Source organism: Shewanella sp. SP2S2-4 (genome assembly GCF_031932025.1).
Classification (GTDB): Bacteria; Pseudomonadota; Gammaproteobacteria; order Enterobacterales; family Shewanellaceae; genus Shewanella; species Shewanella baltica.
On the sequence record NZ_JAUOER010000004.1, the window covers coordinates 57,672 to 115,342 of the forward strand.

The 57,671-nt window shown below is 45.0% G+C and carries 36 protein-coding genes, 1 tRNA gene and 1 pseudogene (1 of these 38 only partly in view); 17 read left to right on the forward strand and 21 right to left on the reverse strand.

The genetic code is table 11. The annotated features are described in order from the left end of the window. Positions 1-10: 10 nt before the first annotated feature. Positions 11-802, forward strand: coding sequence for a DUF3108 domain-containing protein (locus tag Q4Q54_RS05005; protein ID WP_259569819.1), 792 nt, complete (start codon positions 11-13; stop codon positions 800-802). Positions 803-1,207: 405 nt separating this feature from the next. On the opposite strand, the gene Q4Q54_RS05010 is transcribed toward Q4Q54_RS05005, so the two are convergent. Beyond that, on the reverse strand, positions 1,208-1,987 hold the full coding sequence (locus Q4Q54_RS05010) for a class II glutamine amidotransferase (protein ID WP_259508602.1): 780 nt from the start codon (positions 1,985-1,987) through the stop codon (positions 1,208-1,210). A gap of 243 nt (positions 1,988-2,230) precedes the next feature. On the opposite strand from Q4Q54_RS05010, the gene fadE reads away from it, so the two are divergent. Then, positions 2,231-4,678: an acyl-CoA dehydrogenase FadE gene (fadE, locus tag Q4Q54_RS05015; protein WP_259581385.1), complete on the forward strand. Its 2,448-nt coding sequence runs from the start codon at positions 2,231-2,233 to the stop codon at positions 4,676-4,678. Positions 4,679-4,803: 125 nt separating this feature from the next. Here fadE and Q4Q54_RS05020 read toward each other — a convergent pair whose 3' ends face one another. Next, positions 4,804-6,795 (reverse strand): sodium:proton antiporter, encoded by a 1,992-nt coding sequence (locus Q4Q54_RS05020; protein WP_311987872.1) that lies wholly within the window; start codon positions 6,793-6,795, stop codon positions 4,804-4,806. Between the two features lie 538 nt (positions 6,796-7,333). On the opposite strand from Q4Q54_RS05020, the gene Q4Q54_RS05025 reads away from it, so the two are divergent. From Q4Q54_RS05025 to Q4Q54_RS05040, 4 genes and pseudogenes are all read left to right on the forward strand, one after another. After that, a complete protein-coding gene (locus Q4Q54_RS05025) occupies positions 7,334-8,728 on the forward strand; it encodes a patatin-like phospholipase family protein (protein WP_311987873.1) in 1,395 nt (464 codons plus the stop codon). A gap of 96 nt (positions 8,729-8,824) precedes the next feature. Then, positions 8,825-9,325: a hypothetical protein gene (locus Q4Q54_RS05030; RefSeq protein WP_311987874.1), complete on the forward strand. Its 501-nt coding sequence runs from the start codon at positions 8,825-8,827 to the stop codon at positions 9,323-9,325. Beyond that, the gene (locus tag Q4Q54_RS05035) at positions 9,318-10,208 is read left to right on the forward strand and encodes an amidohydrolase (RefSeq protein ID WP_311987875.1); all 891 of its coding nucleotides are present in this window, start codon (positions 9,318-9,320) and stop codon (positions 10,206-10,208) included. The genes Q4Q54_RS05030 and Q4Q54_RS05035 overlap by 8 nt, the downstream gene beginning before the upstream one ends. 200 nt (positions 10,209-10,408) lie before the next feature. After that, positions 10,409-10,715: pseudogene (locus Q4Q54_RS05040) on the forward strand (IS30 family transposase); the annotation flags it as partial. A 123-nt stretch (positions 10,716-10,838) separates the two neighbouring features. Here Q4Q54_RS05040 and Q4Q54_RS05045 read toward each other — a convergent pair. From Q4Q54_RS05045 to dnaQ, 3 genes are all read right to left on the reverse strand, one after another. Beyond that, positions 10,839-10,915: transfer RNA gene (locus Q4Q54_RS05045), tRNA-Asp, on the reverse strand. Between the two features lie 289 nt (positions 10,916-11,204). Beyond that, positions 11,205-12,578 carry a TIGR03503 family protein gene (locus tag Q4Q54_RS05050; RefSeq protein ID WP_311987876.1) on the reverse strand — a complete coding sequence of 458 codons (1,374 nt, stop codon included), beginning with the start codon at positions 12,576-12,578 and terminating at the stop codon, positions 11,205-11,207. A gap of 10 nt (positions 12,579-12,588) precedes the next feature. Then, the gene (dnaQ, locus tag Q4Q54_RS05055; RefSeq protein ID WP_106650381.1) at positions 12,589-13,317 is read right to left on the reverse strand and encodes a DNA polymerase III subunit epsilon; all 729 of its coding nucleotides are present in this window, start codon (positions 13,315-13,317) and stop codon (positions 12,589-12,591) included. A gap of 70 nt (positions 13,318-13,387) precedes the next feature. Between dnaQ and rnhA the strand changes: the two genes are divergently transcribed. After that, positions 13,388-13,858: a ribonuclease HI gene (gene rnhA, locus Q4Q54_RS05060; RefSeq protein WP_006081489.1), complete on the forward strand. Its 471-nt coding sequence runs from the start codon at positions 13,388-13,390 to the stop codon at positions 13,856-13,858. A 242-nt stretch (positions 13,859-14,100) separates the two neighbouring features. On the opposite strand, the gene Q4Q54_RS05065 is transcribed toward rnhA, so the two are convergent. Next, entirely contained in the window at positions 14,101-15,009 is a 909-nt protein-coding gene (locus tag Q4Q54_RS05065; RefSeq protein ID WP_311987877.1) for a LysR substrate-binding domain-containing protein, read from the reverse strand. Positions 15,010-15,039: 30 nt separating this feature from the next. Next, positions 15,040-15,780 (reverse strand): class I SAM-dependent methyltransferase, encoded by a 741-nt coding sequence (locus tag Q4Q54_RS05070; protein WP_311891775.1) that lies wholly within the window; start codon positions 15,778-15,780, stop codon positions 15,040-15,042. 154 nt (positions 15,781-15,934) lie between these two features. On the opposite strand from Q4Q54_RS05070, the gene gloB reads away from it, so the two are divergent. Continuing rightward, positions 15,935-16,726 carry a hydroxyacylglutathione hydrolase gene (gloB, locus tag Q4Q54_RS05075; protein WP_311987878.1) on the forward strand — a complete coding sequence of 264 codons (792 nt, stop codon included), beginning with the start codon at positions 15,935-15,937 and terminating at the stop codon, positions 16,724-16,726. A 232-nt stretch (positions 16,727-16,958) separates the two neighbouring features. Beyond that, positions 16,959-18,506, forward strand: a complete 1,548-nt coding sequence (locus Q4Q54_RS05080; RefSeq protein WP_311987879.1) for a LysM peptidoglycan-binding domain-containing protein — start codon at positions 16,959-16,961, stop codon at positions 18,504-18,506. 140 nt (positions 18,507-18,646) lie between these two features. Here Q4Q54_RS05080 and Q4Q54_RS05085 read toward each other — a convergent pair whose 3' ends face one another. The 3 genes from Q4Q54_RS05085 to Q4Q54_RS05095 are packed head-to-tail and all read right to left on the reverse strand — an operon-like array spanning position 18,647 to position 21,642. Next, positions 18,647-19,267: a BsuPI-related putative proteinase inhibitor gene (locus Q4Q54_RS05085; RefSeq protein ID WP_311987880.1), complete on the reverse strand. Its 621-nt coding sequence runs from the start codon at positions 19,265-19,267 to the stop codon at positions 18,647-18,649. After that, positions 19,267-21,090 carry an AsmA family protein gene (locus Q4Q54_RS05090; protein ID WP_311987881.1) on the reverse strand — a complete coding sequence of 608 codons (1,824 nt, stop codon included), beginning with the start codon at positions 21,088-21,090 and terminating at the stop codon, positions 19,267-19,269. The genes Q4Q54_RS05085 and Q4Q54_RS05090 overlap by 1 nt, the downstream gene beginning before the upstream one ends. Positions 21,091-21,147: 57 nt before the next feature. Continuing rightward, entirely contained in the window at positions 21,148-21,642 is a 495-nt protein-coding gene (locus Q4Q54_RS05095; RefSeq protein ID WP_310803376.1) for a putative 4-hydroxy-4-methyl-2-oxoglutarate aldolase, read from the reverse strand. 232 nt (positions 21,643-21,874) lie between these two features. Between Q4Q54_RS05095 and Q4Q54_RS05100 the strand changes: the two genes are divergently transcribed. Beyond that, a complete protein-coding gene (locus tag Q4Q54_RS05100) occupies positions 21,875-22,195 on the forward strand; it encodes a hypothetical protein (RefSeq protein WP_006081481.1) in 321 nt (106 codons plus the stop codon). 249 nt (positions 22,196-22,444) lie between these two features. Here the strand turns inward: Q4Q54_RS05100 and Q4Q54_RS05105 are convergent, their stop codons facing one another. Then, entirely contained in the window at positions 22,445-24,217 is a 1,773-nt protein-coding gene (locus Q4Q54_RS05105) for a DUF885 domain-containing protein (RefSeq protein WP_311987882.1), read from the reverse strand. 305 nt (positions 24,218-24,522) lie between these two features. On the opposite strand from Q4Q54_RS05105, the gene Q4Q54_RS05110 reads away from it, so the two are divergent. Together Q4Q54_RS05110 and Q4Q54_RS05115 are read left to right on the forward strand one after the other, a co-directional pair. Beyond that, on the forward strand, positions 24,523-25,926 hold the full coding sequence (locus Q4Q54_RS05110; RefSeq protein WP_107404653.1) for a DEAD/DEAH box helicase: 1,404 nt from the start codon (positions 24,523-24,525) through the stop codon (positions 25,924-25,926). Positions 25,927-26,041: 115 nt separating this feature from the next. Further along, a complete protein-coding gene (locus Q4Q54_RS05115; RefSeq protein WP_006081478.1) occupies positions 26,042-26,542 on the forward strand; it encodes a peptidylprolyl isomerase in 501 nt (166 codons plus the stop codon). Positions 26,543-26,886: 344 nt separating this feature from the next. Here the strand turns inward: Q4Q54_RS05115 and Q4Q54_RS05120 are convergent, their stop codons facing one another. Further along, positions 26,887-28,683: a cyanophycinase gene (locus Q4Q54_RS05120; protein ID WP_311987883.1), complete on the reverse strand. Its 1,797-nt coding sequence runs from the start codon at positions 28,681-28,683 to the stop codon at positions 26,887-26,889. Positions 28,684-29,029: 346 nt separating this feature from the next. Here Q4Q54_RS05120 and Q4Q54_RS05125 point away from each other — a divergent pair, with 346 nt between their 5' ends. From Q4Q54_RS05125 to Q4Q54_RS05140, 4 genes are all read left to right on the forward strand, one after another. Then, positions 29,030-31,633, forward strand: coding sequence for a TonB-dependent receptor (locus Q4Q54_RS05125; protein WP_311987884.1), 2,604 nt, complete (start codon positions 29,030-29,032; stop codon positions 31,631-31,633). A 78-nt stretch (positions 31,634-31,711) separates the two neighbouring features. Further along, positions 31,712-33,157 carry a putative basic amino acid antiporter YfcC gene (yfcC, locus tag Q4Q54_RS05130; protein ID WP_311900726.1) on the forward strand — a complete coding sequence of 482 codons (1,446 nt, stop codon included), beginning with the start codon at positions 31,712-31,714 and terminating at the stop codon, positions 33,155-33,157. Then, positions 33,157-34,326, forward strand: a complete 1,170-nt coding sequence (gene iadA / locus Q4Q54_RS05135; protein ID WP_011846716.1) for a beta-aspartyl-peptidase — start codon at positions 33,157-33,159, stop codon at positions 34,324-34,326. The genes yfcC and iadA overlap by 1 nt, the downstream gene beginning before the upstream one ends. Before the next feature lie 607 nt (positions 34,327-34,933). Next, the gene (locus tag Q4Q54_RS05140; RefSeq protein ID WP_311987885.1) at positions 34,934-35,905 is read left to right on the forward strand and encodes a DMT family transporter; all 972 of its coding nucleotides are present in this window, start codon (positions 34,934-34,936) and stop codon (positions 35,903-35,905) included. Between the two features lie 183 nt (positions 35,906-36,088). Here Q4Q54_RS05140 and Q4Q54_RS05145 read toward each other — a convergent pair whose 3' ends face one another. From Q4Q54_RS05145 to Q4Q54_RS05170, 6 genes are all read right to left on the reverse strand, one after another. Continuing rightward, complete coding sequence (locus Q4Q54_RS05145) at positions 36,089-37,102, reverse strand: hypothetical protein (protein WP_311900729.1); 1,014 nt, start codon at positions 37,100-37,102, stop codon at positions 36,089-36,091. A 108-nt stretch (positions 37,103-37,210) separates the two neighbouring features. Further along, positions 37,211-39,199 (reverse strand): GMC family oxidoreductase, encoded by a 1,989-nt coding sequence (locus tag Q4Q54_RS05150; protein WP_311987887.1) that lies wholly within the window; start codon positions 39,197-39,199, stop codon positions 37,211-37,213. Continuing rightward, positions 39,196-39,726 (reverse strand): hypothetical protein, encoded by a 531-nt coding sequence (locus Q4Q54_RS05155; protein WP_011846712.1) that lies wholly within the window; start codon positions 39,724-39,726, stop codon positions 39,196-39,198. Before Q4Q54_RS05155 ends, Q4Q54_RS05150 begins: the two co-directional genes overlap by 4 nt. A 19-nt stretch (positions 39,727-39,745) precedes the next feature. Next, on the reverse strand, positions 39,746-41,062 hold the full coding sequence (locus Q4Q54_RS05160) for a hypothetical protein (RefSeq protein WP_311900731.1): 1,317 nt from the start codon (positions 41,060-41,062) through the stop codon (positions 39,746-39,748). Positions 41,063-41,827: 765 nt separating this feature from the next. After that, entirely contained in the window at positions 41,828-42,544 is a 717-nt protein-coding gene (locus Q4Q54_RS05165) for an SDR family oxidoreductase (protein ID WP_311987888.1), read from the reverse strand. A 336-nt stretch (positions 42,545-42,880) separates the two neighbouring features. Continuing rightward, positions 42,881-43,366 carry a DUF2938 domain-containing protein gene (locus tag Q4Q54_RS05170; protein ID WP_311987889.1) on the reverse strand — a complete coding sequence of 162 codons (486 nt, stop codon included), beginning with the start codon at positions 43,364-43,366 and terminating at the stop codon, positions 42,881-42,883. A gap of 89 nt (positions 43,367-43,455) precedes the next feature. On the opposite strand from Q4Q54_RS05170, the gene Q4Q54_RS05175 reads away from it, so the two are divergent. Beyond that, positions 43,456-43,836, forward strand: coding sequence for a helix-turn-helix domain-containing protein (locus Q4Q54_RS05175; protein WP_311987890.1), 381 nt, complete (start codon positions 43,456-43,458; stop codon positions 43,834-43,836). 621 nt (positions 43,837-44,457) lie between these two features. On the opposite strand, the gene Q4Q54_RS05180 is transcribed toward Q4Q54_RS05175, so the two are convergent. From Q4Q54_RS05180 to Q4Q54_RS05190, 3 genes are all read right to left on the reverse strand, one after another. Beyond that, positions 44,458-46,596, reverse strand: a complete 2,139-nt coding sequence (locus Q4Q54_RS05180) for a UvrD-helicase domain-containing protein (protein ID WP_311987891.1) — start codon at positions 46,594-46,596, stop codon at positions 44,458-44,460. Positions 46,597-46,601: 5 nt separating this feature from the next. Then, positions 46,602-52,949, reverse strand: coding sequence for a DEAD/DEAH box helicase (locus Q4Q54_RS05185; RefSeq protein WP_311987892.1), 6,348 nt, complete (start codon positions 52,947-52,949; stop codon positions 46,602-46,604). Positions 52,950-53,037: 88 nt separating this feature from the next. Then, on the reverse strand, positions 53,038-57,671 hold the 3' portion of the coding sequence (locus tag Q4Q54_RS05190; protein WP_311987893.1) for an Eco57I restriction-modification methylase domain-containing protein. Its footprint extends 199 nt past the window's final position; only the last 4,634 of its 4,833 coding nucleotides appear in the window; the start codon falls outside the window, past its right edge; the stop codon is at positions 53,038-53,040.

Here is a 57,671-nt window from a genome sequence, read left to right on the forward strand (position 1 = left end):
GGAGCATTCTTTGCGTACCATTCCCACATTATTAGTGAGCTTAACTGCCCTCACCCAAAGTATGTTTGCCATAGCCGCGCCGACGCCGCTCACGCCGCAGACAGCCGAATACCAAGTCAACTATGGGGATATCGAACTCGGTAAAGCCAAATACACGCTGCCCAATCCAGAAGATGGGGTGTATAAGTATCGTTTTGACAGCGATCTTAGCCTGTTATTGCTAACCGATGTGCGCCACATCTTGAGTGAATTTACTCAAGAAAATAGTCAACTCAGCCCTTTGCGTTACTTACAGCAGCGCCAAGGTGTCGGCCCGAATTACACAGAGCAAACCGCGTTCGCCAAAGCGCAGGGCTTTATTCATACCCGTTATAAAGACGAGAAAGGTAAATTCCCCTATGAAGGCGAGATTTTCGATCCATTAATGGTGCAATTGCAATTCAGGCTCGATATGGCCGCGGGCAAAGAAGCACTTGACTACAAGATGGTCAAAGATAACGAACTGGATGAATACAAGTTCCATGTGATTGGCAGAGAACGGATGAACATCGACAGTGGCAGTTACGACACAGTCAAAATTGAAGTGGTGCGTGACAATAAAAAACGTCAAACCTTCTTCTGGATGGCACCAGACTTAGCCTACCTGCCCGTACGGTTAACACATTTTGAAAAAGGCAGTAAGCAGCTCGATATCAAGTTGCTGAAGTATCACTTCGATGAAGTTGTGAGCCAAGAAAGCACCCCGGCAGATATTGCTGAGCAACCGCAAGTACCAAAACTGCTCGGCACGACGGAAGGTTAACTGGCAAAGCATTGAGTTGAGTTGAGTTGAGTGAAGAAAATCAACTTAACTCAATGATACAAAGCCTTAGCTGAACTCACACCGATAAAACCAAACCGAAGTTATACCGAACCGAATGAATATCTAACCGAGCTAATATTTAACCGAACTAATATTAACGGAATCTAGGGCCAGCCTCTAATGTTCGGTTAATGCTCATAGCTAATAGTTCATAGCTACTAGTTCATAGCGAACAGTTCATTACCGCATGTTCGTTGCTAATGGTCTATCACTAACCATTCATTGCTAGAAGATGTGTTGGATACTGACTCAATCTTTTTAAAAAGTGACCTGAACAAAGCAAAATCAGCCGCAAATCTGCTCGCCCCCTTTTTTTAGCACAGGTGTTAGCACTGTTGGATAACATCAAAGATCGATTAACAGCTCGCCTAATCTAAACAACTTCCAGTTGCCGGGCTGCATGACATGCCACTGTTCGTTCTCAGTTAATGGACGAGTCGCAATCACAGTCACGACATCGTGGGCCGTGGTTTCCTTATCAAAATCAATCACCACATCGGTGTCGATAAGTTTCGCTTTGCCAAACGGCGCGCGGCGAGTGATGTAACATAAATTGTTACTGCAATAGCTCATCAAATGCTCGCCATCGCTCAATATCATGTTGAACACACCTAAGGCACGGATTTGCTCGGCCAACGTTGCGACATAATGGAACACAGCCAGCATATCTTCGGGCTGAGTACCGCCAAACTTCTGGGCAACTTGTTCCAAAATCCAGCAGAACGCGAGTTCGCTGTCAGTATCGCCAACGGGTTGATAGCGCGAGACGTTGAACTTAGGCAGATAGTCCGTCAATTGGCCATTGTGGGCATAGGTCCAATAACGTCCCCATAATTCGCGGGTAAAAGGATGGGTGTTCTCTAAAGATACGCAGCCGCGATTCGCTTGGCGAATATGGCTTATCACTACTTCACTTTTAATCGGGTAGGATTTGATCAATTTTGCAATATGCGATTCGCTACTCGGGCAAGCATCTTTAAAAGTACGACTGCCTTTGCCCTCGTAAAACGTAATACCCCAGCCGTCCACGTGGGGACCCGTTACGCCTCCACGTTGTGCTAATCCCGTAAAACTAAACACAATATCGGTTGGCACATTGGCGCTCATCGCCAGTAACTCGCACATATTTCTCGCCCATCATCAATCAAAAATCCACTTGTTAGCATTGTAACTAGTTGATGACATTTGTGGAATGATCAAAGCTGACAAATAATTTAAACAATTGTTTGAAAAATACTTGTATTAAAATTGTCTTAGGTTTAACTTTTATGCGACACAGGTCTGACCACAAACTATAATTGTGATCGCAATCAACAAAACACTCTATGACCTGTGGTTGGCACTCGGTCATATTTAAGGAGAATTACAGTGACTACCCTACTTTGGATCATCGCCATGATCTTAGTGCTAGGAGCCCTAGCTTACCTTCGGGTATCTTTGCTCACTGCCACTATTGCAGCCGCTGTTGTGATGACAGCAGGATGGACACTCGATGTTGTCGGCCCTATCTCTTGGATCGTTTTCCTTGTGGTAGCCTTGCCGTTAAATATCAGTGCATTTAGACAAAATGTGATCAGTCGCCCACTGATGAAGGTTTATCGCGGCATCATGCCGGAAATGTCTTCAACTGAGAAAGAAGCGATTGAAGCCGGCACCACTTGGTGGGAAGCCGATCTGTTTGCGGGTAACCCGAACTGGAAAAAACTGCATAACTACCCAGTTGCGCGTTTAAGTGCTGACGAACAGGCCTTCCTCGATGGCCCTGTTGAAGAAGTGTGCCGCATGGTGAATCAACACCAAGTATCACATCAACTGGCTGATTTACCCGCTGAAGTATGGCAATACCTGAAAGATCACGGCTTCTTCGCCATGATCATTAAGAAAAAATACGGCGGTTTAGAATATTCGGCTTATGCTCAATCGCGCGTGTTACAAAAACTCGCAGGTTTGAGCAGTGAGTTGGCATCAACTGTTGGTGTGCCTAACTCTTTAGGCCCTGGAGAGCTGCTGCAACATTACGGCACGCCAGAACAACAAAACCATTATTTACCGCGTTTAGCCAAAGGCTTAGAAGTCCCCTGTTTTGCACTAACCAGCCCAGAAGCCGGCAGCGATGCAGGCTCTATTCCTGACTTTGGTATCGTGTGTAAAGGCCAATGGGAAGGTGAAGAAGTTCTGGGGATGAAGCTGACCTGGAACAAGCGTTACATCACTTTAGCCCCTGTCGCGACAGTATTAGGCTTAGCCTTTAAACTGCGCGATCCAGAGCATCTCCTTGGCGATAAAGAAGAACTCGGCATTACTTGTGCTTTGATCCCTACCGATGTGGAAGGAGTAGAAACGGGTCGTCGTCACTTCCCGCTCAACTGCATGTTCCAAAACGGTCCGACTCGCGGCAACGAAGTATTCGTGCCATTAAGCTTCATCATTGGCGGCCCGAAAATGGCAGGTCAAGGCTGGCGCATGCTGGTGGAATGTTTATCTGTGGGTCGTGGTATCACGCTGCCATCAAACTCAGCAGGTGGCGTGAAAACTGCGGCACTGGCAACGGGTGCTTATGCTCGCATTCGTCGTCAGTTCAAATTGCCTATCGGTAAGCTTGAAGGTATTGAAGAGCCAATGGCACGCATCGGCGGTAACGCCTATCTGATGGATGCTGTGACAACGTTGACCACCACAGGTATCGACCTAGGTGAAAAACCGTCGGTTATCTCTGCGATTGTGAAATACCACCTGACAGACAGAATGCAGAAATGCGTTATCGATGCCATGGATATTCACGGCGGTAAAGGCGTGTGTCTTGGCCCCAATAACTATTTAGGCCGTGGCTACCAAGCTGCGCCTATCGCGATTACCGTTGAAGGTGCAAACATTCTGACCCGTTCTATGATCATCTATGGCCAAGGCGCAATTCGCTGCCATCCGTACGTGCTTGCAGAAATGGAATCAGCGTTTGATACCGAATCGGGTCAAGGTTTAGCTAACTTCGATGCGGCCATCTTTGGTCACATTGGTTTCGCGACCAGTAACTTCATCCGTAGCTTCTGGCTAGGTCTGACATCAAGCCGTTTCTCTAACGCGCCTTATTCAGATAAAACCAAGCGTTATTATCAACAGATGAACCGTTTCAGTGCCAACCTTGCCCTGCTTTCTGACTTAGCCATGGCAACCTTGGGCGGCAACCTTAAACGTAAAGAGCGTATCTCTGCCCGTTTAGGTGACCTACTGAGCCAACTGTATCTGGCATCTGCCACGCTGAAGCGCTATGAAGATGAAGGGCGTCAAACCGACGACTTGCCATTAGTGCAATGGGCGGTTGAAGATGCGCTGTACAAGTTACAAGCCTCGTTAGACGATTTGCTGGATAACTTCCCTATGGGTCTTGGCGGCGCATTACGCGTGGTGATGTTCCCATTCGGTCGTCCACTGAAACGCCCAAGCGATGTGTTAGATCATAAAGTCGCTAAGATCATGCAAACACCGTGTGAAAGCCGTGACCGTCTAGGTAAAGGCCAGTTCTGGACCAACTCTGAGCATAATGCTGTGGGTATCCAAGAGCAAACGCTACTGGACATCATTGCATCTGAGCCTCTGCATGACAAAGTCTGTAAGGCGAGCGGTAAACGTCTACCCTTCATGTGGTTAGATAAAGTAGCCGCTGAAGGTAAAGCACTGGGCGTGCTGAGCGACGATGAAGTTAACTTGCTAGAAAGAGCGGAAATCGGTCGTATGAAGTCAATCAACGTTGATGACTTTGACCCAGCTGAACTGCGTCCAGAAGTGGTTTCTACCTCTTCACAGGAACGTGCTGCGTAATCCACTCAGTAAGATTTAAACCCACAAAAAGGAGGCTAATCAGCCTCCTTTTTTAATGCCTTGACCCAATGACAATTCAAACTACTCCATCACTGAGTGGAGTCTAATACCAATCACAGCCTAGGTTAACTCTTCGCTAAAGTCTCATCTGCAGCTTGAAGTGGATCAGCGGTATTATCCTCAATAGCCACTTTAGCTTCAGCCTGTACAAGCCTTAATTGTTCAGCCTCTTCATCCGCTTTTATCTTCGCTAAAGCGGCTTCTGCTGCGGCTTTCTCTTGGGCTTCCTGTGCTTCTCGCTCTGCAATCGCTTGCTGTACTTTGGCTTCTTCTAAGGCTTCAATCGGTAGCAGACTAATGAGCTCAATACCATTCGGGAACACAGTATCGTTGCCAGACACTACAACGACCTTACCTTCCTTGGTTAAATAAACCAGTGGCATAGCCGTTTCACCGTAACGCTTACGGAAATGCTCAAAGCTGAAGTTTTCGGTTAAATTGGTCACTTTAAGCTGAGCGCCCCTCGCCATCAGGCTTGCTATCTTGGCATAGGACACGGCATCACCAAACAGACATAAGCGCTGCTTATAAGTTTCAGAGAGCTGGTGGCGCGCACTGCCCACTTCGGTATTATTTAAGCCAAAGACCTTCTTAGTGCCAAAGAAATCTTGAAAATGGAAACTCACTAAAGGGTTCAATTGTCGATAAGGCGAAATGATCAACACGCGGCCAATCCCCGTTAAATCCATATAGGTTTCAGCATGTTCCGATGCGGGATTGCCAAAATACACTGGGATATTATCCATACGTGCCAGGCGAATATTATCCCAGTTATTATCAGCCAATAGCACTTTGACATCCTTGGCTTTTAAGATTTTAGCTAACTCACGGGAAAATTTAGAAGCACCGAAAATCAATAGACCTTGGGCAGAATCGGCTTTGACACCGAGGAATCGCGCCCAACGTCCCGCGGTTAAACTTTGGATAACGACCGTGCCGATAATAATTAAAAACACTAAGGGCACAATCGCATCAGCGCCCTGCACATTGTTGGCTTCTAACTTAATCGCAAACAATGACGATACCGCCGCAGCGACTATGCCTCGCGGTGCAATCCAGCATAAAAACCACTTATCAGCCCTCGATAAAGAGGTGCCTATACCAGAAACCCAAATACTCAGTGGCCGTGCTAGCAACATAGTGACCGCTAAAACGCCCAGTCCACCCCAACCTAGATCGAGCATGGCATTAGAATCTAATCGCGCCGCCAATAAAATAAACAGTGCCGAAATCAACAGTACGGTTAAGGTTTCTTTAAATTCGAGGATTTCAGCAATATCCACACCGCGCATATTGGCAAGCCAAATGCCCATAACGGTCACAGTCAGTAATCCCGACTCTTCCTGTAATAGGTTAGAGCCGACAAAGATACCCAGCATTAAGGTCAAGACTGCGGTATTACGCAAATAATGTGGTAACAGGTTGCGTCTTAATATTTGCCCTGTGAGGTAACCTGCCGCAGCGCCGAGCCCTAATCCTAGCGAAAGCATAGAGCCTAATGCATAGAGCACATGTGTCGTGGGATCGCCTGAAACTGTAATATATTCAAAAACTAATACCGCCAGCAATGCGCCTATGGGGTCGATAACTATGCCTTCCCAGCGCAAAATACTGGCAAGTTGGGATTTAGGGCGCACACTTCTAAGCATAGGCACGATAACCGTCGGTCCCGTCACCACCACTAATGCGCCAAAGAGGAGTGCAATTTCCCAACTAAAATCGAGTAAATAAAAGGTGGCCGTGCTGATACAAGCCCAAGTTATCACTGTCCCTATGGTCACAAGATGCGTCACCATACGACCATGATCTTTGATTTCTTTAAAGTTGAGGGTCAAAGCGCCCTCAAACAAAATCACGGCAACGCCGAGAGAAATGATCGGAAAGAGTAAATTGCCAAATATCGCATCGGGATTGAGAAAACCAAGTCCGGGGCCGAGGGTGAGTCCACAGAGCAGTAAAGGCAAAATCGCCGGTAACCGTAGTTTCCAACCAAGCCATTGACAAAAAAGCGATAACACCCCAATCAGCGCTAACATACCCGTGATTTGTTCAACCATAAAAAATCCTTTAGGTGAGTAAGCTCAGTATTCATGAGCTTAACCTCAATGATATAGATGATAACAACCTAGATTAAGCATCATGCCATCTATATCGGTATAAATAAAATTCCGTAAAACTAGTCTTTATACGGAACGAATATGATTACTAAAAAACGAGACAAGCTAACGTAATTAATCATAAGAAGCTGTAGTACATTTCTGTAAAAACACTATAGTGATTAAATGAAAGATTAAAATTAAAAAAGCCTTATTTTTCGATGAGGCTTTAAATTCGGCGGAGCGGACGGGACTCGAACCCCCAGCGTGACAGAACGGCAGTACCAGTACAATGCTCACTCGTCGTATCAGCTAAGACTTTACTTAAACTGAAATCAGAACTAAGCATCGCTTAATGGCTTTAAATCTGTAGAATTCCTAATTTACTATGAGCAAAGTCATACTCATATACTCCGAGATTCATGCGTCAGCAATAATTACAATTTACAGTGACTGAGTCATATATGTACCACTTGATAAATCAAAGGCGATGATTCAGATGAAACGCTTAACTCACTTGATAATTTTAATCAGTTCCTGCGCACTCAGTGCATGTGCAACTAGGTCAATTAATCCTGCAATTAGTAAAGTTGAACCCAATCAGGGTTATCGATTTTTTCATGGTTCAGAATTGATTGGCCAAGACCCATCGACTGTTTTTATGTTGGCATTTTCTGGTGGTGGGACGCGTGCTGCTGCTTTTTCGTATGGTGTTCTCGAAGAGTTACGTGCAACATCCATCAATGGAAAATCGGGTGCCAAAAATTTACTCGAAGAAGTGGATTACATTACAGGCGTATCAGGTGGAAGCTTCACTGCATTAGCTTACGGACTTTATGGCGATCGTTTGTTTGAAGAATACGAGACGCGTTTTTTAAAACGAGATGTACAAGGTACGCTGTTTAAAAAGTGGATCAACCCGTTTAATTGGCCAGATATTTGGCAACCAACTTATAGTCGGTCTGATATGAGTCAGGATTATTACGATGAAATTCTGTTTAATCACGCCACGTTCGCAGATCTCATCGACAAAAAAGGACCACGGATAGTAGTCTCAGCGACAGAAACGGCATCAAGTTCTCGATTTACATTTTCTCAAGATTTCTTTGATCTCATTTGCTCTGATTTATCAGCGGTTAAATTATCCAGAGCAGCGACGGCTTCATCGGCCGTACCCATATTGTTTAGTCCCATCACCTTTAACAACTATGGCTTAAATTGTGGAGATAACATCCCACCTTGGGTAGATGATGCTCTGACGTCAGCCAAAAATAAAAACGATTTACCAATTCGCACCCTGCAAAGAATTCGCGAACTTAAATCGATACAAAATAGTGACAAAACACCTTATTTACACCTTGCTGATGGCGGTATATCCGATAATTTAGGTGCTCGTTTAATTTTAGAGTTACTTGAAGCACTGCCCTTGGTTCAAGAAAAACGCGAAGCTTACGGTGAGGCTCCGATAAGAAATATTGCCTTTATTATTGTCAACTCCTCGTCGACACCAACGGTGAAATGGGGGCAATCTGCAATACCACCGAATGAGCTTGAAGTGGCGTTCAGGGCGATTAGTACCCCGATTGATCAGTATTCCTACGAAACGATCTCTTTAATTGAAGATATGGCCAAAGCATTGAACAAGTCACAGCGCTTACAAAGTCAGCTCAATGGAAAAGTAGGCTTACCAATTACAATCACACCGATTGTACTGAGTTTTGAGCAAATAGAGGATGAAACAGAGCGTGGGTATTTCAACAACCTACCGACAAGTTTCGTCCTATCCGCTGAGCAAGTTGATCGTTTACGAAAACTGAGTCATGAGTTATTGCAGAAATCTTCTCAATATCAAGACTTAGTTCAACGTTTGAATGTGGTTAAAAAGAGCGAATAGGTCAATTGACCTCTGAGCTATGAATCAGCAATGCCGCTTAAAATTTGGCTTTAACAACGTATAAAAACCTATAAATATGGCTTTAGGAGCAGTGAGATGAGTCTATTCAGATTAAGAAAATGGCGTCCAATAGCGTGCTTATTTGTCGCAAACGTTATTATGCCATACAACTTAGCAGCTGCCGCAGACTTAGAGACCAAGACACTTCCATCGGCTCTTTTGAAGCAAGTGAACCAATTAGTCGATACTGATACGCCGCGCCTTGAAGCGATGTTCAAAGATTTGCATCAACATCCGGAAATCGCATTTACTGAAGTACGCACAGCCGCGATTGTAGTTAAAGAATTAAAAGCCCTTGGCTTTACTGTGACTGAAGGTATTGGCAAGACCGGCGTAGTGGGAGTATTAAAAAACGGGTCAGGGCCGACAGTATGGTTTCGCGCAGACATGGATGCTAATTCAGTCAAGGAGGCAACTGGTCTAAGCTATGCTGCTAAAAATAAGCAACGATTACCTGATGGTAGCGAAATTGACGTAATGCATGCGTGTGGACATGATGCACATGTCACATGTCACATGGATGCTTGGCATGGCTAAAGCCATGACGACGCTCAAGAATGAATGGTCAGGTACGCTCGTTGTTTATGGTCAACCTGCCGAAGAAGTTGGCTTAGGCGCACAAGCCATGGTCGATGACCGACTATGGGAGCGTGGTTTCCCTGTGCCTGATTATGCATTTGGTGCACATACAGCACCGGGGCCAGTTGGCTATGTGTCAAGCACCGAAGGTGTAAGAATGGCAGGCACAGATCAGATTGATGTGTTATTCAAAGGTATTGGCGGACATGGCTCCTCGCCCGAACTCACAATTGATCCGGTGGTTATGGCAGCACAAGCCATATTGGCATATCAAACTATCGTGAGTAGAAACATTGACCCACAACACTCCGCCGTCTTAACGGTTGGCGCAATTGAAGCCGGTTACAACAACAATGTGATTCCTGAACAGGCGTTATTGAAACTCAACTTGCGCTGGTTTACGCCGGAAGTGCGTGAAAAAATGTTGAAGCGGATTGATGAGGTGAATCAAGGTATTGCAATCGCAGCGGGGGTTTCGTCAGATAAAATGCCAACTCGTTCCATGAAAGGACACGCTGGTCCACTGGTCAATAACAGAGAGTTAATCCTGCGCATTAATCCTGTGCTTGAACAGCTTTTAGGTCCTGAGAAAGTGAACGCCAAGTTCCCCTCCGTCATGGGCTCTGAAGACTTTCAAGAAGCGTTTAGATTTCATAAAACACCGTATGCATTTGTGTTGGTTGGCGTAGCGCCACCAGAAATGTTTGCTGCTGCACGTGCTAAGGGCCTCCCACAGCCTTATGCCAACCATAATCCAAACTTCTTTGTTGATTTAGCTGCAATACCGGTTGGCGTAAAAGTAAATAGCGCAGCTCTTTTAAGTGTTTTAGGCAAACATTAGAGTTTTTTGAAAAAAGATTTTGAAATTTGAGTGACGGCTAAGGCCGAGGTGTTGATGCCCTAGAATTCAGATAATAACTGCGACACTTTAATTGAGGTGTAGAGGGAGTCAACTGCTGAAAAGTGGTACGCTTTATCTCGCCACAATAAAAGAGTATCACCATAAATGGTGAACAGTTGACCGTAGCTTGACGATAATAGATTTCAGTTCTGTTAGAACAGGGCTTTCGATAGCCATCATTGCCAAATGCATTCATTGTAATCGTTCCAGCGTGTATCGTGAGATACAACGCGACCAAGGACAACCAAACTACACCCAAAGATAGCACATCAAAAAGCAGTAGAAATTAGGCGTCAATCGGCCAAATATACGATACCTTACCGGCGAATAGAGAGTCTGCTGTTGCAGCAACTCGATTGGAGTCCAGAGCAGATTTCGCATGTTTTGAGTCTTGTAAAAGAGCCTGTTAGCCATGAGTGGATTTATCGCCACATAGCGTGTGATAAAAGCATCGATTAAAATTAAGTTGAGGTCACTTGTTGGTCACGGTCACGAAGAGAGAAATAGCAATATTGGATGGATGTAAATCAAAAAGCCCATGCTATTTAATAGCATGGGCCTGATGAAAATTGGCGGAGCGGACGGGACTCGAACCCGCGACCCCCGGCGTGACAGGCCGGTATTCTAACCAACTGAACTACCGCTCCAAATTCTTCCATATCTAATATCTGACGAGTTTTAAACCCGCTAACCTCAGCGTGACAGGCCGCTGAAGCTAAAACAGAAATATGATAATCAAACTGACTTATTAAGGCTTCTGCTTAAGATGCGAAGAATAATACGGTTGAGCCCTGCGGGCGTCAACCGTTTTTTTACTTATATTTTTCATTTGATTAAAAAAAAACCAAATCAATATTTGAGCTTGATTTATGTCCCAAATATCGCTGAAACGCCGCAGTTCAAAGTGATTAATCAAACACATCAAGTGACTGCGAACTATCGGTCTTTATCCGCTTCATCTGGCATAGTGAGATCGATTTCATCTAACGAAGGCGCTGCAGCTGAATTCGCTGATGCTTCCTCCAATAAACGTGACTCAGCGGCAGCTAAGGCCTGCGCTAGACTTTGGCGTTTACGCCACACAATTAATCCCACCACGCCCAAGACTAATAAGATAGTGTTGATTGTGATGATCCAAAACATCGCATCTTTCTTTGCAAGTTCTTCTTCCTCTGCCGCTTTTTGTGCAGCAACAGCAGCTAACTCTTCGGCGCTCGGTGGTGGCTCTGGTGGCTGAATTAAGTTGAAAAATAGCTCAGGTAAATCAAGCACAATCTCTCGACCAGTAATCGTTGTCGTCGCCACGAAACCTTTAATACGATAACTACCAAACTCAGTCACAGTCGGTAAATCTAATTCAGAGTCCGGCTCAGTAAGGCCATTCACCGTTAAAGGCAGTTGTAAGCCAGCAGGACCCACCAACTCAAAGGAAAAATGCGTTTCAGCCAGTTGCAGCACAGCACTATCGACGTGCAACATGATCTTCCATTGCCCTGTTAACGGATCGTCTGGGGTAATGACTTCTAAATTAATTGGCCGCGGCGATAATCTAAACGGAAATGAAATCTGCCGCTCAAACACGTTGTTGCGTGCCTGCACCACAAACTCATAATCACCCCAAGGCTGCTTTACATTGAGATTACTGGTAAATACGCCATCATCGGGTTTTTCATCATAATCTTCACCATTGTCTTTATAGGAACCAACAATAATGTCACCCGCGGCAAAGTTCTCATCGCCGGCCCTGTGCTTACTCACAAAATGAGCCGTCCATTCCACCAGAAAGTCGAGTCCCGGCATGCGCACACGCTGAGCATCCCCCATCAACTGGGCGACAATTTTAACTTGCTCACCTTGGAATAGCGGCTGCGGCAAAGGCTGCACTTCGATTTCGAGTTTAGAGAGTTTTTTGAGGGTCGAACCAGGGACGACTTTGCCCACCAACTGCCAAGGTCCAGGCATAGGTGATTCAATGTAAATAATGTCGCCAGTAATACCATCGACCCACTTAACGGTTTCGGGATGGCGATTGGCATACCATTTACTGCCATCGGGCAACACTATCACTACTGGCGCAGAGCCGTATTCACGCTCAACTAACAGCGTCATGTTATCGACCATATGGTCGATACGAAAACGGTTTTTAAGCTCTGAGGCCGTCTCCAATCCTACAATCGGGGCAGCCTTAGGCGACTTAACAACTTTTTGGTTGGGCTCTTGGTCGGCGGCCAATACAGACGTCACACTCACAAGCGGTGTAGTGACAGCAAGGCAAAGCGCTAAAATAAGTTTATGGCACGACATCGGCATAATGATTTTTCTATCCTCTCCAGAGGCATTTACCTGATTTTGCGACTAAATCAAGGCGTTGTTCATGCATAGTCAATTCATCGGCCGATGCACCGATCACTTTAAGATTAAGTGATTGCGGATCAAAACGTTGGATCCCCCCCGCTTCCTGCCCCGCTTCTTCGTTAGACAAATTAAACTTTGTCTGGCCGCCTGTCATGATCAAATAAACATCGGCGAGGATCTCGGCGTCGAGTAAAGCGCCGTGGTACTCGCGGCGAGACGTATCCACACCGTAACGCTTACAGAGAGCGTCGAGATTGTTTTTCTGGCCGGGATGCAGGAACTTAGCAATTTCTAAGGTATCGAGGATCTGACAAATATCAGCGGTTTTCGGTCCACGCGGCTGCAACAGTGAAAACTCATGATCCATAAAGCTCACGTCGAAGTTCGCGTTATGGGCGACGATTTCTGCACCGTCGATAAAGTTAATAAATTCTTGGGCAACTTGATGAAAACGCGGCTCTTTAGAAACACGCTCATCAGTAATACCGTGAACGGCGATGGCTTCAGGATCGATTGCTTGCCCAGGATTGATATATTGGTGGTAATAACGTCCCGTCAAACGACGGTTCACCACTTCCACGCAACCTATCTCGATGATCCTATGGCCTAAATAAATGGCGCCGCTGCCCTGGTTCATACCTGTGGTTTCGGTATCCAAAATAACCTGACGGCTAGCATTAGAGATAATATTCATGTTTTTATGCGCTTCTTATGACAATTTTTGGTTATACTCGGCCGAAATTCCCGGCTATGGTAACAATTTGATGACTGAACTAAAACTGATCCACATCTTCACCGACGGTTCTTGCTTAGGCAATCCCGGTCCTGGCGGCTATGGCATTGTAATGAATTATAAAGGCCATACAAAGGAGATGTCCGACGGTTTTGCGCTCACGACCAATAATCGCATGGAGTTATTAGCTCCCATCATAGCGTTAGAAAGCTTGAAAGAGCCTTGCCAAGTCGTGCTCACCAGCGACAGCCAATATATGCGCCAAGGCATAATGACGTGGATCCATGGCTGGAAGAAAAAAGGCTGGATGACCTCAAACCGTACCCCAGTCAAAAACGTTGATCTATGGAAACGATTAGATAAAGCCTCACAGATGCACACTATCGACTGGCAATGGGTTAAAGGCCACGCAGGACACGCCGAAAACGAACGTTGCGACGTGTTAGCTCGCACTGCGGCAGAATCTAAACCAACCCAACCCGACTTAGGCTACCAGCCTTAACTCTGTGGCCCTTACTTAAATGAGCTAAGTTTGAACAACCCAAATTCATACAAGCTAAATTCGAAAGTAAGTTAGAAAACTGAATTAGAAAAGTGAGTTCGATGCCATCACGCCTAAGCTAAATACTTAGGCGTGATGATTTATTTCGCGATTAATCTCACCGTTTAAGCCCACCGTCAACATTAACTTCTAAAACAAATCGCTTAGGCTTACTGTTCACAAGGGCCATTGCTATAAAAAGTTTATTTAACTTCTACACCTGCGATATTGAAAAAATTCTCACAAAACTGCACAAAAGCTTGACCTAAGGATGTCGCCTGACGACTCTTATGGGTGATACGATAAAACTGCCGCTCCAGCACTAATCCCTCAATCGTGACTAATGCTAACTCTTTGCGGCTGATTTCTTTCTCTAGCGCCAGCTCAGATAACACCCCAAGCCCAGCACCTTGTTTCACCGCCAGTTTAATTGCATCCGGCGTAGTAAAGCAGAACTTAGCTTCTGGCTGCATATCCAACTCATTGGCAGCATTGACAAAATACTCACGAGTGCCCGAGCCTTCTTCACGTAGCACCCAAGACTGGCCTCTCACTTTCGCCGGTTTAAAGACTTTCCCTGCTAGAGGATGCGCCGGATGGCAAAACACCAGTAATCTATCCTTATGCCATGCCTCGACACTCAAACGATTGTCAGTGCAATGGCCTTCAATAAAACCCATTTCTGAGCGGAACTGCGCAACCGCTTGGATCACATCTTGAGTATTAGTAATCGCCACATCCACATGGGTTTGAGTATGTTGCTGACAAAATGCCACTGCGGCTTTCGCCATCAAATAGTTACCAATGGTCGAACTGGCACTGATACTTAACCGCCCAACCAAATCGCCGCCATGGTAGGTAAATGCCTGCTCAATTTGCTCGACACGGTGCAATAAATCCGTCGCCAGTGGCAACAATAAATTACCCTGCGAGTTCAGCTGTAATCGATTACCAATGCGCTCGAATAGGCGGGCATTGAGCTGTTTTTCTAACTCTGCCAAGGCCATAGAAGTGGCAGGTGGTGATAAATTAACTTGCTCCGCCGCCTTTGCGACTTGGCCGCTACGCGCCACAGCCTCAAATACCGCCAATTGTCTTAGGGTGATCCGCATATAAAAACCTGTACTTAAAATAGAAAAGGCTTATCCATTTTTCGAATGCTCTGATAAATGCCCTGAACGTCCCGCGGTCGGTGCCGTGGTCCAATTTGTCTGCCGCACCTTACGTTTATCGCGGATAGGCGTGAGTGGCGACTCAAGTTTGCGTGCCACAATCAAATACAAACTGCCCGCGCTAGGCAGCCATGACGCTAAACTCTGTTGAAAAAATTTGCCTTGGGTGAAATCGCCCATTAAAGGGTGATAGACCAAACGTTCATCGCCCACCACTTGATAACCCAATAAACCTAACCAATCTCGCACCCTTGATGGCATAAAGAAGCGGCCATTCCATGGGAGGCAATCCTGATACTTAGGCCACAACTTACCCAAAAATACCGGACTCAAGGGATTAAAACCGATGATAAAAAGATAGCCTCCGGCGATGAGTACCCTGTCGGTTTCGCGAAGAATACGGTAAGGATCGGATTCAAATTCGAGTAATAGACTCATGACCACCGCATCTATCGCCGCATTTTGCAGGGGTAAATGGCAAAAATCACCTTCAATTGAGGCGCCTTGAGATGACGAGAGTGAAAAATGATGGGCCACTGGCGATGCCATACTCGATAATTCGGCACTCAAAGGCCCTAACTTTAACAAATGATAACCAAAGACTCTTGGCCACCAATCTTCAAGCTGCTTAGCAACGGCTTGTTGCAGCGCTTCACCATTGGGCAAGTCGCTCCATTGTTCGGGTTTGAGCTCAGTACTAAAATGCGACACAGAGTTCCTCCGTTAGCTTGGTAGACAAGTATCCAATTGGGTCAAAAATTACTGCCATTTTGCCACAGGGCAAAAGCGGCAAAGGTCGCCAAAGGCTGTTCACTTATGGATAATACCTTTATCTTCAAATTGAAATACAGACATAGGCAGTTCTATGCTCACTATAACAGCGATTAAAGCCTTTAATGACAATTATATCTGGGTGTTACAACAACAGCCGCAAACACAGGTTTATGTTGTCGATCCCGGTGATGCGAATGTAGTTATTGACTATCTCGAGGCCAATCAACTCACGCTCACGGGGATTTTACTGACCCACCACCACAACGACCATACGGGTGGCGTCGCTGAACTTCAAGCCTACAGTCAAGACAGGCTCACGGTCTTTGGCCCAGACAATGAGAAGATTAAAGGCATCACCCATCCACTGCACGCAGCAGCGCAGCCCAGATTAACACTCGGCTATATGAGTAGCGAGCTGCAAGTTTTAGCTGCTCCAGGGCACACAGCAGGACATATTGCCTACGTTATTGAAGATGCCTTATTTTGTGGTGACACCCTCTTTAGCGGTGGCTGCGGACGCTTATTTGAAGGGACGCCAGCGCAAATGCTCGACTCATTGCAGCAACTTGCCAAGCTTCCCGCCGACACTCGGGTGTATTGTGCCCATGAGTACACACTTTCAAACCTCAAATTTGCCCTCGCGGTCAATCCCAACAATCGCGCGCTGCAAGACTATAACGAACGCGCCATACAGCTGCGTCGCCAAGAGAAAGCGACTATCCCCTCCACCATCGCCTTAGAACGCGCCATCAATCCCTTTTTACGTGCCAGCGATACTGAGATTGTTGACAGCATAAAACAGCATTTTAGCGATCTAAATCATGCCAATTTAGACGAACTTAGCAGTTTTACCCTGCTCAGACAGTGGAAAGATAATTTTTGATCACAAAAGCAATATTGTAGATTGAAATTTAAACAGTTTTTCTCATTTTTGATGATGTAAATCAAAAATGGCCTTACATTATGTACGATAATTAAGGGACAAGATCGAAAAGATCCCATAGAATGGCTCGTTTTGCGTGAAAACTTTGCGCGCTGCGTCGTCTTTATCTTCATATAAAACATACTGTTACTATAAAGAAAAGCTATGCACTAACAGAGGACTACCGTTTTCAATGAGAGTATCACTTTATGTTTTTGTAGGGGGATTTGCCCTACTCACAGGATGTCAAACATTAGACAACCATGGCGTTAATCAGACAGAAGTTGAAGCCGTCACAACCGAAAATACAGTCCCAGAATATTACCTCGCAACCGAGGCTCCGTCGGCGCAAATTACCGATGTGTGGGAGCGAATACGTCAAGGTATGCAGTTACCGGTTCCGGATCAAAAATTGGTAAACCAATATCGCGATTGGTACATCAAAAATCCGCAGCATCTAGAGATCATCTCAGAGCGGGCTGCACCTTATATGTACCTGATCGTGGAAGAGCTTGAAAAGCGTCATCTTCCGATTGAGATCGCCCTATTACCTATTATAGAAAGCGCCTTTGATCCATCGGCGTCTTCAGCAAGTGCGGCATCGGGTTTGTGGCAATTCACCACGCCTATGGCCAGCCATTTCGGTTTAGAAATGAACTGGTGGTACGACGGTCGCCGTGATGTGCCCGCTTCAACGACTGCGGCGCTCGACATGTTGGAATATCTTTACGATAAAACCAATAACAATTGGCTTTATGCTATTGCGGCCTATAACTCGGGTGAATCTCGGGTGCTCAATGCGATTAAACGTAACGAGAAGAAAGGCTTAAAAACCGACTTTTGGTCATTGGATTTACCCAGTGAAACCGAACGCTACGTGCCGCAACTGCTTGCGCTGGCAGAAGTCATTAAACACGCCGATGAATATGGCATCACCTTAGCGCCAATCAGCAACAATCCTTCAATTGAAGTAGTTGATATTGATAGCCAAATTGATTTAGCCATGGCGGCAGGTTTAGCAAACATGACCACACTTGAGCTGCAAAAGCTCAATCCTGGTTACAACCGCTGGGCCACTTCGCCACTGGGGCCGCACACTTTAGTATTACCGATTGATAAATCGGAAGAATTTAAGAAAGCGCTCGCCGAAACAGAAACCGAAGATAGGATCAGTTGGCTACGCTACACGATCAAATCAGGTGACAGTATTGGCAAAATTGCGAAGCAGCACCACACGACGATTAATGCAATTCGCGCCGCCAACGGCATGAAAAACAATACCATAGTCGCGGGCAAGCATTTGATTATTCCTGTCGATGCGCAAGACAAACAGCTCTATGCCCTGTCGACTCAGCAACAATTGCCGAAGAAATCGCACGCTGCGACTGAATCGACAAAAATTGCCTATCAGGTTAAGTCTGGTGACACACTTTCTGAAATCGCCCAAGCCCATAAAGTGACAGTGAAACAACTTAGCGTTTGGAACAAATTAGGTAAGAGTGACAAGCTACAAAATGGTCAAAAACTGGTGATCTTAGCGCCGAAAAATCTTGAGCAAACTGCGCAAATTCGCACTGTGAGTTATAAGGTCAAATCCGGTGATTCACTTGCCCGTATCGCCAGCAAATTTAACGTGACTGTGGCCGAGCTATTAGAATGGAATAGCCTAGCGCAATCACAATATTTGCAACCAGGCCAAGTGATTAAATTAGTGGTCGATGAAAGTAAGTTAAACGCATAAGGCTAAACAGGCACATAGTTCGAACTGATTGGTGCAATATAAACCCTTAGCAAGATTGAGCCACAGATAACAAAAAGGCAGCAACCCTATTGGATTGCTGCCTTTTCTATTATGAACTTTCTATATTATAAGAGGCGGCGTTATTCCATCGTCAGTAATAAGACAACAGGCGCCATAACGACGGCATCAGACTCTAATGCTTTAGCGGCAAAATGCGCTTCTAAACGAGCACCGCCAGCGGGTATTCCAGCAAACGCTTTGGGCGGAATGCTAAAGGAAGTGGTGATCACTTTCCCCGCTGCCAATTGGCTATCGCGTAACGCTTGGGTAAACATCATATCATCGGACCATGCCCACAGACGTTTGCCCTCCTGCGTTACCAGCCACAAATCCGCCGTCATCCCTGAGTTGTAACGCAGGCCGACGGCATAGGTTTGTGGATTGGTCACAGTCAACGTCGCCTTAACTGGCTGCTTGAAATCCACAAATGGCTCTAAGGCTAACTCGCCGCGAAGCAGTCCTGGCGAAGCATCAGTCATCATAGGTTCAACCTTTAATGTCGGTGTACTTTTAAGGCCTGAAACATCGAGCGCCAGATCGGCAGCGCGAACAATCTCAGGCTGAACCGCCGCGGCTGTTGTCGTCTCGCCCTTGGTAGACTGACTCGTATCAGCAGCTTCAGGCGCCGAGCACCCAACAAGTTGCCCGCCGACAAAAGCACTCGCGCAAACAAGCAATGCGTAGCGCATTGGAGCAACCATTAGAAACCTCCTAGTTTTTTCAGTAAGGAGTCTTTTAATTTTTCCTTAGCTTTGTCGGTTTCTTCTTTTAACTGATTATTCAGTAACGCTTTAGTATCCAAGGCATATTCAGGTTTTTGGAAAGTCCCGGTAATAGCCAACGGAATGTCAATTCCAGCCAGCGCATCTTTGTCGCTACCGCCCTGACCTTTTAATGAATTCACTAGGCTAGTCGTCAATCTGTAGTCTAAGGCTTCAGTCAATAAATTCGCCGTACCTTTGCCCGCCAAACGCAATAAAGGTGAAGACATAGCAAGATCTGGGTTAGTGGCAACGCCATTATCCAGCGAGAAACTACCGGTCAGACTCGAGAAGTCGGTTTTGCGCTCTTCCTTGGTTTCTGGCGATAAGTTACCCTTTAACTTAGCTTGGGCGCTACGGATCATCTGCGGTATGTTAACCCCGTACAAAGCCCCGTCATTAATATCAAAATGGCCATTGGCTAATAGATTTTTCTTTAACTGCTCAGGGATCAAACTCTTACCTTTACCTTTCACATCAAAGTTGGCCGTACCCGCCAGTAAATCCACATCCGCCGCATCTTTCAACAAAGGACGAATTTGTACACCCGTCACTTTTTTATCGAATTGATAACTTGCCACCGCTTGACGTGCATCGACCTGAGCGCTCACCAGCAACTTACCTTGGTATAAATCCGCATTCAGTTTCGTTAGATCTAACACGCCATTTTTAATTCCCACATCCATCAACCAATTTTGAGTCGACAGATTAGCGACCTTAATAGACTTAACGGTCAACTTGAGTTTTACATCAAGCTGCTTAAGGGCAGAGAGATCAGGCTCAACTGCCGGAGTGCTGGCAGCGGGTGCTTGTTCTGTTGCGGCAGCGGTATCCATTTTAGGTAACAGCGTATCTAAATCGATATCGCCGACTTGAAAATCAGCATTGATTTGCGGAATTTTCGTGGCGTAATTCACGCCAACTTTACCCGCAGCGGTAATGCTCGCCGCGCTAAGCTGCGCAATATCGACGGACAATTGCTGTTTATCCAATGCGATTTGAGTCGCTAAGCTAATCGATGTTTCGAGTTTCTTATTGGGAATACTTTCACCTTCCACCACAGTGTCAATTTTGAGTCCATTGACGACGAGTTGCGTAAAGTCTCGGCTTAGTTTGAGCTCACCTTTGCCTTCGCTGCTTACCGTCATGTCCGGCATAGTTGCACTGAATTCAAAGGCGATGGGCGCAAATTGTTCTAAAGCGAATTCACCTAAGGTGAAGCTTTTTAAGGTAAAGACTTGAGTTTGCTTTTTCGCTTCGTCAATCATATTAATTTGGGTATTGGTGATTGAAATACCGCCAATATTAATATCGTTCAGTTTGGCATTTGAGGAAGTTTCGGCCGCTGGCGTTGCAGCTTTCTTACTATTATCACCACTTAATCCATCAAAACTGCTGGTGCCATTCTTACGAGTCACTAAATTAATGGTTGCGCCATCAAGACTCAGCTCCGCGATTTCAATTTGCTGACTAAACAATGGCATCAACGCCACTTCGGCAACGGCTTTGTTGACTTCTAACATAGCCTTAGGGGTAAAGCCTTCAGGATTAGATAAAGACACGCCCCCTAAATTAATGCCGATAACAGGGAAAAAGGTCCAGGATAAATCGTCAGTAATGACTAATTCACGACCCGTTTGTTTTTTGACGGCATCAACTATTTCAGGTTTAAAATCATTAGGGTCGAAAAATACGGTAAGATAAACGGTGACTAAAAGAATGAGCGTCACCACTAAGGCCAGGAGCCACTTAATGAATTTCATATAAATATCCTTATCAAAAACAACTTGAATTTAAAGCTACTAATTCATTTAAAAATGTTAATTTAAAAATGCAAAGTTCAACATCTCATCACTTACTGCAATACCATTTTCATCGGCATACAGCATCATACCGGGCTTAACCATTACGCCGCCCATATCTACAGCAACATTAATTTGGCCTTGACCTAACTTCTCGGTTTTTATCGGCATGGCACCTAAGGCATAAACACCTAAACTAAAAGTATTTAATCGGGCTACATCACGAACACAACCATTGATCACTATCCCTTGCCAGCCATTATCTAGTGCGCTTTGCGCAATGAGATCGCCTAACAATGCGCGGCGCAGAGAGCCGCCCCCATCGACAACCAAAACTTTTCCTTGCCCATCCTGTGCAAGTATTTCTTTTACCTTAGAATTATCTTCAAAACACTTGACTGTGACTATCTCGCCCCAAAAGAGCCGCTTACCGCCATAGGGTTTAAATTCGAGGGGAAGTAACTGTAATTTAGACGGATAGTGGTCAAATAAATCTGGTAGTAGATCAAGCATTTGAATCTCCATAATAGCCTATCACTTTAGACTACCCATAATTGTAGACCCCGACAAGGTCAAAGCAAAAATCAGCGAATTTTTTATTTAATTTTAACCAGCAAAGGCTTGGTGTATATTGGCATAGGCACTATAATCTGCGATAGTTAACGTCCTATGACACCCTTTAATGTTTCATAAGAAAGTTTCATCAATCTGTTCTCACACCTCTTTGTTATAAAGCGAAAACCAAATGACTACTGATCTTGATTTGCAGAGCGCAATCGCGGCTCTAGATGAATATGGATATGATAAAAAAGTCTCAACGGATCTTGAGCAAGCACGTAACAAGCAACAAATGGGTAAATATATTAAATCCCTCGACTATAGTTTACGTCGATTATTGATATTACAAGAAACAGTTAACGAGTTAGTTGAAGAAAAGAAACATCAATTAGCCCAGCAAGAAAACATTCAAACCTACAAAACAAAAATCATTAACTTGTCGAGAGAATTTAACATTTCTTACGATGAAGTCTTAGCGCTGATGACATCATCTAAATCTAAGAATTAAACATAACGCTATTCTGCTCTATCATTAAGCCGTCAATTTTTTCGGCTAACACCTGCATATGCCATATAACGAAATATATAATTTTTCAGTTATATGGCAATAGGATCTGCTTGCCATTATTTGCTGAGTGTTAACGATTTCATTTCATCAGTAACTGTATTGACTTCACTTCCTCACGGTAATGTGTGCAACGATTCGGCATAAAAAAAGCAGAGCCTGAGCTCTGCTAATTTATATCAATATGCGAACTTATTTGTTTTGCATTAATTGACGAATATATTTCACTGGCGCGCTGCCGTAACTCAAGAATTGTTCGTGGAAGGTTTTAAGATCAAAATCTTTGCCTTGCGCTTTCTTGTATTCGTCACGGAAATCATAGATTTCACGATAACCAGAATAGTAGCTCGTCAGCTGAACTTGGCTAAGCGTGGCGCGGCGCCACTTGCCTTCGGCTTCTGCCTGCTGTTGGAAGGCTTCGTTCATCATCAGGGCGATGGCTTGCTCTTCGGTCATGCCTTTCACATGGATGCTGTAATCCAAAATAGTGTTACAGATAACACGTAAATTCCACTTGTAGTACATCAGCCACATTTCAAGCTCAAAATTACCATAACCTTCTTCGAGCATCATGCGTTCGGTATATACCGCCCAGCCTTCGACCATAGCGCCATTACCGAATAAACTTTTCACTAAACTCGGTGATTGGTTCGAGTAAACTAATTGAGTGTAGTGCCCAGGGATAGCTTCATGAATATTGAGGATTTGCAGGATCCAGTGATTATATTCACGTAAATAACTCTCGGCAGACGCATCACTCATACCATCGAGCGGCGTCACGTTGTAATAAGTATTACCAGATTTATCGTAAGGTCCTGGTGCACTAATAGAAGCACCAGCATAACCACGCATATATTCGGGTGTTTCACGGACGACAAGTGGCTTTTTAGGATCTAATGTGACTAGGTTTTTCTTATTTACAAATTCAATTAACTCTGGAATCTGCTTACGCACTTCATTCACGAATTCATCGCGCTGAACATGCTGAGTCGATAATTTATCGATTAACTGGCGAATAGCGAGCTTACTGTCAGCAGGTTTTGGCGTAGTAAAATATTTAGGCCATAACTTATCGGTAATTTTTGCCATTTCCCCTTGAACACGGTCTTTATCGGCCACGGCTTTTTGATACAGCTGTTTTGCTGTCATGCCCGCTTGGATATCAAAGGCAAATTTTTGCTCGTATAGTTCCTCGCCAATTCTAAAACTACGGGCACCGTCTTTTTTGAGTTGAACCATTAATCTGTCTAACCAAGCGATATGGCCGTTAATCGCGGCAGTGGCAGCATCAAAACGCGTTTTAAATAACGCTTTTTCCGTAGCCGTCAGACCAGAATCGGCGACCTGTTTTAATAAGTCATCGGAAAACACCGAAAATGCACCTTGGTTTTGCATCACGGCTAATTCGGTATGTTCCAATGTCGGCTTGCTAATGTTTGCCTGCGCGGCTGCATAATAAGTTGGTACATTTTCTAAACGCGCTAATACAGAACGTAATCTGTCATCTAATGGGGCAAAGTTTTCATTGATGATTTGGGCAAAACCGCCCGATACGTTGTAGCTTGAAGGATCCCACTGCCAAGATTTAAAACTGTCAATTTCCCATGCCATACTGCCGAGTAAATTGTCGATCAGATGATAATCAATCAGTTCATTCGGCGTCAGGGACTTTTGCTCGAACTGGGTCAATTTGGCTTGTTGTGCTTTCACAAACGCTAGTGTTTTCGCACGACCTGCCGCATCGGGGATTTCAAGGTAGCCATCATTAACATGCTTGCCACTGTATAAGGCCCACGTCGGTGATAATTCCCACAATGAATCAATAAAGGATACTGAAAATTGCTCAAATGACTGGGCTTTAACTTCAGCCGCAACCACAGGCTTGGTTTGACTCGTATGGGATTGACAACCAGCAAGGCCGGCCAGCGATAACACTATCGCAAGGGAAATAGCGGATTTTTTCATTATTATGGGTCCTTTGTTGATATTTAACAGGCATGCAAAAATTACCTAAGTTAATCATATTGTCCCAATAATTGCAGCAGTGTTAGCCGTGAATACATCTACGGTTACAAAATTGTGAGTTATCGATATTTATGCCACTTACTCTATTCGAGTTAAAATCCCTGCTCTACTAAACATACTCAGATAATGATAATCGCCTATTCTGTTTCACCTCCTGCTATAATATCACCCTGCTCCGCTGTTAACGCGTTGGCGTAACAGTTTGCTTATACATTATTGACCTGACCCTTTACCTGAGACATTCAATGCCATTTTCCAAACTTGGATTAAGCGATCCGATTTTAAGAGCCATCACTGAGCTCGGCTATTCACAACCTACTCCAATCCAAGAAAAAGCCATTCCGGTGATCTTGAAAGGTAAAAACCTGCTGGCTGGCGCGCAAACGGGTACAGGTAAAACCGCCAGTTTTGTGTTGCCAATACTGCAAATGTTTGCCGATATGCCGAAAATTCGGGCTAAACGCGTTCGCGCCTTGATCTTAACGCCAACCCGCGAATTGGCCGTTCAGGTAGAAGACAATATTGCCAAATACGCAAAATACCTGCCGCTGACATCTATGGCCATGTATGGTGGCGTCGATGCCGCACCACAGAAACAACGCCTTATCGAAGGCGTCGATATTCTGGTAGCGACCCCCGGTAGATTGCTCGATATGTACACCCAAAGAGCGATTCATTTCGATGAAATCTCGGTATTAGTCCTAGACGAAGCCGATAGAATGCTCGATATGGGATTTATCGAAGACATCAATAAAATCATCGAACGTCTGCCAACAGAACGCCAAAATCTGTTGTTTTCGGCAACCTTATCTAAGCAAGTGCGCTTTTTAGCGAAAACAGCGGTTGAAAACCCTGTTGAGATTGAAATTGCCCGCGACAGTGCGAACGCACCGCAAATCGACCAATGGTTGATCACTGTCGATAAAGATAAAAAGTCTGCCCTGTTAAGCAAACTCATCACTGAGCAAGCTTGGGAACAGGCACTGATCTTTATCCAGACTAAACAAGGTGCCGCCAAACTGGTCAGCCAACTCGAAAAACGCGGTATTGCCGCCGAAGCCATTCACAGTGGTCGCAGCCAAGCGGTACGCGAGCAATTATTAGTCGATTTCAAGTCCGGAAGACTGCGCTTTTTAGTTGCGACCGGCGTGGCTTCTCGCGGTATCGATATCGACGCCCTTACCCGCGTGGTCAACTATGATCTGCCCGATGAAGCCGATGATTATATTCACCGTATTGGCCGAACCGGCCGTGCTGGCGCCTGCGGCGAAGCCATCTCCTTTGTTTCCAAAGATGATTTTAGAAACCTATGTGCTATCGAGCGCCGTTTAGGCCACATCATAGTGCGTAAAGAAATTGAAGGCTTTGTGCCGAACAAAGAAGTGCCAGTTTCTATCCTCGACTTTGTGCCGAAAAATACCACGCCAAAAACCTTTAAAGCCCGCGCACCTGAGGCCAGAACCTCACGCCCCGCGAAAGAAGGCTCCTTTGAAACCGCCCATGCGAAAAAGCATCGCAGTGCTAAATCTAAGCCGGAGGCAAAAGCCACTGTAGCGCGTCCACAATCCGCGCAGACTGATAACAGTAGCGAGACTACGGGTCGCAGTGCGCCCTTTAATCCGTGGAACAGTGGTTCTAAAACGAACTGATGGCCTAATACAAAATCATGATCCCGTACAAAGTCGCGATCCCGTATAAAGTTATGATCTAGTACCAGTCGTGACTTATTAGAAGTAGAAACTCATTAAGATAGAAGATATTAGCATGATTACATTCAGCACCAATTTAGGCGACATCACCATAGCACTCGACTTTGAACATGCGCCTGTCAGTTCAAAAAACTTTGTCCGCTATTGTGAAGAAGGCTTCTTTGAGCACACGATTTTTCATCGAGTGATCAAAGGCTTTATGATCCAAGGCGGCGGATTTACCGCAAAAATGAAAGAAAAGCCGACCCACGAGCCTATCGTGAACGAAGCCAACAAAGGCCTAAGTAACACCATAGGCACTATCGCTATGGCTCGCACCGATGCGCCTCATTCGGCCACGGCGCAGTTCTTCATTAACACCGCCAATAATGATTTTTTAGACCACACGGCCACCACCAATAACGGTTGGGGTTATGCGGTATTTGGTAAAGTCACAGCGGGAATGGACATTATCCAACAGATTGAAAAAGTCAAAACCACCACTGTCGCCGGCCACGAAGACGTGCCCCGCGAACCCATCGTTATCGAGAAAGTGACGATTAATATCCAAAGCTGATCGTTAAAACGATAAGACTTTTCTTTTTAAATAATGAATCGCTCAGTTTTGGCTGAGCGATTCATTATTTTTAGTAGCGGTTTTTAAAATTAATTAGTTCGCAAAAAAATCATACTTAATAAATGCTGCTTAATATAAATTTACTTTACCTAATTTAACCTCAATCACTTAACTTAAAACTTACTTAAAGTAAAAAATCTTAAATTATAGCTTCTTAACTTAAAATCAGTAGATTAATTATCCTCTCACGTTTTAAAATCTATCTAATATACACTCAATCTTAATCAATTTAGCCTATCCTATTGATATCATAGCCATACCACTACAATTAATTCAACTCACTGTCATTGTTCTAACGCTTTTAGTGTTAACCCCATCGATTGATATCCGTGTTCTTGATCTAAAATACCTTGGCAGCTTAATGCCGCCATTGGAGAAATAGTTAATTCGTACTTATCACTCAGTGATGTTGAATATATACCTTGCCGGCACGCATTGCTGACCCAAGTAAAAAAGTCACTCTGCTTACTCATTATTGGCGTCAATTTGGCAGTCTGAGCTAGGCGGATATGAGTCAAATGCTCACCAGTGGTTTCAATTTCAGCATAGGAACCCGGAGTGAGATAGTGCGAAACCGCATTTATTTCAGAGTTAGCTTGGCTTTGTTTCAATCGCCCAACTTGCGCTAATGCCCATACTCCATGCTCACCGACCACTGAGAGCGAACGATGTGATAAATCGACCAATAATGCTGTATTTTCATCGACGCCAAATGCCATTTTGCTATCGGCATTGGCGCTAAGGAGCAAGAGTCTTAAATAACGGTCTCGTTGTGAAAAGTGTGTGTCGGGTATACCAAAGGGGAAAAATCCAAGCCCACCTTGCTCGCGATAAGTGACCGCCGTTGCAGGAACTGAGGCATCACAATTAGCGACTTCACAACGCTCACTTGGCGCCTCGGTCGCGAAAACGCCAAAACTCAGAGCCCCCTCACTCGTGCCGCCGGTGATCATATTTTTATCAGCCATCACAACAGTGCCAGCGCTGGTGCCACCGATGACAATTTCTTGTTTGGAAAGACGTTTCTTGATGATGGTTAATGCTTCACTGGGTGATTCATCCGGCGTCGTCCAAGCCTTTAAAGTCAAACTCTGATCGCCGCCATTTAAAAAGAGTCCGTCGATTTGATTAAGCAATTGATAGAGTTTAATGGGGCTGGCACAGAAATCCTTTTGTAGCTCAACTTGCTTTGGATAAAGCCTCGCCCTATCCGTATTACCTTGTATTTGCTGTCTAAACATTTCGAGTTGGTCACACTGACGGGTAGCGATACCGGCTTGCAACGCTGCATCTAAAGGCAGCCAAATAACCTCGGCCCCCATTTGCTCAAATACGCTGACATAGTAATCGGCCGCTTCAAAGGGATCGCGCGCAGAGGCGGTCACAACGGCGATCAGTGGACGTTTGGCATTGGGGTTACTTTGCTGGCGCTTTGCTAACGCTTGCTGCGTAAATAATTGATAAAGCGTCGCGGCATGAGAATTGGTTGTGGAATCAAGTAACACTTGTTCTTGTAACAGCGTGCCGTCAACAAGCATTTGCTTTTCTTCAAGTAAATCCAGCAGTGTGTAATATTCTTGGTCGCTCAAATGCGCCAGAAATTGCTTATCTATCTTTGCAATGGCTTGTTCAAGGTTTGCCAAGGTTAAGCTGTCACTATGTAAAAGGCCAAGCGAACGGCCAATTTCAACATCGCTATTTTTAAGACTGTTACTGACAGGAGGAAGTGCTTTAGCCGCTTGCCGTAATATCGTTTTTTGTTGCTCGTTTAACGACTGTAATCTTGGGTGTTTAAGTGCACGTTCGAGCCACGAAACGTTGAACACATAACGTGTTTCGCGTTTGGCATCGACTGAGAATTTGACTTCCGATTGGCAATTTTCTGGAGCTTGAGAGCTGCAGGTTTTCATCCCTCCGCCCACCAGCATAAGATCAAATGGTTGATGAGTGGGTATCGATAAACTCAGGGATTTCACTGGCGCTGACTGCGAGCTTGGGACGATAAATAGCAAAAGAGCAAAGAAAGAAATACTTAAGCTATTGAGCAAAAAAGATAAGTTTTTTAAGTAACGATTTTTCATAGTGGCACTCAATAAAAAGTGTGCGCCATGTATTGACTCAATGCTCATGTTACGGATAGTCTTTTAACAGGTCAATAACAAAAGACTTCAATTTATTACATGAAAACAGAAACAACTCTTTTCCAAAGATACCACTACCGCACCTGGTATCTGTCCGAATGGTGGGACGAATAACCGCTAAACACCTTGTGTTTGGTGGAGTCTAGTCTAGCCGTCTTACTCCCCTCTCAATCATTTGATTGACGTTGCGCTTTCTGCAAAACATTAACTAATGCCATGCGTATTGACTCACGCGCAGCTTAGCCACGTCTAAAAATTCTAATAAGAGATTTATCGGGAGCTTATCATGAGAAGTTCTGTATTTTTGTGCGCTGTTTTTGGGTTGGCCTTGTCGCCCGTTGCTTTAGCTGTAGCCAATGAACTAGAAAAAACAACTGAGCAACCTGCCGCAGATGCACCGGTCGAGCGTGTCGCAGTCACAGGTTCACGCCTAAAAGGGGTGGATATGGAAGGCGCCAATCCACTACAAAGTTTCACCCAAGATGACATCACTAAACGCGGTTACGAGAGTGTGAGTGAGTTTCTACGCGATCTCCCCCAAGCTTCAAGTGCGGGGACTTTCTCGGAAACAGGGGGTGTCGGTGGAGCCGATGGAGCACCAGCTGGCGCATCCGGTGTCAGTTTGCGCGGATTGGGTTCAAGCTCAACCTTAGTGCTAGTCAATGGCCGAAGAGTCGCCGTTGATTCATTCTCTAATGGTTCTGACTCGTTTGTGAACGTCAATTCAATCCCTTTATCTGCCATTGAACGCATCGATGTGTTAACCGATGGCGCATCGTCCATCTATGGTTCGGATGCCATTGCTGGGGTGATTAACTTTATCCTCCGTAAGGATTTTGTCGGGCATGAGCTCAGTGCCCAATATGGGGATGATACTTCTGATCACGATGCCAGCCGTAAGAATCTGACCTACGCTGGCGGCTTTGCGACAGAAAACAGCAATACTACGGTTGTAGTCGATTATGCGACGCGAAACGCCATCTTTAATAGCGATAGACCCGTCAATGTCACCTTTGAGTCCAGTACTCGTATGACCATAGATGGTGAAGATTACGCTGAGTCTTGGTGTGGCGATGATACCCAAAAAAGTGGTACACGTTGCAATTATGACTATGTTATTCAACGCGCTATCCAACCTGACTTTGACAATATAGGCACGACCTTTAATCATATTTATCGTCTAGATAATGGATTGGAGTTTTTTGCTGAAGGCATGTATCAAAAGAATACCGGTTCAGCCTATGAGGCGCCTGCGGGATATACAGTGGATATTGCTGGTGATTCTGCCAACATTCCCCAGTATGTTCACGACATTGACATGCTAGATGGCAGTGTCAGCGACGTTATCACTGTTCGAACTCGTTTCCCTGAGCGTCGAGTACAGGAATATGACACTCAGAGCTATCGAGTCCTCGCTGGACTGCGCGGTGAACTTGCCGACTGGAGCTGGGAAACCGCGGCGAGTTATGGCAAATCTACAAACGAAATCACCAATGTTGCTGGCTATATGAATGCCACTAAACTGGATGCCGCCGTCGCGGCGGATGAATTTAATCCGTTCAATTTAGGCCGTGATAGTAGCGCGGCACAAATTGCTGCCCTGCGCGATCCCGGCATGCGTAAAGGTGAATCAGAGGTGTTGTCGCTGGATTTTAATATCAGTGGCGATTTGTTTGCATTGCCCGCAGGTACAGTAAGCTCGGTTTTTGGTGGAGAGCTGCGAAAAGAGCAAATATTTGATAGGCCATCTATCAACGCCGTTAAAAACGAAATTATCGGCTTAGGCGCAAGCGATGCCGAAGCAGACCGGACGCAATATGCTGTGTATGGCGAGTTTAATTTCCCCATTACCGACACCTTAGATGTGATCGCAGCTTTACGTTACGACCACTATAGTGACTTTGGTGGTGATGTTAACCCTAAAATATCAATGCGTTATCGCCCACTTGAGGACTTAGTATTAAGGGCGTCATGGAGTACAGGTTTTAGAGCCCCTTCCTTATCCCAATTAGGCGCAGGGACGTCGCTCAGCAGCCAGTATATCAATTGCGGTTCGGCTGAACCTTACAATGCCTTATGCGGTACTGCTGGCGCCGAGTTTGGCGAACTCGAGTTTGACCAAGAAACCATAGGCAATAAGGATTTATCCGCAGAAAAGTCTGCCGCCATTAACGTTGGCGTCTCTTGGAACCTCACCGAAGCACTACAATTGACTGTCGATTACTGGCGCTATGAGCACGATGATATTGTTGATATTGATGCCAACACCACCTTAGACGCCTGTATTAAAGACAGTACAAAAATCGTGACTAGCGTTGCAGAACTGGGGGATGAATTCGGCTGTGTTGTTGATGGCCAAGGGGATATCAGCTTCTTACGCACTGGCTATTTTAACGTCGGCAATCAAAATACTGATGGCGTCGACTACAAGCTAGATTATCGCTTAGACACTGAAACCGCAGGTGAATTTAAGTTTTATGTTGCGGGCACTGAAACCCTATCGTTTGAAAGACAAGTCACACCTTCAACCCCAGTGGAAGATTTATTAGGGCGGTTAAGTGGCGCCTCAGAAATTGCTCGCCCTGAAAGCGTGCTTGATCTAGGAACCGACTGGCAGCTCAACGATTGGAGTGCCAGTTTATCGGGTCACTACATCAGTTCATTGGGTGATGGTGACTTTAAATTTGATAACGAAACCGTCGACAGTTGGCTCACCTTCAGTGCGAGCCTTGGTTATGAGTTAAATGAGCACCATAGCTTTTTGGTGTCAGTGCGTAACCTAACAGATGAAGAACCGCCCTACGCCTCCTCTCCAACCAATGGCTATGCAAGCTCAGTCCATGATTGGTTAGGCCGTCGCTGGAACGTACGTTATACCTTCAAGTTTTAATGTACTGACTTGAGGCATTGGCCGCAGCGTTTAATTGTGGCCAATGCCTTGTTCTGACCCTTTATAAAGGCACATAGGATGAAATTACCTACTGCAAGGGCAATGCCCGACGCTTTTGTTATTTTATTTTTTATCGTTTTAGCCGCCGCAATAAGCAGTTACCTGTTTCCAGCGGGTTGGTTTGCTATGGTCGATATCGTTGATAGCACTGGCAACATCACTCAAAGAATCGATCCACAACAGTTTTTCATGACATACGATAACACGCATCATGTCAGTCTATTTTCAGCCAACGACAAAACGGGGCTGACCAATTTTGCCTTCGACGGCATGACATCAGGCGATCGCATGGGCTCGGCCGTTGGCGTCATGGCATTTATCCTTATCGTGGGGGGTGCCTTTGGTGTCGTCATGGACACTGGCGCCATTACTCATTGCATTATGGCGATGATCGCCAAACTGCAGCGCAGCCAAGTATTACTGATCCCATTACTGTTTATAATATTTTCATTAAGCGGCGCGATATACGGCATGAGTGAAGAGGCCATTGCATTTTGCATTGTACTGTTACCGCTTTTTCAGGCTTTAGGTTATTCAGCAGCAACTGTGGTCATGGTCACCTACTTATCCACCCAAATTGGATTTGCTACCTCATGGATGAATCCATTTAGCGTGGCCATTGCGCAAGGGATAGCCGGTGTACCTTTAATGTCTGGCGCTGGTTTACGGATTGCAGCTTGGTTTGTGTTCACTGTTGTCGGCTTAGTTTTTACCCTGCGCTACGCTAAAAAACATCGCTCAGCAGTGGATGCCACACTCGTGCATACTAACGATAATCCATTGAATAATAAATGTTCTTCCTTTGACATTCTCGTGTTACTTTGTTTACTCGGCGTAATTATGTGGGTGATTTGGGGAGTGATAAGCCATGGCTATTATATTCCGCAAATCGCAAGTCAATTTTTTGCACTGGCCTTGGTTGTTGGGCTGATTGCCGTTATTTGGCGAAAACGTAGCTTGAACCAAATCTCAAATGCCTTTCAAAAAGGCGCCAGTGAATTGTTACCCGCCGCTATGATTGTGGGATTCGCCAAAGGTGTGGTGTTATTGCTTGGCGGCGATGACCCACAACAGCCCTCTATTCTTAACACTGCCTTACATTATGCCGGCGAGTCCTTGGCAACGTTACCTGATGTCACCTCTGCCATTGTTATGTATATATTTCAATCTATTATGAATTTCTTTGTCGCATCAGGTTCCGGTCAAGCCGCCCTGACCATGCCTATCATGGCGCCGCTTTCCGATATTGCAGGCGTCACCCGCCAAGTATCAGTGCTTTGTTTTCAGTTTGGTGATGGACTGACAAATTTAGTGATCCCCACTTCAGCCTCATTAATGGGTTGTTTAGGTGTGGCTAAAATTTCATACGCTCAATGGCTTGCGCTTGTTTGGCGCTTTCAACTATTACTGACCTTGATGGCCAGTGCCGTCATTTTATTTGCCGTTATTACAGGATATAGCTGATGTTAACTTTAATCCGTAACGCCGCCGTTTATGCGCCGCAGTTTTTAGGGCTACGCGACGTGTTATTTTGCGAGGCGAAAGTCCTTAAAATCGCCCCCGTCATTGATCTTAAGCATGCAGACTTAGTCACAATCATCGAAGCCAATGGCCGCCCTTTAATCCCAGGTTTAGTGGACCCCTTAGTGCATATCACAGGCGGTGGCGGTGAAGGCGGTTACCACACGCGTACCCCAGAGATGCAACTAACAGATGCCAGCCTTGCAGGGGTCACTACGCTCGTCGCAGCATTGGGAACAGACGCCATTAGCCGCAGTTTGAACGAACTTGTCGTCAAGGCTAAAGCGCTCACATACGAAGGCTTGTCTGTCTTTTGCTACACTGGCTCCTACGAGTACCCTGTAAAGACCCTTACTGGCGATGTCACCCAAGATCTGGTGTTAATCGACAATGTTATTGGTGTGGGTGAAATTGCAATTGCAGATCATCGAGGCTCACAACTCACAGTGCCAGAACTCGCCAGAGTCGCAGCACAAAGCCGCGTCGGCGGCATGCTCAGCGGTAAAGGCGGCATAGTATTTGTGCATGTGGGCGATGGTGCGAGTGGTATTCAAATATTGCATCTCATCGCGCAGCAATCAGATATCCCTTTAACGCAGTTCTATCCCACTCACATGAATCGCTCCCAGCAGCTATTAGAGCAAGGGATTGAATTTGCACGACAAGGTGGGGTTATCGATTTCACGACGTCGACCAATACTCAGTATCTAAACGAGGGTGAAGTCGCGGTCGTTAATGCGGTCCATTTTGCAATCTCGCAAGGTGTTAACTTGAGTCAAATCAGCTTAAGTTCCGACGGAAATGCTAGCCTGCCCATATTTAGTTCTGACGGGGAATGTATTGGAATAGAAATGGGTAAAGTCAGCAGCCTATTTGAAGCACTAGTGGCTTTAATTAACAGTGGTTTAACCCTCGAACAAGTGCTTCCTTTAGTGACCTCAAATGCCGCTCGCGTGCTCAAGCTAAAAACCAAGGGCGGAATAAGCGAAACACACGATGCCGACTTTGTGTTATTAACGGACAATTTTAATATCGATAAAGTATGGAGCAAAGGGCAACTACTCGTTGATGAAGGTAACGCGCTGAAATGGGGAACATTTGAATCGCATTAACTCAATAATGGCGCACGCCGCGCGCGTGCACCACACTCATTAACTATGGGCAATGCGAGTAGATGACTCGCAAACAGAGAGCATCAAGCACATTTTCTCAAGGTGAAAGCAGTTTGCATTAGTAAGCGCACTCCGATCATCGCTGATTGACTGACATTTTAAAACGCGCAACGTTACGCCATCGAGACCCGAACTGCACCATTACAGTTACCGCGCTTTAGCCAAACTATCCCATAAAAACTGGGCATCTTATTGCCCTATTTAGGAAAAGTATTTTATATTCAGCAGATTAACGCCACTGCCAAACAGCTTGTTCTCTATCCTCTTTACAGATATTGGACCTACAAGATACGCGTAACGGCGTTAGGCTAAATTAACCATCTGATATAGATGAAAAAGCCATTTCTGTATCTATTATAGTGTCTTGCTTACTCTTATTATCCCCTTTCTTTTCAAGCCCAAGAACACTGCGAACTTAGGTTGCTAATCCGATTAGGATGAGCAAAGAAAGCCTGCTGTAGCGCGCATAAAATGCTGTTTAACTTAGAGCGCAGGATGTTTAACTCGAGTCACATGATGTTTAACTTGGGTCACAATAAGCTATACCATGACTTCAGCGGACTGCTCCATCGAGCCAACACTCTTAAGTCGATACTTTTTCACAGACACTGTCTACACATGTTGGGAAGATATTTTGAATAATACAAAAGGTAGTCTGTTTATGGTGGCTGCGATGGCAGCATTTTCTATTGAAGACATGCTCATCAAATCTGCAGCAGAAACCACCTCTATCGGCCTCATTCTAGCGTTATTTGGCCTCGGTGGGATGTTGATTTTTATACTGTTAACTTGGCGTAAGGGCGAAACTGTGCTTCACCCTGCGGCATTGTCGAGACCCATATTATTACGCGCACTGTGTGAAGTTATCGGCCGATTCTGTTTTGCTTTAGCTATCACCTTAACACCACTATCAAGTGCATCCGCTATTTTGCAAGCCACACCTCTAATAGCCATGATTGGCGCAGCCTTGTTGTTCAGTGAACAAGTCGGTCATAAAAGATGGCTTGCGGTATGGGTTGGTTTTGTGGGCGTACTGATGATCATTCGCCCAGGGCTTGATGGCTTTGAAGCCACCTCTTTATTTGCCGTTATCGCTACCTTAGGTTTTGCAGGCCGCGATTTAGCAACCCGTGCCGCATCACCCGTGTTATCGAACATGCAACTCGGGGTGTATGGCTTTTTTGTGTTAATTCCGACAGGCTTAACCATACTGATGTACCAAAATGAGCCCTTACAGTTTAGTACCACTGCGGCAACACAAATTCTGGGAGCCATCGTCTTTGGTGTCATGGCCTACAATGCGCTGACAATCGCGATGCGCGCTGGGGATGTCTCGGTAGTCAGTCCCTTTCGGTATACACGTTTACTGTTTGCCTTAGCATTAGGCATATTAATATTTGGCGAATCACCAGATTTACTGACAATTCTAGGGAGCTTACTCGTAGTATTAAGTGGTGGCTATACCTTAGTCCAAACGCGTAAAAGAACCACGACGAATAACATACCTAATGCGTCATGAGATGAGGAAAGTAATAGCATTAATTGAAATCTCAGCTAAATTCTTCGCAAGTAGACAGACTCGACAAGGCGCAGAAACAAGCGCGACACAATCAACCTAGATTCAGCCTTATGACACCAACATAACGAGTAACGCTCTTATGGAATCTGTCTAAGCTGCGCTGCGAGGACGGCGTTAGTCATCTTATTGTGAACGGCAGTAGTTGATGTTGGTTACAGCGAGCGCCTGTGATTTTAATGCAATACTGCATTCCAATGGCGGCGCAATTGTCTCTAAGGGGCCGCAACGTCCCATACCATAACTCGCAAACTGATTGGGGTTAATGTCAGCATGGAAGAACTGATTCGGAACCCGCACCTTTAAACCACTGTGTTCACCCAAAGAGTCGGTTAGTTGGTCGCCGATACTCATTAACCAAAATACCTTTCGCTCAGTTTCCAGCGCCTCGCGCACAATATCTTTATATGCAACATTGGGTGCTGGTGTGGGTAAATTACTGCACACCAGCTGTTTGGTGTTGCGTGAAAAATAGGTGAACCTATCTACGACCTTGGCATCAAGGCCCATGTTATTTTCAAGCCAATACTGAGTGGGTTTAGCACTTTGGTTTTCACAATTACGGGCCGTGACAAAATAACAATCAACACCGTCTTTAAAACACCATTGTTTAGCAAAATCAACCACGCCCTGAATTGCTGGCCCCTTGCCCGTTAGGTCGGAATCAATTGCAGCGCTAAATTCCAGTGTATTATCAATATCAAACATCAATGCTGGCGTTTTTTTCTGCTGTTTGAGTGCATCGATTAAGCCGCTTTTTTTAAAGGACCACATCAGATCATCTAACCGTTTGCGCAAGGTTTCAATATCAGTGGCATACTGGGATTGGGCTCCATAGTGAGAAAAACCAGCACTATCCTGCGTGAGCTGATAGTAGTTTTGGTCATCGCTATTGGTCATCAACGGGCTGGGTGCGGGCACAGTGATGGGCTTGCAGTTATTGCCATCAGCATCGCATTGCGCATCTAAACAGATTTTCTCGGAAGCGCTGTATTGATTCGCCGCCCCAATACGCACATCTAATTGCGATTTATCGCGGGTCAACTCGCGGTACAAGCTGAGCGGGTCAGGTGTTGTTGAATGAGCACTGCATGCGCTGAGAAAACAGGATATCAGCAGTAATAAAATACTATGTTTCATCGTGATACTCCGATAACAGAGTGATATTGAAAAACCGCGCCGATTTAGCACGCGGTTCTTTACAGGCAAATTAAAAGCCGGTTAAAGGCTTTAAAAAATAAAATGGCATTAACTTGCTTTGAGATCTGCTAACACATGATCTGCTGCCTGAAATGCCAACGCTGCCAAAGTGAGAGTGGGATTTCCCGTCGCAACCGTTGGAAACACGCCGCTACCGACTAAAAACAGATTGCTATGATCCCAAGATTGCTGGCGAGGATTCACCACCGACGTATCTTTACAGTCCCCCATTCGATACGTCCCCACAATATGTCCAGCACCGTAAAACGTAAAATTGTTGCCCTGATATTCAAAATTATTCGACGTCACCTCACGCTTATCACCATAGAAAACCGGCGCAGGCGGAGCCTTGGTATATTCGCGCGCACCAAGGGCATCAAAGAGTTTGGTCGAAATATCTTTAGCCGAGACAAATGCGTTGCGCACATAATCTTCGCGGACTCGGTAGGTTAATTTTGGGCGCGGTAAACCCAAATTATCAGTCAAGGTCTCAGACAGTTCGACACGGTTTTCCGGATCAGGCAATTGCTCAATTAGATAGCCCATACGAATTTGCCGAGTGTAAATACCATTTAAGGTATTCACCAACGAGGCGCCAAATAAGCTGCTATTTGCAGGTATCGCAGGAGCAAAGCGCAATGGAATACCCTGTTGATTGACAGAATCCCCATTTAATTGCGAATTATTTTGACCAAATATAAAGTCGGCTAAGGTAGTGAATGGATCGTTCGCAGCCCACTGCCAACCCTCATTGCCGATTTCAATACGATAGGCGGCACGGTCTTTACGAAAGGCGCCATCGCGTAAACTTTCAATGCCCGCAGTAGATAGAGGTCCTCGAAAACCATAAACAGGATCTTTCGCCAATCCCCAGGCCAAATACATGATGTGATCCATCAAATTACGCCCAACTTGATCGCTATGGTTGGCGACACCGTTCGGACAGGCTTTATTACGCTTAGACATGAGCAATAATTTAGGCGTCTCAATTGCGTGAGCGGCAATCACATATTTTTTAGCCGTAACAGTACCGCCGCCCGTCGCTACCCCTCCGTGAGTTTGATAGGTCACATAATCAATACCAACAACATCCTTTGTATTTTCATCCACTTGAACATTTGTCGCGACGTGCCGATAAAATACATCAACATTGCCGGTTTGCAATGCTCGTCCGAGCGTCACACTGGCATCGTATTTGGCTTGGATTGGGCAAATAGGAATACAATTTGTGTTACCCGCACATTGACGGCGTTCACCCGGTAATGAATTACGCCCTTGAGGGGTTGGCGTAACTGACAATTTAATCTTGTCGTACACCATATCGCTCACCGCTTGTTCGTATTGTTGATCGACTAAAGATGAAACAATGCCGGGCATGGGATAATCGTAATTCGCGCCATAAACGCCATCCGGTGAAACATTAAATCCGCGATAAAGCTGATCCATCGCCTCTTTGTCACCGGCGACGCCAATCTCATTGGTCGCCTGTTCATAGTAAGGAACCAGCGCCTGATAAAATTGTTTTCCACCGGGCCAATCCACGCCCTGCTTATACTGGGTTTGCAATTCAAAATCATTGGGCAATAGATGTAAACTGGTTCCTAGCCAATGCCAAGTTGTGCCGCCGCCAATGCGCTCATAAGAACTGGCAAAAGCAAACTTTGCTTCAGGGCTGTCTGGTTTCAAATGCTCAGGCTGCGGTGTGTAGTCGAAATAACATTGCTTTGGATTGCGCCATGCGCCAATTTGCAACACGGTATAACGCGGCACATTTTCCTTCGCAGGATCAGGCAGCCCGAGTGGATTATCCGCCGTCGATGCCGCTGGATTTTGCGTAGTAGGAGGATAAGGTGATTCAGGTGTTTTGGCATTGGCTTTAAAAAAGGTTTCCATGTAACCACTGCGGTCAACAGGCACTTCCTGCCCTGCTTCGAGGATTAATACTTTTTTCCCCGCCATCCCCAGTTGATAAGCCATGATAGAGCCCGCAATACCAGAGCCCACAATAATGACATCGTAATTGGTTTGAGCGCTCATACTGCACCTCCTTGATGACCCGTATATGCCGACAGTGCTGCGGGTGGTTTTGCCCAATAGCCGTAACGATAATTTGAATCCCCCATAGGATGAGCCTGCATAACTTGCCAGACTAGGCCCGTGGTATAACTTTTTGCCGAAATCATATCGCTAACCGTGGTCTCCGGATCTTTATCCGTCGCGGGAATAATGGTTGGCCATGCACCTGAGTACCACATAAAAATCAATTTACGACAGGCCAACACAAAATTCGTCCCGTTGTCTGGCGCCAGCATTTGCGTGCCAATTTGTTGATCTGATAATTGCTGCGCTTTTAACGCCGCATATTTTTGCAGAATAGTAGTCACTAAGGTTGGGTCCTTCGATTCTTCGGTTATCCTTTGCGTAAATACAGGTAAGTATTCGGATTTAATATCCACGGGATCCAACGTCGGGGCAATAATACTGGTTGCAAAGCCGGTTAATACCGCGCTCAAACCAATAAAATTATTCATAGTGTCGGCAGTCGCGCCTGTAATATCAGTCATGATGAGTTCCTTTCATAAATTATTGCGCGCGTTGCAGCAAGTAAGTGAAATCAGCAAAATTACCGTTAGTGGTTGCCGCATTATTGTGACAAGCCATACAGCTGCTTGATGTTTGCTTTACCGAACCCTGTATATAAGTTTCGAGCGTGGTGTTCGCTAAAAATGAGGGAGCAGGCACGCCCGTTGGATCGGTGGGATTTTTAGCATCGGTAGGCCATTGCGTACTGACCAATTCGTAATTCATCCATACCGATCCCGGCACCACAGCGTCGAGTGCCGCGTGATAACTGGCATTTAAGGCTTTAGCGTCGGCAGTAATAGGAATGACGCGTTCCACTTGAGTTGGTTTAGTGTGCGGGTTTGCCGGATCCCACGGGCGTGCTGGGGGTTCATTGACTTTGCAGTCAGTACATTTAGCATCGTAAAAATTATATGCCGACAATGATGCTGACTCACCTTGGGTTGGCGCGTTAGCGACATGCTCAAAGGTAGACCAAATCCATTGTGGTTCACCCGTGGTTTTGTGAGCAATATGAAACCCCACTAGACCGACTTGTTCAAGCGCACACGCGGGCTTGACCCCGTGTTGCTCTTGGGGATTATTATAAACTAGCGCATAAGTCGTATAGTAATTCGTCGCATCAAACTTGCCGCCCATTTTTATCCATGAGGCCTTAAGCATGATAGAACCTACCTGCCCAGTTTTACTGTCGCTCGCGGTAAAGTCGACATCGGCATTAAACTGTTTCTGGCCTTTTTTACTGTAGAGGTTATTGTCCAAAATAAAATTGAACATGGTTTCATTGGTTAATATTTCATAACGGGTATAAAGCCCGTTTTGATCAATCAATGGACCCGTTGTAAAAGGCTCACCACTTTCATCCAACACATTCGGGGTCTTCCCTACTTGCGTTAAATAAATAGTCCCTTCAGGAATGGACTTGGGATCAATACTTTTGCAAACATCCGGCACATTATTGGACTGATCCCACCCAGGTGGTTTTACGCCATAGGGTAAAAAAATCTCCCGGCTTTCCTTCCAATGCAGCCACACTACTGGCTGGTTAGTTTTTTGCCCAATGGTGGACATGGTATTGGGTGTGCCATCGGCATTGGCAGGCCAATTCAGTGCGATAAAGGATTGCCAAGAAAAATCATCAAAATCATGTTGCAAACTCTCAAGAGAGAAAGGCGGTTTTGCAGCGATTTCCAATGGTATAACCGGGCTTAAGGTTGGTAAACTTGCGGCGGCTTTGGTAACGGCTGGCGATTCCGCTTGCACGGTCGCACTCATACACAAGAACAACGCACTATAACAAAAGTATTTGATATACATGAAATTAACTCTCCTTGTTGTTGGAACTTATCACTCACCATCACTACTGCTATAAAAACGATTAATCCTCTGTTGTTTGCCTAAGGTGCATAAGCCAGCCGAACTCTGCTATTTGCATAATTAAATTGCTATGACTTCATCTCGGACTCGTTCGATGCATAAAACACGTTCGATACAAAAAAATCGCGGTTTAGCTTGCTTTAACCTTACTTTGATAACGAAAAATATGAGTACTCTGCAGCATCTCTGCTACCTAGTGCAGATCTCAAAGTACAAATCGCGTGCAGGACTTAACCTCTGCCAAGTCCAGATAAATGGGTATAAAAATGCGATTGAAGTTTATTTTTGAGCGCCCCTGCTGATCTAAAGAACAGATCTGAAGCGACTGATATGGATAATGATGAACGTCTTTCATTGAAAATCCTTTTCATGACAGCGTTTTATCACGATACCTTGAGCCTAGATAATTCAATTAAAACCAGATGCTTAATTGAAATCCTGTTAGATCCGTGAAGGATAAGATACTCCTGCATTATTGCAGTGAAACTAATTCTATTCTGGTAGAAGAAAAGTTACCTTCTGAAAACATGCTAAGTTAAAAAATTGTTTACAATTGACTTATTGTCAAGTTTGAAACGGGAGATTTGTTGGATTTGCAGAAAGGAAGAGGCTGTACCTAAACTAAGGTATGGTTACTTGGTAAAGCGGGCATATTGCATGAGCCAGCGCATGTAACGCAGCTGGCTCAATACTGTTTATCAAGACTTAAAATCTTTCATCACGAATCGCCGGAAGTACCAGTTCACGTACATAAGATGCATCTGACAAGCTCAGGAGAGTTCGAACAAGGTTGACAACATCGTGCACTGGCACAAGGGTGCCATCGCCTCGCTGAGCTGCTTCGTCAATCGATGTGGCAAGCGTATCCTCCGTATTGAGATAACCCAGCTGCAAGCAAGTTACAGCCAGACCCTCTTCTCTAAAACCCTCACGTAATGCATCACTTATACCGGTAAGGGCAAATTTTGACGCACTAAACGTCACTTCTGGACGCCCGCTTTGGCGTAGTCCAGATGTTGAACCCGTAAGGATTAACTGAGGTTTAGCAGAGTTGAGTAATTTAGGGATCAAGCGCTTAAGCAGAATAATTGTGCCCGTGATATTAATATTGACCATATCGACAATACTTTGATCCTCATCGTCAAGGAAGCTGTACTCGTCGGTGAAGGCTGAAGGTTCCCATACTCCAAGATTATAAATGAGTACATCCAGTTGCGCCGGAGTTTGCTGCTCAATCAATCGAACGGCTTCTAATGGCGAACTCATGTCTACATTAATCCATTCGACCTCAACGCAGGCGGGTAAATTGAGATCGCTGGGTTGGCTGCGTGAAACGCCAATAACAGTGTCACCCGCAGTACATAATCCCTCAATAAAAGCGCGGCCAAGACCCCTACCCGCTCCAACAACCATCAATTTCATAATGTTAAACTCCCCATCGGATCGAAACCATTAACGAGTACACAAGCGTATTTATGCTAATAGGCCAGTAATACGCACATGGTTAACTATCCGTATTAAATCAAACTGAACCGTTTGCAATTGAGCATTTGCCCCAAGGAAATAAGGATGCACCCAAAGTTATCACTCAAATTGATGCTAGAACTCTGTGAACACGCATTATGGTGGTATCAAGCAGCATTAAACTTACTCAACTGACAATGCACTCCGCTTTGAGCACTACAAGATCACTGAAATCAATCGGCACAGGCAAAGTAATAAAGCTTAAGGATTGGAGTTTTGCACAACCTTGAGTAATTAGAGTAAATATTTAAGGCTTAAGGCTGTAGTAAATAAGCCGAAACCATAGACGCTATGGGTCAACAAACTTAACCCACGTGCTTTCCATGGAGAAGGCGTTTTACTTGCAGCAACCCCGAATCCAAGACAAGGTTGAATGAGACAAAAAGGGAACACTAGGGTCACAACACCAGTAACTAGCGCAGGAATTAACGTTGGCTCAGATAACCACATATCCCCGAAAATCATTACATGAACCAAAGCGAAAATAATACCGCTCAAATAATGCAGCAACCAACCTATAAAAGCTTCTCCTCTCACTGATGGAGTCACCATAATAGGTCGATGAACCAGCTGGCCTCTGTAAATGAACATAAACCAACGTCCCACAAATGCATAGTTAAGCGTTGGAATACGAAGTACATTTCTTTGCCACCATGACCATACATCCATCACTAATGTGGCACCAGTGCCCACTAACATCGCCTGTAGCCAAATTGCCATTGAGTACTCCACTTTGTATTTGTTCCTGAGATTGATATAGTTCAGGCATGGTGCAACTTGAAGTCGACTTTAAGTCAAGAGTGCATTTTATGGATATTGCAGATGTTTCACACGAATCGGGATTAGCTCCTTCAACACTGAGATATTATGAAAAAATTGGACTTATTCAATCCATTGGCAGAAAAGGACTTAGACGCCAATATGCCCCTAAGATCATTAATAAATTGAATATCATCACACTTGGTCGTATTGCAGGCTTATCATTAAACGAAATAACGACGATGTTTAATGAATCCGATGAATTGGCCATTGACCGCACTTTACTGGCGCAAAAAGCCTCTGATATTGATGTAAAAATTAAGCAACTGAAAGCAATACGAGATAGTCTTAACCATGTCGCGAATTGCCCACAGTCTGATCATTTAGCCTGCCTCTCATTTCAAAAACTCATGAAGTCGGCAAAGCTTTAAGAGCCTTGATTAAGTAGTAAAATCAATCGGTTGCTCTATTTAAAAGCAGTAGTATCTTTAAACTAGATAACACTTAGATGGCTTACAAGACCATTAGGCCATAGCGATACCACAATGATTAAAAAACATTATGGCAAATGGATACCTAAGGACTCACTAAGAATGGCTAATCGTATCTCTGAAATGATGGGTTTTAGTGAGGATAATAACGGACTAAAACACCCTGAAATGGTCCCAAATAGGTCCCAGAGCAACAAAGGGAACCAGTAAGATACTGATTCCCTTTGCTTTAATTTGGCGGTGAGAGAGGGAGTCGAACTAACGACATAACCAATTGAAACATATTACTAATTAAAACTCAGTGTAGTGCTGCATTACTTTTTGCATTACTTCCGATTTTTGGTAATTTCCTCAATTAGACCAATGACTTACCCTGGGAATCCGGCTCCTCATTTTTTGCTCAGAATAACAACGTAAGTCATTGTATTTAATTATTTTTTATATTTCCAAAAAGTCAGCAGAAATTTTACCATAACTAACGCTGAGTCGTCATTTTAACAGCTGTTTACAGATTTGTGACTTAATCTGAGCGGAAATTCCCCATGTCTCATGTAAGTTTATTTAATATTTTAATTTTAAATAATCACTAAGCACTCCTGAAGAAGTCACCACCAACCCTTTAATCGCCCGAGTCGCGGCAACATGCAGTAGCGCTCTTTCATTAAAGTCGTAATCTCGCTTCTCAACAGGATCTTCAGTAATCGCCATTTGTAGTGGAATCACACCTTCGTTCGCGCCGGCAATGAAAATATATTGGAACTCAAGTCCCTTTACCCGATGCATAGTCGCAAAACGAAGGCCAGGCTTATCATTGTCAGAGCTTTCTGAAGAAAGCGCATAGACTTCAAATCCAGCTTGCTCAAAAAAAGATTTGTAGTTGTCACGAAGCGGATTCGTTCGTGACACAATACAAATATTTTTTAACGGAACACCACTGGCAGTCAGCGATCCAATTTGGTTACGAATGAATTTACACTCGTCATCGAAGCCGGAACACGCTTGTACAACAGGCGCATCGCCATGGAACAGAGAAAGATAGTCGGTAGATTTGTCGAATTCTCCGTCAAGATCATCAACAAATACATTTTCTAAAATCGCGGTAGCAAACCTGCGAGTTTCTTCCGTAGTGCGATAGTTAATTTTGAGTTTTTGAGAGCGTCGACCGCGTACATTAATGCCACAACGACTAAGTACGACTTTATTGCGGTAAATACGCTGATGTCCATCGCCAACAATAAAAAGATCATTTTCTTGTTCTGGCACTATGCTTCTTAGCAATGTAAATGCTTGGCTACCCATGTCCTGTGCTTCATCCACGATGACCGCAGTGTATGGTAGAACTAATTTTTGCTCATTAATGAGCTGCATCGCATCTAACATAGCATCATTAATTTCACGGATCTGATTTCGATTAAGTTGATTGCGGTACTCTTCGAACACCGGCCAAATGAGTGAGCGCTGAATCCGATTAAGCGAGGTGCCGCGGCCAACCCGGCTTACTTTTAAGTAGTCTTGCTTGGTTTTAATCCCATGGGCTTGAACAATCAGGCGCCACTCCTCCTGGTAGAACGAATCAGGAAAATAAGGATCTGCGGGTGCTTGGCTTACAGCAATATCCCAACATTTTTTACGTTGGAAATCCCCGTCATAAACGACTTTGTAGTCGTAGTTGAATTGCTTCAGCAGGCGGGAAACCCAACCATCAATATTAGCCACTTCAATTCGAGCTAACTGTTCATCCGTAGCTATTTTTTTGATATTTGCCTTTATATCTGAAGCCAGGTTTTTGGTAAAAGTAGTAAAAAGAATCTTGCGATTGCTCTGCGCCAAAATGAGTTTATTAGCCAAATGAACGGCGCGGTGCATCGCCACAACCGTTTTCCCCGTCCCTGCCCCACCTAGCACACGAGTTGGGCCCTTAGCGTCCATAGACACTAATTTTCTTTGGCTAGGGTGCAAAAATACCCGCCATTGCTCAAGAGGAGCATTGAGCATTTTTTGCAGCTCAAGGTCGTCAGTAACAACTTTGAAAGAACGCTGGGTAACAGCTCGTTGCAAGGCGGCATCAAAGTCATCAACATCAATTTCAGTATTAATGTGGTCATTATAAGTATTATAAACAGACTCATAGTCATCCCCAGCCGCCAGCATAAACAGCGCTTCAAAGGCCTCTGTCGGTAAGCGATCTTCTAATTGCTCCAGTTCTCTCTCAGAAGAAATCGTCATTACAAGTTGGATAAAGCTCTGCGGAACTCCAAGTGCTAAAATCTGCTTTTCTTTAAACTCAGAGAAAATGGGCTTAGTTTTTTCAATTGCTTCAGGTTTAGGCTGGGCTATTGCAGCTTCAACTTTGGACACATCAATAACTTGAATTGAACCAGTAGATGGGTGAATTTCGCAGCGATGGTTTCGAGCCCAATCGTAAGCATCATCATGCAAGGCAACAAACATAAGCATATAAACATTGCCTTTATCCGGCTTAAGAACGATGCCCCGATAAGCCTGATCGATCCTTACTGAATGCACGTTCTTACTTTTTGCATCACGAATTTTTTCATAGTTAATCGCTGAACTGGTCGGGTTCTCTCGAAACTTACTCAAAAACTCTTGTACCTTCTTTTGTTGTGCTTTTGGTATAGCGGCAAAAGAGAGTAAAAAATCCGATGCGATTGCAATTTTAGGTGAATCCATACCAGACATATTCGTTACCTACTATTTTCTTTTAATAATGTATTTAACTGTTCAAAGCCGGCTGCATTTAGCTCGCTTACGATGACAATCCATCCCATTGATTCAAATAACGTCGCTGCGCTTTGTTGCTCAGGCAATAACAACACAATTTGTTTGCTGGGCCAAGCTAACTCCGCATCAGCCAGAATTTCACCCTCGTCATTTGTTAATTCATAGCCAACACTTGGTGCAGGGAACCCGCTGTCAACCAGTACTTGAATCACATCTGGCTCCAGAAGTTCATGCTCAATGATTAACTGCCAGTCATCGCCAGCCACCTGAGCGGATGATTGCTGATTTAGTGCAGTGGCTTGGTGCTGCACAGATGGTTTAAACCCGGTATCGTCAGCTAACAATTTACGCGAAGTGTATGAAAAATCGCTCATAAACTGGCAGATATTGACCAACTTCCAGAAGCCTGCGAGGTATTCTTCAAAATTCTCATTATGAATATCACGATCATCAAAACAAATGTGCAAGCGCGTATTTGACTCTGCGTACTCGAAAGGAGTCTGGCCTTTTACTGCGTCTTTCACTACATAGCCGTAGGACTCAACAGGAAAAACGGTTGCCAATTCCACCAGCCGTTGAGAAGTGGCGACAGAATCTAGTAAGCCACCAAATAAGTAAGGTTTATCAATACATAGTTCTTTAAACCGACTTTCAGAACTGTTCTCACGCATTTCGTATTCAAATTTTGCTTTTACAGCAATGTCTCGTGATTTACTAATAGCTAGCCAGTAAAAACAATTTGCCATCGCCGCTTGACGGAAAAATACCGAGGTTTCATTTGGTTGATGTAACCATTTTTTCAATAACCCGAAGTTGTTTTCCCCTTCATAAACGCTGCGTAAAGTTTGGTAATTACGTTCAATAAATTTAGGGTAAAGGGCTTCTTTTGGTTGTATTTCTTGACGGTGCAAACCAAAAAACTCTTTTAGCTTGCTCCTATCACTTTGGACAATATCATGCCAACCTAATGTCCAGGTGTTATAGCGTCCACTATCACGTACAGCATTGCGCTTGGCTACATCGTCAAAAACAATCTTCTTATGAAAAGCAAAACCATCAAGGTAAATTGCTAAAGGTTTTACGCCTGCTATTATTGATGCTGGATATAAAACAAAATCAGGACGGGTATCTAAGTAAATACCCTCTGATGCCCCCAACTCAACCTGAGGAACCAAATGCCAGGAACTTGCCGGATTGATCTTGGATGCGATAAACCAGGCAGAGCGGTTGTGGTAAAACTCTTTAGTTACAACAAATTCTTTAGCTAAGCCTTTCAGCGTCTCAATAAATAGCCGCTCAAGTTCAGATTCGACAACGCCATCAATGTCGATATCTGAAACGCTTTTAATACTCACTAACTTTTCTTTGTTATCAATAATGGCTCTAAGCAACTTACGCGCATGTTCACGTGAAATTGAGCGCATTTTGCTTCTATCACGATAAGCATAAACACAGTGATAACAACCGTCCTTCCCTTGCGAAACACAGGCACAATGCTCAATCACATCTAATGCCATCGTTAGCAATGAAAGTAAGTTGTCTGGCTCCTGCATTAACTCTTTGAGAGAACCCGTGCCTCCAGGCACTGAATCATAAATCACCAAATAATAGCGATAGCTCTCGCCGGCATTGGTAGGTTCTTTGTAAATAGTGCCTTTTAAATGATCGACACTGCCTTTAAAGTATTTTTTCATCCCTAGTTGCAGAGCCGCCGCAAGAGAAGATTCTGTCACCTCACCTAAGCCGTAGTTACTCACTGGTAAAAGAATACGGATTGCTTCCGATTCAAGCTCGCGATAGAGATACAAAACATCTTCATAACGCGCTTCTTCTGGTGCGCTTCTATACTTACAAGCAATGTCATGCGTTGGCTGACCGTAACCTTTTTGCACAAAACCACAATCGCTACACACTTTAAAGCCGGTTTTCTTTTTCTTCTCACCGGCAACGTAAAACTCCTCGCCTTCATCAGAGGCGCTACCAAAGTTAATATCCCGCAATGTTACACGGTTTAAAAATTCGAAACCAAAGGGCATTTCTGTATTGGGAATATGGTAAGCGTAAGCCACATCTTGTGGCAGAAAGTTCACTAACATTTGTCGTTGGAAAAACGCTGGCGTGCGGCTATCTGCATCATCCGAAATTTTCGAATCGCGCGAGCTGGACCGTGCATAAACCTGTCTGAGCTTCAGCATGCGAATTTTCTGATCCGCATCTCCCCAACCCGGATGGCTGCATTTAGGACAAACATTAAATTGATCAGCTTCAATACGCTCACTGTAATTGCAGTGACTACAGACTCGCCACGTTTCAGGCTCTGACACTTTCATATCGATTTGCTCGATCTCAACTTTGTGCCCACCCGCGTAAAAATGGCTGGTCGGGGCAAGTTCAGATAACGCTGCCGCTGCCGGGCGCTCGTATTCAAAGGTTCGTGTCACGTATTGGCTTGAACCATCCTCGGTTTCAATAGTGTCTTTTTTACGCCACAACACTGACCTGAGCGTTACTCCGGCTTCGGGGAAAGCGTAGTTAGGCAGCAACCCCTCATCAGTCATAAAGTTCAGCGTGTTTTTACCATTGATTTCCCGAATCAACGCCAACAATGCATTGCGCTCATTTTCCAGCTCGTTTAACTCAGACTGAAAATTGAGATCTTTAACGGGTGATAACTTAAGCTTATCAATATTGCGTTTAAGCTTGTCCGCACGGCCTATCAATGACTTGCGATCCGTCGCCAAATGATTCAGCGACTGCTCAATTTTACTCTCCAGGCTATAAGCCACATTGCTACCAAACATAAACGCACGTAACTTTTCAATAGAGCTTAACGATAGGCTATGAAAGATAGAGATGAAAAGCTCAAACAACGCTTGTTGCTGCCCTTTGACAAAAGTAAGGAAGTTATAGGGGTACAGATCGCGCTGCCCACTTTCAGTGGCATCGAGCATTTGCTTTACCCGTTTCGGGATGGCGCTGCTGGCTATGCCGGTTTTAATCCAACGGTCCATGCAAAAGGCGGTCAGCTGACGCTCTAAAATTGCCGAAGCATCAAGGTACACCCCTGGTGCGGCAACACTGCCGGCCATCATGTCTAATGGCTCTTGGTAATAAAAGAGATCGTGCGGGTTCCCCTCTGCTACAGTCATATTGAACGCATTACCGTCTTTTCGACCTGCCCGGCCGATACGCTGTAAATAATTGGCTTGGGCTGGAGGCACAGAGCAAAGTAGTACTGAAGACAACCCCCCGATATCAATACCCATTTCAAGTGTCGGCGTAGATGATAGTAAGTTTACAGCCCAGCTAGATGTGCCTTTAATAAACGAATTTTCTACATGCTCACGTACATCACGCTCCAGCAAACCCGTGTGTTCGTTAGCGTTAACACGATGCGTCTGAGCAAAATGCCATTCTTTTTCCGGAAGCGGCATATCCCGGTTGTAGTGACCCTGGCAGCAATCGTTATGGCAAGGCTGACCTTGCCAGCTTGCCAGCGCCGTTTTAGCCACCACTAAACGTTCTGTACAACGGTCACAACCAATCGCTTGTAATTGCGTGCTCAGCTTAAGGCTTTCGGGTTGTAAGCCCCATACTTCTGTACCTTTAACGTCAAATTGGGCAACTACCCCAGCTTTGCGTAATGCATGCATTAAACGGGCATAAATTGTTTGAGTATGCGACGAAATCATCACATTGTGCTGGTTGCCCAAACATTTGTTAAGCCAGGTTTGGTACCAGCTATTATGGCTTCTAGAACCCATTAAATTGTCAAATCGGCCGATTTTACCGAACGATAAGAATGCAGGTGTACGTGTTTTATCCCCCCAATTTGGCATAAATTTAGAGGTCACTTTATCAATACGGGTTAAATAATAGGTTTTTCCTTCATCCTGAATGTAGTGTTGCAAGGCGGGATGGTTCACTGCGCCTTTTAACCGCATCCGGTGCAATACCCCTAAACAGAAATGCAGTACCTGTTGGTCTGAGACACCGTTAAAGTCATCGCCCAGTTCATCGACAAGCTCTGCATGTAATTTAGCGCACAGTGCCACCAGCTCATCACTGCAGAGATCAACACCTACTTCTCCGGTCCGCTCCAGGGTTCTGCCTATTGCCGCGCGCAAACTAAACTCTGAATGTACTTCCCAGTTAAGTCGCCTGGCGACTAAATCCGGTAAATTGCTGTTTGCTGGCAGTGTGGCATTATCGCCACCGTCAACCAACTCGCGATAATCATTTAGCCACTCCATATTAGGCGCAGTAAAGGTGGCGACAAAGGATTCTGGTTTAGCCAGTTTTGCTTGCGCTTCAAGCGTAACTTGCTTTGCAAAGCTGGCTAAATCAAGGCCTTCATATTGCTGCGCCACTGTCGCAATATGCCCTCTCACCATCAAGGGCCAAGTGCGGGCGGCAAAAAAGCCTGCACGATGGGCGGCGTCTTGCACCGAGTCTGAAAAGGTGATCAGTTTTTTATTGTCATTGTAACGGCTGGCATAAAGCTGATTAATAGCCACGCTCGATAGTGTCGCTGATTGCGCACCAATAATGCTTAAGCCATTCTTACTGTGACAATACGGGCACTGGTTATCAAAATGTGGGCCTTTGGTTTCTGTTGATTTAACCAGATCCGGTATAAATACCCGGATAAGCGCCTCTTGCTGATGACCACAGTGAATGGGTGCGCTGTCTGAATTCAACGTTAAACAGGTTGGGCAAACGCGGCGGATCAGGCCTTTCGCGGGAGTATCTTCACCTTCATTAAGCGGGAACAACACACGAATGCCCTGATGGCGGGCGAAGAACAAGCGATAGAATACTTCTAAATCGTTCTCGAGCTTATCGCTATAACCATCACCGTAACTGCCCCAGCCTGTTGCATGACAATCACGGCAGTGAATAACAGGCATATGCTGCTCATGTTCGTTAAATGCCAAATCGTCGCTAAACCGCAAAACCGGCTTTTTATGCACTTGTGCAACTAAACGGCGCAGTTCACGCAGCCAAATTTGATAACGCACTTGCAAAAATGGCAGCACAGGGCGAGCCTTACCTTTTGCAAGACGAGCCAGCTCTACCTCGGGTGATTCAGCCATAGCGCGGCGCGCAATGGATACCAAAGCAACAAAACTTTGCAGTAATTGTAAAGTCGCGTGATAACCCAGCGAAAAACTGCGGTCGAGCTCATTCACCAGAACGTCGATAGCGCGAATTTTTCCATCGAGCAAACCAATCAGCGAATGGAAAAACTGATGCTGTAAAAGCACGTCGCCTAAGGCAATACGTACCGCGCGCCCCTCGTCAGAATCGATATCATCTGGAAGCAGCAGGTTTTGCTCAGGAAACCACAGCGCCAACTGTTGGTTTAGATAGGCTACCTCACTGGCAAACATAGAGGCATCTAATTGGTGCAGCTGCTCGTAGCCAGGCGAGTTAAATATTTTCGCCTGATAGCCTTGCAGGTATTCGTCATGACGATAGCGGTCTTCACGCACCACGGCTGATTCATCAAACGGCGCATCAAAAATGGTACTGGCATATTCCAGCAGTGGCTCTAAATCATTACCTACGGTGGCCGAAGTACCTACACACGCAAACCCTTCGTTATCAACACTTAAGTGAAACTTTAAGCGGCGGATCAAACAGGCTAAATCCGAGCCTTGCGCGCCATCAAAAGTATGCAGCTCGTCAACGACTAAGTATTTTAAGGTGTTAGGTTGGTTGTGCAGCCACAACGGCTGGTCTTCAGGGCGCATCAATAAATAATCGAGCATTTTGTAGTTGGTCAGCAGAATATCCGGCGGGTTATTGCGCAGGTGTGCTTTGCTGGTGATCACCCCGTCCTTGCTCATCACCACACTGCCCTGGCCATCGCCGCCCCCCACAAACAACCCCACCGTTACCTTGCCTTTTAACCCCGAGTTGTTATATACGGTTTCGGCAAAGCGTTTAGCCTGGTCAGTCGCCAGGGCGTTCATCGGGTAAATTACTATGGCTTTAACCCCAGGAAGTGAGCTTGCCGCACAGTGATTTAAAATAGGGTACAGAAAACACTCGGTTTTGCCTGAACCGGTTCCCGTGGCGACCAAGGTCGCTTGAGGTTTGTCAGTGCCAAGGCGGCGATACGCCAACGCTTGGTGCGCATAAGGTGGAAATGGCAGCGCGACTTTTGGGAAAAAGTTCCGTGCCAAAGCACTTTGACGAAAGGGCAACTGGATCGATAAATAGGGCCCTTTCACCAAATTGTCACGCTCGGTTATAAAGCTGTCGATCATAGAGTAGTCTTCGCTTTCAAAGCAGGGACTATTCATGGTAAACGCCGACTTTACGTATTTTTTAACGCTGCTCGCAACCTGCTCACTCAGCACTGACGGTAACATAACTTCATCATCCTAAATCTTATTTACACCCAAAGCGTGCACTAAATGCGGCCCATGCAGTTTCGTAGTCTTGTTCGCGGTCGCACTTATCAAACGGCGCAATGTATTCAATGGTGCGCTCAACCGGCCCACCGGGTTGGGTATCATCCATGTAGGTTTTATACACCTTGCCTGACTTCAGCTCGCGGATATCTTCCCACCCTAACGGCACATTGGTTTCTGTCCAGGGCTCAGCTGCACTGCCTTGGCCGGCGGTTTTATGCGCAAATACGCCATTTTCAATTGCGGTGGTATAGGCATTTTTCTTGTTGAAGTTGCGATCGAGGCCAACGCCAACCAAACCTTTAGAGGAGGTAAAAACAATCCGACCGGTTTGGTCATACCAGGTGTCTGCTTCATACTGGCGCATGACGGGGAACTGCACACGGTAAATGGTTTTAAGCTCTTCTAAGGTCATGCCCAGTGCTTTAGCCACTAAAACATCGATTTCAATTAGAGCTTGTCTCCTGTCATAGTCATTATTAGATGCACCAGGATTAACAGAGACTAGATTATTTTCGTGTCGCCCCCCAGCCCATTTGAAGCTACCTAAGCAAACTGAAACTGATTCAATCAGTTCAGCATATTCGTCATCTACAGAGTTTAAGTATAGGGAACGAACTGCAATATCTGGCGAAATTACGCATGGTTGTTCAAGGAAGCTAGACGGCCAAAAGTCAGCTCTATTGCTTGCTTTGAGGACAAAGTCAAACACGATTGATGACATAGAACCACAAACACTTAACATGTCAATGTTATTATCAAAACTAACTGAAACACAAGTGTTAAAGTGTTTGTATCCAGGGGGTACAATACAACTAAACAGAGATCTATTATTGGTTGGATTTACTCTTCTCCGATAAATCAAACGATAATTTTGTAGTTTATAATTATTCGGAACACAAATTTCGAATTGCCCAACATCTTTAATTATATAAGGAAAACCACGAACTGAGCTTCCTACCTCAAGTGGAACAAATACTTCCTTGCCATTATTAATAGTTGCTTCATGAGAGAACGGAGTACAAATATTAAATTGTGAACCTGCGATAATTGATTTATTAGGAAGATAGAATCTGTAAAATGACTTTTCAACCAAATCATTTTTTGTTGCAGTAGTTTGGTCAATCATAAGGGTGTAAGGGAGATCTCTGTATATTTCACCAATTTTGGTGTAATTTGAAATTTTCTCAAGAGTGGAGAGAATTTGTTTCGAATGAACAGCCATAAGGCGAGCACTAGTATATCCATTCCCCCTCGTATCAAGTTTCAACAGCGTTTTCATCGCATTATCATCAAAACTTACTACCCTATCATTACAGCCAGATGTAGACCATTTACCTTGGCTATCTTTTATGCCTTCAACAAGTCCATCTTCAGACATGCACTCGTCAATCGCTTTAGGATGAAATAGATTAGAAACACTGATAAAGCTAATTTTTTCTCGTTTTTTACCCAAGATATTAATGCTAAACTTTCTGTCATGATGTACATCATTAAACAGAGATAATTCATTTTGGAACTGATAATGAGCTAGTAATCTAAAGTAAACAAACTCCCTTAGCTCTTCGCCACTTGAGTCTTCATATACCCCATCCGGATGCAGAAGTCCTACTATTCCACCTTTGCTACTGAGATTGACTGAAACCGGTATGAAATTTTTATAAAGATTTACTTGACCAGAAATTAATCCATTATAAGCAGAAACACTTGATAAGAAATTTTGAACTGAAGAGCACTCTAAACAATCATCAATATATTTAAATAATGCGCGACTATTTTTCCCAAAAATTGAGCTTCTTTGCCTGCTAATTTCACTTGCTCCGATACTTTGTAATTTAATTTTTGGAGAGAATTCTGATAGCAACGCTCCCTCTTCCCAAACTAACTTCAGCCATGGCGGGTTACCTAAAATGAGATCAAAGCCGCCATGATCGGCAAAGATATCTGCAAACTCGAGTTCCCAATGGAAAAACTTATAACGCGTTGCCAGTTTATCTACCAGCTTTAAACGCGGGAAAATCATATATAAGAAATCTTTATTTACCGTGCCGCGGCTATTGGTAGTAAACAGGTATTGTGTTTTGGGTTCGGCCACCTCGTCGAACATAGCTAACTGGCCAGAGCTTGCTGCAACAACCTCATCATTAGCGGTTTCGGCATAGCCTTCTAATACTTGTTCAATCTCCCCCAGGTATTCAGCGCGGCTTGGCAACTCGTCGGCATTGTCCATCGGCCAAAACCACAGCGCGCACCAGTAGTCCATCACCATTTTTAAGCGCGGATATACTGCTGAGCCTGATTCTTGTGATTGGCTAAGTAGTTTGTCTTTATCGTTGGTACTGGATAGCTGCGCAGAGCGTTCGGTATCTGGCCAAATGTGCAGATTATCGGTGGTGATACTGCGCTCTTTTCGCCGCTGCGCAACATGAGCTTGCCAAAGCTCATCAATTTTTTGGCTAATACGCTGCAGCTGCGTTTTTTCATCCGCGTTAAACGAGCTAACAAAGGTTTTACGCCATTTATTAATAGCGTCAATCTCTGTTGGTTTTAGTGCTTTGACTACTTTGTCGCTGTAGTTAGCCATGCCGTTGTCAGGCAACAGATAGTGATACACCTCGTGCTGACCGCGCGCTTCGTTATGGCCTAACCGTTTAGGTTCAAGGTTTAACCAACTTGGATCTTTACTGTTTTTGTAACTTAAATGCCCGGTTGAAAACACCTGGCGGCGTGCACCGATTAACGAGTTGCCGTTATACAGCTGATAACCAAACCAGGGCACAAAGGCCTCGTCACTGATGGCGTTAAGCCACAGCGACACTTCAGCCAGCTCTACGGCGACGGGGTTTAAATCCACCCCGTAGACATTGTTATCGGCTATGTACATTTTCACCCGCTGTAATTCCCGGGTGTACTGTTCTTGCGGAATGCGCTTATCTTCGGCCAGTTGTTTTAACTCAAGGTATTTTGCTGCCAGCTGGTTAATGGCTTCGTTTAAGAACGCGGCGCTGCCCATAGCGGGCTCACACACCTTGATACTGAGAATTTTATCGGCTTGCTCGGCAACCGTGGCCAGGGGTTCAAGCTGTTCTTTGTACAACTCTTTAAGGGCATACTTTACTAAAGACTGTGTTAAAACTTCCGGCGTGTAATAAGAGGCGGACTTTTCCCGGTCTCGCCCCGCCATGCGATAGATAAAGCTGCCTTTCGGATGGCTTAGCAAAGTGCCATCTTTGCGGAAGACTTTTTCGTCATCATGGTATTCGGCCAGCTGCTCTGCGGCCACAAAGTAGCCAGTTTCCAGCTCATTAAGCTCTTCGCCGGCTTTTTTTACTTCATACAAGTCAGTTTGCGCAAAAAAGCCCCGATACGACAGCAAGGCTTCATACACCGCACCAAGCTGGTTAATACCCAACTGCGCGTATGAGATGCGACCGCGGCGCTTACCTTTACCTTTTCCCGGACGGCTTAACGACATTAGCTTAATAACGCGTTGCAAGGTTTCATTTCGAAACACCACGCGGGATAAGTACGGCATGCGTGCATCATCAAACAGGTGGCTTTCGAGCTTACGAATGGCAAAGCTTTTTTGAATATCATCAAACAAGCTGCTGTCGCTATTGCCTTGTTTGCTGTTGCCCGAAAAGCCCTTAGACACTAAGCGGAACAGCATCTGTAAGCTGTCATGAATATACCGGCCATTGCGTGATTCTTCGGTTGAAAGGTCAACCATCTCTAAATCACGCAATGCTTCTAAGCTGTACCCTTTGAGGTAGACATCTGAATTAGTGGGTGCGTATTTCAGCTCTGGCCGTGCTTCGATATAGAACAAAAACAGCATGCGATACATGTAACGCAAGCACTCAAGGCTTAATTGGCTGGCATCAATGTTGTTTTTACCGTCGTAAGTAAAGCCTTTTTCAATCAGCTGCTTTGCCGCCTCATCGCCCAGTAACTCGATAGATTCGCGCAACGCGTATTTGAGATCTTCTGAAACAGAAAACGCATGTTTGTGCGAACTTTCATCTAGGTTATCAAGCAGGTTTTGCCCTTGCTGCGGGCAAATGGAATCTTTATGCAACAGCGCCGCCATCGCTTTTAACGTGTCGCTTTCTTTGCGGCCCAAAATGTCTTCTAAGTTAAACCGCAGCAGGCGGTTTTGTGCCCATTTTGTGCGGTCAAGCAAAACACATTGGCGATTACCCAGCAGCAATAACCAGCGGGGTGGCTCTGGGGCACTGAATATTTTCTTTGAGATTAAATCTTGCCAGCTTAGTTCTTCATTTTGGTTATTTTGCAGCAGGGCTTTACGCTGTTCCGGCTCGAGTATTTCTAATTGCTGCGGCAAAAGTGGCAACGACAGTGGATCGGCACAGTCATCTGTTGAAGGGTCATGAGCTTCGATAATCCACAGTAGCGGCTGGCCGTGGTGATCTTGATAGGCCGACAATACCGGTAGTTGGCCATGTTCTAACAGCACTTGTGTCGGCTTTAACTCATAGCCCAAGGCTTGTAAAATGGGTTGCCAACGTGCGCGTTGGTTAAAAAGCCTTTTGTTGATGTCTTTAACGTTGAGATGCAGGTTTAACTCGCGGAAGTAATCACCGCTATAAC

Bases quoted from the DNA above. Each gene is read 5' to 3' on its own strand.
- Q4Q54_RS05050 (WP_311987876.1), bottom strand. From the start codon at position 12,578: ATGCCGATGTCGTGCCATAAACTTATTTTAGCGCTTTGCCTTGCTGTC.
- Q4Q54_RS05120 (WP_311987883.1), bottom strand. From the start codon at position 28,683: ATGAAAAATCGTTACTTAAAAAACTTATCTTTTTTGCTCAATAGCTTA.
- Q4Q54_RS05095 (WP_310803376.1), bottom strand. From the start codon at position 21,642: ATGCTTGATCTACTACCAGATTTATTTGACCACTATCCGTCTAAATTA.
- Q4Q54_RS05025 (WP_311987873.1), top strand. From the start codon at position 7,334: ATGAAACGCTTAACTCACTTGATAATTTTAATCAGTTCCTGCGCACTC.
- Q4Q54_RS05150 (WP_311987887.1), bottom strand. From the start codon at position 39,199: ATGAGCGCTCAAACCAATTACGATGTCATTATTGTGGGCTCTGGTATT.
- Q4Q54_RS05140 (WP_311987885.1), top strand. From the start codon at position 34,934: ATGACTTCAGCGGACTGCTCCATCGAGCCAACACTCTTAAGTCGATAC.
- Q4Q54_RS05115 (WP_006081478.1), top strand. From the start codon at position 26,042: ATGATTACATTCAGCACCAATTTAGGCGACATCACCATAGCACTCGAC.
- rnhA (WP_006081489.1), top strand. From the start codon at position 13,388: ATGACTGAACTAAAACTGATCCACATCTTCACCGACGGTTCTTGCTTA.
- dnaQ (WP_106650381.1), bottom strand. From the start codon at position 13,317: ATGAATATTATCTCTAATGCTAGCCGTCAGGTTATTTTGGATACCGAA.
- Q4Q54_RS05165 (WP_311987888.1), bottom strand. From the start codon at position 42,544: ATGAAATTGATGGTTGTTGGAGCGGGTAGGGGTCTTGGCCGCGCTTTT.
- Q4Q54_RS05020 (WP_311987872.1), bottom strand. From the start codon at position 6,795: ATGGTTGAACAAATCACGGGTATGTTAGCGCTGATTGGGGTGTTATCG.
- iadA (WP_011846716.1), top strand. From the start codon at position 33,157: ATGTTAACTTTAATCCGTAACGCCGCCGTTTATGCGCCGCAGTTTTTA.
- Q4Q54_RS05010 (WP_259508602.1), bottom strand. From the start codon at position 1,987: ATGTGCGAGTTACTGGCGATGAGCGCCAATGTGCCAACCGATATTGTG.
- Q4Q54_RS05160 (WP_311900731.1), bottom strand. From the start codon at position 41,062: ATGTATATCAAATACTTTTGTTATAGTGCGTTGTTCTTGTGTATGAGT.
- Q4Q54_RS05180 (WP_311987891.1), bottom strand. From the start codon at position 46,596: ATGTCTGGTATGGATTCACCTAAAATTGCAATCGCATCGGATTTTTTA.
- Q4Q54_RS05030 (WP_311987874.1), top strand. From the start codon at position 8,825: ATGAGTCTATTCAGATTAAGAAAATGGCGTCCAATAGCGTGCTTATTT.
- Q4Q54_RS05105 (WP_311987882.1), bottom strand. From the start codon at position 24,217: ATGAAAAAATCCGCTATTTCCCTTGCGATAGTGTTATCGCTGGCCGGC.
- Q4Q54_RS05185 (WP_311987892.1), bottom strand. From the start codon at position 52,949: ATGAATAGTCCCTGCTTTGAAAGCGAAGACTACTCTATGATCGACAGC.
- Q4Q54_RS05090 (WP_311987881.1), bottom strand. From the start codon at position 21,090: ATGAAATTCATTAAGTGGCTCCTGGCCTTAGTGGTGACGCTCATTCTT.
- Q4Q54_RS05155 (WP_011846712.1), bottom strand. From the start codon at position 39,726: ATGACTGATATTACAGGCGCGACTGCCGACACTATGAATAATTTTATT.
- Q4Q54_RS05170 (WP_311987889.1), bottom strand. From the start codon at position 43,366: ATGGCAATTTGGCTACAGGCGATGTTAGTGGGCACTGGTGCCACATTA.
- Q4Q54_RS05110 (WP_107404653.1), top strand. From the start codon at position 24,523: ATGCCATTTTCCAAACTTGGATTAAGCGATCCGATTTTAAGAGCCATC.
- gloB (WP_311987878.1), top strand. From the start codon at position 15,935: ATGCTCACTATAACAGCGATTAAAGCCTTTAATGACAATTATATCTGG.
- Q4Q54_RS05125 (WP_311987884.1), top strand. From the start codon at position 29,030: ATGAGAAGTTCTGTATTTTTGTGCGCTGTTTTTGGGTTGGCCTTGTCG.
- Q4Q54_RS05175 (WP_311987890.1), top strand. From the start codon at position 43,456: ATGGATATTGCAGATGTTTCACACGAATCGGGATTAGCTCCTTCAACA.
- Q4Q54_RS05085 (WP_311987880.1), bottom strand. From the start codon at position 19,267: ATGGTTGCTCCAATGCGCTACGCATTGCTTGTTTGCGCGAGTGCTTTT.
- Q4Q54_RS05065 (WP_311987877.1), bottom strand. From the start codon at position 15,009: ATGCGGATCACCCTAAGACAATTGGCGGTATTTGAGGCTGTGGCGCGT.
- Q4Q54_RS05080 (WP_311987879.1), top strand. From the start codon at position 16,959: ATGAGAGTATCACTTTATGTTTTTGTAGGGGGATTTGCCCTACTCACA.
- Q4Q54_RS05100 (WP_006081481.1), top strand. From the start codon at position 21,875: ATGACTACTGATCTTGATTTGCAGAGCGCAATCGCGGCTCTAGATGAA.
- yfcC (WP_311900726.1), top strand. From the start codon at position 31,712: ATGAAATTACCTACTGCAAGGGCAATGCCCGACGCTTTTGTTATTTTA.
- Q4Q54_RS05145 (WP_311900729.1), bottom strand. From the start codon at position 37,102: ATGAAACATAGTATTTTATTACTGCTGATATCCTGTTTTCTCAGCGCA.
- Q4Q54_RS05035 (WP_311987875.1), top strand. From the start codon at position 9,318: ATGGCTAAAGCCATGACGACGCTCAAGAATGAATGGTCAGGTACGCTC.